Here is a 41,460-nt window from a genome sequence, read left to right as displayed (position 1 = left end):
CAAAGCTCAAGCCGATGGACCCAGCCTTTGAGTAAGAGCGCGGTCCTACTTCGGACATCCCAGTAAATTAACGCGATGACGCAAACCAAAGCGTCAGAAAAGAAGAGTTTTTCAACAAAATCGGCTCAAACCCGCCATTCGACGCACCTGGTCGGGGATCAGGCTTCCTCCACCGCGACAGACTTGCCGCAAAGGCGCTTTCTGACCCGAACAAACTCCAAACCCGCAGCTATGCAACCAGCGTAAATCCTCGAAACCTTAATATTTCAAAGCCTTACCGCTCGAACGTATTATGTTCACTCTCAGAAAAAGCTTGTGTTTGAAATCAATGCAGGCGTCTCAAGAACCCGGTTTCGCATGCGAAACCACCCCTGCGCTCACAGATCAATTTCCCATTGTTCTTCGGTCAGATCCCGCCCGAAACTGTGCACCGGAATGCGGCTCACGCGCCTGAACCCGTTGCGCGCACAAAGCGCGCAGGCCGCCTCATGTTCCGCATGGGTCCAAAGCTGCATCCGCGCACATCCGGCCTCGCGCGCGAACCCCATGCAGGTCTCCAGCAACCGCCGCCCCAGCCCGGAACCGCGCGCCTCAGGCACCAGCAGGAACAACCGCAGCTTGGCCGCCTCAGCATCCAGCCGGACGCAAAAAATGCTGCCCAATCGCGTCTCCCCCTCCCACGCAATCCATCCCCGCTCGCAATTCGGGTCATGTTTCGCAACGAAACCGGCCAAGATCTGCGCCACTAGCGGCTCGAGGGTCTCATCAAACCCCTCGTCACGCGCATAAAGCACCCCGTGCTGGCGCGTCAGCCAATCGGCATCCTCAGGTGTAAAGGGGCGTATCTCGACACTCATACGCTCAGCCTACCCATCTTGCGCCTGCCCCCGCAATCGCCTATCCCGGCTCCGCATCAACGGAGGCACCCATGGGCATCGACACCGAACGCGACATCGAGGCAAATCTGCAAATCGGCCCGACCGACAAGGGCATGGTGCGCCTTTATATCGAAGCCACAGGCGGCATCGAAATCCCCATGGATTTTGACCCCGACGAGGCCCGCGACATCGCCGAAGAACTCCTTGCCGCCGCCAAAGCCGCCGAGGCTGTCAAACGGTGAGCCGCTGGGCCGCCGCCCTTCTTTCTCCGATCCTGCTTCCCCAAGCCGCGTGGGTCATCGCCCGCGCCCAACGCCTGCCCGAAGCCGCAGGCCCCCGCTCTGGTCTGACCGGCACAGGCCCCCTGCTCCGGCTCCTCATCATCGGCGACAGCTCTGCCGCCGGTGTCGGTGCCAGCACGCAGGATCAGGCCCTCGCAGGTCAGCTCGTCCAGCGCCTCGCCGCGTCCTACACCGTCGACTGGCACTTGATCGCCAAGACCGGCGCGACGACCGCGTCCACCCTCGCCCATCTGCGCGGCTACGCCCCTGTAAAGGCCGACATCGCCGTCCTCATCCACGGGGTCAATGACACCACCCGCCTCGTCCCTGTCGACCGTTTCATCGCCAACCAAAGCGCGCTGCTTTCGCTGCTGAACACCCAATGGCACGTCCCTCGCGTCCTCTTCAGCGCCGTGCCGCCCGTCGGTCATTTCCCCTTGCTGTCGCGCCCGCTGCGCAGCCTTCTGGGGCGTCACGCGACCCGGCTCGACCACGCCCTGCGACGCGCTTTCTCCGACGCCCACGTCCCTTTCGATATGCCCATGGACACAAGCCTCATGGCGCCCGACGGCTTCCACCCCGGCCCGGACATCTACAGGGCCTGTGCCGCATTGCTCGCCTCGCGGATCACGCAGCAGCCCGTGTAAGCCACGGCTCAATACGAATAAGGCTCCACGAAATCCGGGTCCCGCAGCCCTTGCAACCGCAGCGCCGCGGTGCGTGCAAATTTCTGCATCATGACCTTGCGCCGCGCCGGGGCCAGCTTGCTCTCCGGCCCCATCCGCAGAATCTCTGCATCATAGCTATCGGCCATGATCAGCCCTGTCTCCAAAGGCAAAAGCTCGGACGGAAAGGCCTCATCGACGGCCCAGAAATAGCGGTCGCACCACTCCAGATAACCCTCCCATTTCTGGTCACCCATGAAGTCGGCGCGAGAGGATTTACACTCGATAATCCAAACCTCCCCCTTGGGTCCAATCGCCATCACATCCACTCGCAAACCGGATGTGGGCACCAGTTCCTCAACGGTCACGAAGTCATGGCTACGCAGATGCCTGCACACCCCACGGGCCAGCAACTGGCCGGGTTTCGCAGCGAAAGGAGGGGTCGCGTCATCCATAGCGTTAACTATGAACGAAAAGAGAACAAAAGCAAGGCTGGCGTCAGGCAGTCGCCCCGTCCAGAAGCCAGCCCGCGCCGTCTTTCCATATAAAGCCCTCTGACATCCGGCACGAAGCCATGACCTGCCATAGAGCAGACCTGGCGAAACGCCTCGCCAGACTGTCGTATCGCCCCAAAGCCGCGATGCAAATTTAACCGCTTTCTCGCAGGTCGGTGCCGTTTGCCGTAGCGACACCTGCAAGCCCGCTTTTCAAGCCGCAATGCCTGCGCTAGCCTTGAGACAGTTCAACAGGAGAAAACAAAAATGCGCTTTGCTGCTACTATTGCTGCTGCCTTGCTCGCAGCCGCCCCAGCCTTCGCTCAGGACAGGCTGACGATTGTCCATGTCAACGATCTCGACCGGATGGAGGGCACTGGCGACACGGGCGGTGTGGCTCGTCTGGCCACCGTCATCGCGGATGTCCGCGCCCAGGGCGGGACTGTTCTGGCCACCAGCGCGGGCGACAGTATCTCGCCATCGCTGCTCTCCAACTTCGATCAGGGCGCGCATATGATCTCGCTCTTGAACATGGCGGGTCTCGATGTGATGGCGCTGGGCAACCACGAGTTCGACTTCGGCCCCGATATCACGCGCGAGCGGATTGCAGAGGCCGAGTTCACGATGCTCTCCAACAACGCGATTGAGCCGGACGGCACGCTTGTGGACGGCGTGGCCGAAAACATGATGGTCGAAGTCGGCGAGCATATGGTCGGCATTTTCGGCCTGACCACCGCCAGCACCGCGGTGAAATCCACGCCCGGCGATGTGACTTTCGGTGACCCGGTCGAAGTGGCCGCAACCACCTCTGCCGCCCTGCGCGAAGCGGGTGCTGATCTGGTGATCGCTTTGGCCCATACCGATACGGGCGAGGACCGCGCACTTTATAACGCAGGCGATATCGACCTGCTTCTGTCGGGCGACGACCATGATCTGGTTATCGAATATGATGGCAATGTCGCGATGGTCGAAAGTGGCAGCCAAGCCAGTTTCGTCACCGTTGTCACGCTTGATATCGAAACCGTCGAAGGCCGTCGCGGCCCTCAGGTGGAATGGCAGCCTGCCTTTGACGTGATCAACACAATCAGCGTCGAGCCCAATGCCGAAATCGCCGCCGAAGTCGCCAAGTTCGAAGACTTCCTGTCCACCGAGCTGGACATCGAAATCGGCGAAACGCCTGTCATGCTCGACACCCGTCGCACCACTGTACGTGCCGCCGAAAGTGCCTTTGGCAACCTGACCGCCGATGCGATGCGCGCGGAAACCGGGGCGGACGTGGTCATCACCAATGGTGGCGGTATCCGCGGCGACACGACCTACGAGGCCGGCACCATGCTGACCCGCCGCGATGTCCTGACCGAGCTTCCCTTCGGCAACAAGACGGTCGTGCTCGAAGTCACTGGTGCCGATATCCGCGCCGCGCTGGAAAATGGCGTCTCGGAGATTGAGGATGGTGGCGGTCGTTACCCCCATGTCTCGGGTATGACGTTCAGCTTTGACGCCAGCAAACCCGCTGGCGAGCGCGTGACCGAAGTGATGATCGACGGCGCGCCTGTGGATGCTGAAAAGACCTATCTTCTGGCGACAAGCGACTTCATGGGCAATGGCGGCGACGGCTATGCGATGTTCGCAGACAAGCCCAGCATCATCGAGGAAAACGCAGCCGAGCTGATGGCCGCTCAGGTCATGACAGCGTTCGAGAACGGGGCAGCTGTTCCGGTTCTTGATGGCCGGGTGACACAGGCGGAATAAGACCGCACGTTCCCATCCGCAATTGAAGCGGCCGGTAAGGAAACTTGTCGGCCGTTTTCGTTTGGCGAGGCAGCGGTGCGAGACCGCTCAGCGTTGCCCGTAATAGAGCCCCACGACATGCTCGGCTTCCGCGAAAAAGAGCCAGCGAGAGGCCAACGTGCCTGCGATATGGCTGATCGCGGCGAGGGCGACGGTCACATAGGTGACGCCCAGCCACAGCAGGATTACGGGCAGGATCACCATCAGGATCAAAGAGATCACGCGCAGGGTTTGGGCGTGCTTGCGACCCACGTGGTGCACCATTTCGCGCAAGAGGTAATTGGTGCCGGTATGAGGCGCCTCGAAGTGGCGGACGGTCCCGATCGCGCCAAGGCCCGTGGCCGTTTCCTGCGTGGAGCCTGCCTGCTCGAAGCGCCCGTCACCCAGCATCCACGCGATGACTTGCAGGATGCCCGCAACGACAAGGAACGCCAGCGTGAAAACGACCTGACCCGCAAGCAACGCCCCCCCAGCAAGTGAGAGCGTCACGAAAAGCGCAGGCGTGGTCCAGCTGTTCCAGCGTGGCACGGTCTTAAGCTGGCCGTAGATCATCGACGTGGCGAAGACAGTGGCCAGCGCGAGCACGCTGCCAATCAGGCCAAGCGTGCTGAGCTTGGTGTTGAAGAAGACAAGCGCGCCACCATAGATCGCCATCACGACAAGGGTCGCCACCGACAGGCACGCCTCGCGGCTCAGCCACGAGCTGCGCCATTGGGTGAAGGCTTTCAGCGCGCGTTGCGGGTTGCCCAAGTGGAAGGCAGATGAGGCAAGGCCGACGACAGCCAACAAGTAAGCGATTGTAAAATAACCGAAAGCTACGCTGCCAAAGACGGTCGGCATTCCGAGGCCGAGAAAGGCCAGCAGGCCGAAACCGAGGCCGGAGAGTACGGTAAAGATGATAATTGAGGGGGCGGGATGCATCTTATTTGCCTCCGACTTTGCCAAGCGTTCGGTCGAGCCAACCCAGCAGGCCGTCGGCCTCGGGCGCGACGGGTTCAAGGAGGGGGGCAAGGATATCGACCTCTTCCCACGTATCTTTTGGGCGCGGTGGCAGATATTTATTGACGGGCTTGGTGCCTTGTTCGGGCATCAGATCCATGCCGCCACGTTCGGCCACCAATTGGCTGACCTCACTGTCGGGATCACTCAGATCACCAAAATGGCGCGCATTCGAGGGGCATGTGCGCACGCAGGCGGGCTGACGGTCTTCCTCGGGCAGATTCTCGTTATAGATCCGGTCCACGCAGAGCGTGCATTTCTTCATCACGCCTGCCGCTTGATCCATCTCTCGCGCGCCGTAGGGGCAGGCCCAAGCACACAGACCGCAGCCGATACAGTCGGTCTCATTTACCAAGACAATGCCATCTTCAACCCGCTTGTAGCTGGCCCCGGTCGGGCAGACGGTGACGCAAGGGGCGTCGTCGCAATGCAGGCAGGATTTCGGGAAATGGATCAGCTGGGCGGGGCCTTCCGTTGGCTGCACCTCGTAGCTATGCACCCGGTTGAGGAAGGTTCCCGAGGGGTCCGCACCATAGGGGTCTTGGTCGGACAAGGGCGCGCCGTAGTTTTCGGTGTTCCAGCCTTTGCAGGAGACCACGCAGGCGTGACAGCCCACGCAGGTGTCCAGATCAATGACAAGGCCGAGCTTCTTTTCGGTGCTGGCGGGGAGCGTGGTCATGCGAACGCCTCCGAGCTGGTGAGATGGCTTACGGGTTCCTCTTTCGAGGGGTCCCACGTGACGACAAACCAGATGAAAGAGCCGATCATGAGGGCGACGAAGACGCCGATCAGCAACAGGGTTTTGCGTTGGCCGGTCATTGTTCGACCTTCCATTTCAGCTGCTTTGGACCGGTGCCAACCGGGCTTTTCTGCTCGCCCATTTTGGGCAGGGCTTCATCGGGGGCGGCAACCTTTTCGATCTTCACTTTCAGGTCGAACCATGCGGCCTGTCCGGTGATCGGGTCAGAGTTGCTCCACCGCAGACCGTCACCCTTCGGAGGGAGAAGTTCGTGGATCAAGTGATTGAGCAGAAAACCTTTTGTCGCCTCGGGTGCGTCTTTTTCAAGCGCCCAAGCGCCTTTGCGTTTGCCGATGGCGTTCCACGTCCAGACGGTGTTCTCGTTGAGGGCAGCCATATGCGCGACTGGGACGGTTATTGCCCCGTGGGGGGAGCTGACCTTGGCCCAGTCACCCTCTTCAAAACCGTTTTCCCGCCAAATCTTGGTAGGAACATATAGCGGGTTGCGACCATGAATCTGCCGCAGCCACGCGTTCTGTGAACCCCAAGAATGATACATCGCCATCGGGCGCTGGGTCAGCGCGTGAACGGTATAGCCCTCATTGCCGGTCTGGTCTGTTTCATACCAGATCGGCAGCGGATCCATCGTGGCTTTGATCTGCTCGCGCAAGTGATCAGGGGGCTGGCGATCGCCATGCCCTTCGGCGGCGAGTTGGAACTTGCGCATCGGCTCGACATAGAGCTGGAAGATATAAGGCTGGGGCGCGTCGAAGAAACCCATCTTCACAGCCCATTCCTGATAGGCCTTGTTCCACGGTTTGTAATACATCGCCTCGTCCGGAACGTGCTCCATCCAGAAGCCGCCGTTTTCGATATAGGCGTCAAGCTGGTCTGGGTTGATGTCGCCCCTGCCCCCTTGGTCGCCTTCACCACGGAAACCGGCGAGCGGTCCAACACCCGGACGGCGCATGTGGTTAACCATGTAATCGGCGTAATCTTCGTATTTGGCGGAGCCGTCGTCATTGGTGAAACCCGGCAAGCCCAGCTTCGCCCCAAGCTGCACCAGCACCGTCTGAAAGCCGCGCACATCGCGGTCAGGCTCGATGACGGGCCAGCGGATGGCGTCGGCCACAGCGTCGGCCTCGCAGATCGGGCGGTCGAGCAGGCTGATACAGTCGTGCCGCTCAAGATAGGTGGCGTCGGGCAGGATCAGGTCGGCATAGGCAACCATTTCCGAGCTATAGGCATCCGAATATATGATGCGCGGGATGACATAATCGCCATTCTCGTCCGTATCGGTCAGCATCTTCATGACGCCGCCCGTGTTCATGGACGAATTCCACGACATGTTCGCCATATAGAGGAAGAGCGTGTCGATCTTATAGGGATCGCCCGCATAGGCGTTGGAGATCACCATATGCATCAACCCGTGGGCGGACATGGGGTTTTCCCATGTGAACGCCTTGTCGATGCGGGCGGGGTTTCCGTTTTCGTCCAGCGCAAGGTCGTCTGGGCCTTGCACGAAGCCCAGATGCGGGCCGTCCAGGGGGCCGTCTTTGGTGACCTTACAGTGTGGTTTTGGATGCGCAGTGGCGGGCTTGGGATAAGGCGGTTTGAAGCGGAAACCGCCGGGCACTTCAACGCTGCCCAGCAGGATTTGCAGCATATGCAGGGCGCGGCAGGTCTGGAACCCATTGGCATGGGCCGAGACGCCACGCATGGAGTGGAAGGAAACAGGACGGCCATGCATCGTTTTGTGCGTCACGCCGCGGAAGTCTGTCCATTCCTGTTCGATTTCAAAGGCTTCGTCAAAGGCAACACGGGCCAGTTCCGACGCGATCTTGCGGATGCGTCCGGCAGAGATACCGCATTGCTCAGCCACAGCTTCGGGCGCGTATTTCGCATCCAGATAGCGCTCCGCCAGCATGTGAAAGACCGGGCGATGGGTGATGCCCTTGGCGCGGTGGGTGCCGCCGAGGTCAGGCTCAACGCCTTCCCCATCAAACGCCGCAGGCTTGCCGGTGCGCTTGTCGATGACAAGTTCCTTGCCTGCCTTGTCGCGCAGGAAAAGGCCGTATTCAGGGCTATTCGGGTCACTGTTCACCAAGACCGGTGCGTTGGTGCGCAAGGCAAGGTAGTCCAGATCGATCTTGCCCGCCTTGAGCAATTCATGGACCAGCGCGAGGATAAAAAGCCCGTCGGTGCCGGGCGTGATACCAACCCATTCGTCGGCCACAGCATTATAGCCGGTGCGGATCGGGTTGACGCCGATGACCTTTGCGCCGCGCTCTTTCAGGCGGCCCAGACCCATCTTGATGGGGTTGCTGTCGTGATCCTCGGCCACGCCGAAAAGCATGAACAGCTTGGTCTTTTCCCAGTCGGGCTGGCCAAACTCCCAAAACGCACCGCCCATCGTGTAGATGCCCGCGGCGGCCATGTTGACGGAACAGAAGCCGCCATGGGCCGCGTAGTTCGGAGTGCCAAAATTTTGGGCAAAAAAGCTGGTGAAAGACTGCGACTGATCGCGACCCGTGAAAAATGCCAGTTTTTCGGGCGCTTCTTTGCGCAGCGGCTCCAACCAGCCAGCAGCGATGTCCAAGGCTTCATCCCAACTGATTGGCTCGAACTCACCGGACCCGCGCGGGCCGACTCGCTTCATAGGCGATTGCAGCCTAGAGGGCGCGTTGACCTGCATGATCCCGGCAGAGCCCTTAGCACACAGCACGCCCCGGTTCACCGGATGGTCCTTGTTGCCCTCGATATAGGCAACCTTGCCCTCTTTCAGATGCACATTGATCCCGCAGCGACACGCACACATGTAACAGGTCGTCTTGCGGACCTCGTCGCTGACCTTCGGAGACGTGTCCAGCTGCGGTTGTGCCATCGAATTCATCCTCCCAGAACGGGTCCAGACAACACGGGATACGCATGTGGCGCAAGCGGCGTCGTCAATATGCCAATTGACCGGAGAAATCATGCAAATAAGGACTTATGGCACAGCCTCCCCCAGCCATGTCATCTTTGACGCTACACGCTGCGCCTTGCTGCTATTAGCGCCAGTTGAGGTGTTGGATTAAGGCCAGAACGTCACGCTTTGCGCGGCTACGCTTGTTTCCCCCCACTGCGCGGCCTATGTGGGGGATAGGCAAGTTCTGCCCTTCTCGTTTTACGGTTGCATTCCGGTGGCCTTAAGCAATTCCGAGGGAGCTGGCTCTGTTCTGACCCTGGTCTGATTACCTGGCGCCCACCTGTATATACAGGTCCTCGGGAATGAGATAACCCAACGGTCGCGGCGGGCTTGCCACCGTCAATTTGGCACAGCCAAACTGACGACCGAGGAGGTAAATTTGCGCAGCAAACTTACCGCTCGGCCCCTCTCCGCAAAAGACAACGGCTCCCGTAAGAGATGTGCCCTTGCTTTCTTGTGTGTTAAAATACTCGGGGGTCTGGGGGCGAAGCCACTTCCGGCGAAATGCACGCATTTCACCTATCGTGCCACGTGCTTTCGGTCGAAAGCACTTGCCCCGCGTCGCGATTTGGCGAAGCCAAAGCGCAAAACCTCTTACTTGGCTCTACCGACGGTTTGCAGCGACGCGAACAGGAACAGCATCGCGCGGGATCATCATCCCGCGATCATCGTCGTCATCATCGTCATCGTCTTTCATCCGCATGATCGCGATACCGAATTGCACGCCGGAAAAGACAATGCCGTTGAACATAAAGAGCAAGAAAGCAGCCAACCAGCCACCTTCCGTGTGGGTCACGAGGTGCCACAGGTTCATGACGTTGAAGGCAAACAGCAGAACAACAAAGGCCGCAGACAGGATGAAACCAATGATGCATTGCTGAATATAAAGGCGGATGAGATCGGGCATGGCGTCCTCGCTTTCATCTTTCAAGCATAGAGGAAAACGTTCCCAAGTCCAATCGGATTGGAGCGGATGCGCCTAAAACGCCTCGGGTTTTGCCTCGCGTGCCATATGATCAAGCACTGCATTGACGAATTTCGGCTCGCGGCCTTCGGGAAAGAACGCCTGCGCGATGTCGACAAATTCCGAGATGACCACCTTGGGCGGCGTCTTGGATTGCGTCAGTTCAGCACCTGCGGCCCGAAAGAGCGCGCGCAGCGTCGGGTCGATGCGCGCGATGGGCCATTTGGCGACCAAAGCGCGGTCGGTCATCTGGTCGATGGGGGCCTGATGGTTCACCGCGTCTTCCATGAGCTGGCGGAAGACGTCGAGATCGCCCTCGGCCATCTCGTTGCCTTCATAGGTTGCGCCAAAGCGGTGGTCTTCGAACTCGCGCATGACTTTGTCGACAGTCTGGCTGCCCGCCTCCATCTGGAACAGAGCCTGCACGGCGTAAAGGCGCGCGGCGGATTTCATCTTGCGTTTCTGGTTGCCGGAGAGCGCGGTCATGCGGTGGGATCTTTTTTGATGTCGCCTGCAAGCAGGATGTTTTCAGAGGCGGGCTTGAAACCGATGCCTTGGGCCGGGCGGCCCCATTTGCGGCTCAGCGCGATGAGGTGGAGCGCGGCTGCGGCGGCCCCTCCGCCCTTGTTCTGGTCTTTGGGGTCCGCACGGACTTCGGCTTGTTTACGGTTCTCGACCGTCAGGATGCCGTTGCCGATACACAGGCCTTGCAGCCCCATCAACTGGATCGCGCGCGAGCTGTCGTTGCACACAGTATCGTAATGCGTGGTCTCGCCGCGAATGACGCAGCCCAGAGCGACAAAGCCGTCGAAATTTGACTTACGGTCGGCGATGGCAATGGCGGTGGGCACTTCCAGTGCGCCGGGGACTTCGATGACCTCGACCGTGGCCCCTGCGGCTTCCGCCTCGGCGGTGGCACCGGCCACGAGGTTGTCGGCGATGTCCTTGTAGTAAGGGGCGACAACGATCAGCAGCTTGACCGGCTCGTCAAAGCTGGGACGGTCGAGGGTGTAGTGTTGCGGTCCGGCCATCAGCCAATCTCCGAGATTTTGCGGGTGCCTGTGATTTCCAGCCCGTAAGCGTCGAGGCCAACAACCTTCGGCTCAGGCGAATTTGTCAGCAGCGTGAGTTTCGACAGGCCCAGCGAGGACAGGATCTGTGCGCCAAGGCCATATTGGCGCAGCGTTTGGGGGGAAACTTCCTCGGCCGCGGCGAGCTTCATATGGGTGTCGCGCAGCAGCACGAGCACGCCCCGGCCTTCATCGGCAATCAGCTTCATCGCGTCCGAGAACTCAAATGCACGGCCCCGCGGGCCGGTGCCGACCATGTCGAGCAGCGGGTCAAACGCGTGCATCCGGACAAGGACCGGATCGTCGCCGCTGATATCGCCTTTGATAAGCGCGATATGTTCGGCACCTTGGGTCTCATCCGTATAGATCTTCAGGGTCCAGTCGCCGCCAAATTCCGAAGTAAACGTCTGTTCTTGCCGGACTTTCACCAGATTGTCGTTGCGGCGGCGATACGCGATCAGATCGCTGATCGTGCCGATTTTCAGGTTGTGACGCTGGGCGAAGGCGACCAGATCCGGCAGGCGGGACATGGTGCCGTCTTCGTTCATGATCTCACAGATAACGCCAGAGGGGTTGAGGCCAGCCAAGCGGCTGACATCCACGGCGGCCTCCGTATGGCCTGCGCGCACCAGCACACCGCCGTCACGGGCGCGCAGCGGGAAAACATGGCCCGGCGTGGCGATATCGGTGCTGGTTTTGGAGGCGTCGATAGCCACAGCCACAGTGCGCGCCCGGTCGGCGGCGGAGATGCCCGTGGAGACGCCTTCGCGCGCTTCGATGGAGACGGTGAATGCCGTCTCGTGCCGCGAGGAGTTCTGCGAGGCCATCAGCGGCAGGCCTAGCGCGTCGATACGCTCCCCCGGAAGCGTCAGGCAGATCAGCCCGCGCCCATGGGTGGCCATGAAGTTGATCGCATCAGGCGTCGCCATCTGCGCGGGGATCACCAGATCGCCTTCGTTTTCGCGGTCCTCATGGTCCACGAGGATGAACATGCGGCCATTGCGGGCGTCTTCGATGATCTCTTCAATAGAGCTGATCGCGTCGGTGTAATCGGTCATTCGGGCAGCCTTTTGGAGCAGTTGAGGGCGGCATAACGCGAAGGGCAAAGGATGGGAAGGGGGGGACGTGTGCGTGACCAACTTTGGGGCGTGTTACGTGGAGGCGTCATCCCGGACCTGATCGGGGATTTCTCGGGTGAACGTTCCTCAGGACGAGCCCGAGGATGACGACGATTTTCGCACACCGCGTCCCGGGCTTGACCCGGGACCTTGTTGAAAAGGGCGAGGCCCCGGATCAGGTCCGGGGCGTGGTGGGCGCGGCTTGGTCGGGCATCTGTCCGGGGCTGGGATCACTTAGCCGGAGGTCGCCTTATAAGGTCGGCCGGTCGAGACTGTCTGCCGGAACCGTACCGGCCAGACCTGCCATTGCGCACCAATCTTTCTCAAGCTCGGTTTCGGCGATCACAAGCACGCCGTCCCTTGGGAGCCGGGAAACCAGGATCGCGGCACGGAGATGGTCGCGGCTGACAGACCAAGACTGCGCGAGCCCCGGGGCTTTTGTCGCAATTTCGAACGGCAGGTCTTCCGGTAGGATCGGCGGATGGGCCAGCGCGATAGGGGTGGCCTTCACCAGTTGGGCGTGTCGCTCTGGATCGGGTTGGTCGCCCTTGCGAAGCATATGCAACGCATTGTTTGAAAAGAGAAAAGCCACAACGTCATGACCTGACGCCGCACGAACGGAGGCGTAGGTTTTGTAAGGAAGCCCAAGCGTTTTGGCGCGGGCGACGCGGCGGCGGAGGATCTCGATGGGGAGGGTCGGCAGAAGCTGGGTACGGGCTTTGCGCCAAGCGACCCGTCGAAAGATCTGACCGGGTTCCAGCGACGGGCCCTGATTGTGACCGATCATGGTTGCCAGTCCTGCAGGCGCGCGACGTAGCGCGCAAGTGTGTCGATCTCAAGGTTGATCAGGTCTCCGACCGCGGCATCGCCCCAGGTGGTCGCGGTCTTGGTGTGGGGGATGAAGTTGATCCCGAACGCAGCCCCGTTCACTTCGTTTACTGTTAAAGAGGTGCCGTTGAGCGCGACGGAGCCTTTGGGCGCAATAAAACGCGCCAGATCGTCGGGGGCCTGCATTGTCACGCGGGTGCTGTCGCCCTCGTCCTGCATGGCGGTGATCTTGGCCACGCCATCCACATGACCCGACACGATATGGCCGCCCAGCTCGTCGCCCACTTTCAACGCGCGTTCGAGGTTGATACGTTTGCCGTCGACCCAATCCGCGAGATTGGTCTTGGACACCGTCTCGGCCGAGACATCGACGTCGAACCAGCCCTTGCCCAAAGCGACGGCTGTCAGGCAGACGCCATCACAGGCAATCGACGCGCCGATGTCGATGCCCGAGGTGTCATAACCACAGGCGATCCGGGCGCGCAGGTCGCCCTTTTGCGTCAGCTCGGTCACGGTGCCGATATCGGTGATGATGCCTGTGAACATGCGCGCGCCCTTTATGCCGTTGCGTCCCAAGAGGTAGGTCAAAGGCCCCGTGCGTGCAATGGGGCGTGACTTTTTCGGCCTCACGCCTTAATTCGGCCTTAACCTGTTGGAAATATAGGCCAACAGAAGGCGTAAGGATTTTGGGATCTCATGGGCTTTATCACCGGAGAGAACCGGCGGTTTTTGTTTCTGCAAGGACCGCATGGTCCATTCTTCCACCGGCTGGGCAAGATGCTCTCGCTGGCGGGGGCGGATGTGTGGCGCGTTGGGTTCAACGCGGGCGACCGCGCGTTCTGGTCTTCGCCGAAAACCTACATTCCGTTTCACGGCAAGCCTGAGGATTGGGCAGAGACATTTACCGGCCTGCTGGATGACAAAGACATCACCGATATCGTTCTTTATGGGGACACGCGGCCCAACCACTCGATGGCGGCCAAGATCGCCAAGGCGCGTGGCCTGGGCGTGCATGTGTTCGAGGAAGGCTATCTGCGGCCCTATTGGGTCAGCTACGAGCGCGGCGGCAGCAACGGCAATTCGCGCTTGATGGAGATGTCGGTGGGCGCGATGAAAACCGCGCTAGAGCAGTCCGATCTGGACGTGCCCGAAGCGCCCGCCCATTGGGGCGACATGCGCCAGCACGTCTTTTACGGCGCGCTTTACCATTGGTTCGTGATGTTTCGAAACGCGGATTACCGGAATTTTCAGCCGCATCGGTCGCTGTCTGTCGCCAATGAGTTTCGCTTGTATCTCAAACGGTTGGTGCTGATGCCGCTGCAGGCAATCGAACGGGCGATCGCCACGACGCGGGTCAAGCATGGCGGCTATCCCTATCATCTGGCGCTTTTGCAGCTTGAGCATGACAGCTCGTTTCAGATGCATTCGCCTTTCGGCACAATGACTGAATTTCTGGAGCTTGTGATCGACGGGTTCGCAAAGGGTGCGCCAACCCATCATCACCTCGTCTTCAAGGCGCATCCTCTGGAGGATGGCCGCGTACCGGTGCGCCGGGAAATTAGGCGGATGGCGCACGAGCGCGGGGTCAGCGCCCGCGTGCATTACGTGCGCGGTGGCAAGCTGGCGCGGCTTCTGGATCACGCGCGTTCCGCGGTGACGGTCAATTCGACGGCGGCGCAACAGGTGCTGTGGCGCGGCATTCCGCTAAAGGTCTTTGGCGACGCGGTTTATGGCAAGCCGGAATTTGTCAGCGATCAGCCGCTGGAGCAGTTCTTTTCCATGCCCGCACGACCGGACAATCGCGCGTATCACGACTATCGCCGCTACCTGCTGGAAACGAGCCAGATCGCGGGTGGCTTTTATTCGGCGCGCGGGCGTCGGCAATTGCTGCGTCAGGTGGTTGATCTGATGCTCACACCGGAAGACCCGTATGATGCACTGCTCTCCGGCAACGCGGCTCCACGGCAACAGTTGCGTGTGATCCAGTAGCAGACACAATCCCTAGCGGTAGCTTTTTGCGCGGGATTCCAGTAAGCTAAAAGAGAAAGTTAAGGCAAATAATAAGGTCGAGGAGACCAGAGCAGTGAAAATCCATGCTTCGCGCCTTGCGAAGGGCGTCGCGCTTGTGACGCTTGTCGCTATGGTGGCCGCTTGCGGCTTGCCCCGTTCGGGCCCTAACAAACGCGAAATCTTCGCGGGATCTGTGCAAAAAGAAGGCGACGCCTTCATCGTCTCCGTTAACCAACGGGTCAACACGGTGACGGCCGTGACCCCTGCCCTTGGCTTCTCGGACGCGTTCAAAAATGCAGGCCTAGTCGGATCAGACACGATCAGCGCAGGCGACACGCTGGGGATCACCATTTTCGAGAATGTCGATGACCCGCTTCTGGGTGGCGAAGGCCGCACGCCCGCCACGCTGGAAGAAGTGCAGGTCGATGGCTCGGGCTCTATTTTCATCCCGTATGCAGGGCGCATCAAAGCGTCGGGCAACACGCCCGAAGCGTTGCGCCGGATCATCACCGGCAAGCTGGATGCGCAAACGCCAGACCCGCAGGTGCAAGTGCGCCGTCTGGCAGGCGACGGGTCGACGGTTTCGCTGGCTGGTGCGGTTGGCGGTCAGGGTGTCTACCCGATTGAACGCCCGACCCGCACGCTCAGCGCGATGCTGGCCGCCGCTGGTGGTGTCGCAGTAGAGCCGTCGATTGCCCAGGTCACTGTGATCCGCGGCGCGCATCGCGGCAAGGTCTGGTTTGAAGACCTCTATGAATTCCCCGAACTCGATATCGCCTTGCGCCCCGGCGACCGCATTCTGGTTGAGGAAGACAGCCGTTCGTTCACAGCCCTTGGCGCGACGGGCGCGCAGACCCGTGTGCCGTTTGAAAGCCAGTCGCTGTCGGCGATTGAAGCGATTGCGACGGTGGGGGGGCTGCAAAGCAATGTGGCCGATCCAACCGGCGTCTTTGTCTTCCGCAATGAGCCGGAAGAGATCGCCAATCAGGTCATGGGCCGCAGCGATCTGATCGGCGCGCAGCGACTGGTCTATGTGCTGGATCTCACGCAACCCAACGGCATGTTCGAAGCCCGCGATTTCCTGGTGCGGGATGGCGATACGGTTTACGTCACTGAGGCGCCGTTCGTGACATGGGACAAGACGATTTCGGCGCTGACCGGTTCGCTTGGCTCGGTGAATGCGCTGGGCAATCTGGCCGCTGGCGCTGGCGGTGGCTAAGCCGCGTGGCCTCTGAGACAGATAAGGCCGCCGGCGATGTCCGGCGGCTTTTCGTTTACAATGGCGGTTTTCTGACCCAGCGGCGTGTGCGCCGTATTCTGGAACTATCCGGCTACCAGATCAAACTGGGCGCACCCTCGGACGGCGATATGGTCGGCGTTTGGGGTCAAAGCCCCACCTCTGGCCGCGGCGAAAAGGTGGCCGAAGCCCGTGATGCGCCGGTGCTGCGGGTCGAGGATGCCTTCTTGAGATCGGTCTTGCCGGGGCGCGAAGGCAGCGATCCGATTGGCCTGCATCTGGATCAGCGCGGCGTGCATTTTGACCCCGCAGTGCCATCTGATCTGGAGCATCTTCTGGCCACCCATCCGCTAGATGACACAGCGCTGATGAACCGCGCGCGGGATGCGATTGAGCGACTGCACCACGCGCATCTGTCGAAATACAACGCCTTTGAGCCGCAGGCGCAGGCCCCTGCCCCCGGCTATGTGCTGGTCATCGACCAGACCCGTGGTGATGCGTCGGTCACGGCAAGTGGGGCCGACAAGGCCACTTTTCAGGACATGCTGGTCTGCGCAATGACCGAATTTCCCGGCTCCAAGGTGGTGGTCAAAACGCATCCCGAGACGGTTCTGGGGCATCGCGAAGGCTACTTCACAGATGCGGTGGAAGACGGACGGGTGCAACTTTTCAGCGATCCGGTCTCCCCTTGGGTGCTGTTTGAGGGGGCGGTCGCGGTCTACACGGTCTCGTCCCAGATGGGGTTCGAGGCGATTTTTGCAGGCCACAAGCCGCGCGTTTTCGGTCAGCCATTCTATGCAGGCTGGGGGCTGACAGAGGATCGCAACCCGGTCGCGCGGCGCGAACGACGGCTGACACGCGCGCAGCTTTTTGCGGCGGCGATGATCCTCTATCCGGTCTGGTATGATCCCCATCGCGATGCGCTGTGCGAATTGGAACAGGCGATTGACGCGCTGGAGGCAGATGCCCGCGCGTGGCGCGATGACCATCTGGGATGGGTCGGCGTGGGCATGCGCCTGTGGAAGCGGCGCGCACTGCAGAAGGTGTTTGGCGGTCAGCGCCGGATGCTTTTTGACGACGATCTGGGGCGCGCAATGGACAATGCAGACGGGCGACGCGTGATGGTCTGGGCGGGCAAAGCGCCCGATATCGCGCCCGGGATTGCGCGGGTGGAAGACGGGTTCCTGCGTTCGCGCGGGTTGGGGGCAGATCTGGTTCCGCCCCTGTCTTTGGCCGTGGACGATCTGGGCATTTACTATGACCCGACCCAACCAAGCCGGTTGGAGGCTTTGATCGGTGCGTCAGGGGAATTGCCGGAGGCAGAACATCGCCGGGCCGGGCAACTGATCCGGCAGATCATCAAGGCAGGCGTGTCGAAATACAATCTGGCGGGCGGCGAGGTGCCGGATGTGCCAAAAGGGCGCTGCATTCTGGTGCCGGGACAGGTGGAGGATGACGCCTCGATCCTGAAAGGCGCCGGGGCGGTGGCAACGAACATGGCCCTGCTGAAAGCAACGCGGGCGGCAAACCCCGACGCGGTGATCCTCTATAAACCACACCCGGATGTGGAGGCAGGTTTGCGCATCGGCAAGGTCGCAGAGGACGCGGCTTTGAGCTTTGCGGACAGGATCGTGCGGGGCGATCCCGTGGCCTTGATCGACGCGGTGGATGCGGTCTGGACCATGACCTCGGCGCTGGGGTTCGAGGCGTTGCTGCGCGGCGTGCCTGTGACCTGTCTGGGCGTGCCGTTCTATGCCGGATGGGGCCTGACCGAGGACCGGATCGAGGTGCCGGACCGGCGCGGCGTGCCGGTGCGATTGACCGGTCTGGTCCATGCAGCGCTGATCGGCTATCCGCGCTATTTTGATCCGACGACCGGCGCGCCCTGCCCCGTGGAAGTCGCGGTTGAACGGCTTGCCTCTGGCGAGGTTGCACGGCCCGGTGCCGGGCTGCGGGCGCTGTCAAAGGTGCAAGGCATGCTGGCCAGCTATGCGCATTTGTGGCGGTAGGGATGCCTCCGGCGGGAGTATTTCGACAAAGGTGAAGATCAGGCTCGGCGCCAGATATGCAAAGCATCGGGGCCTATCTGGCGGGTGCTTTGCAGGGCGTAGCGTGGGGCGTCTGCAAGGCGGTCAACGCCCATCGCACCAAGGCCCGGTTGACCTTCGGCGCCCAGAGCGATCCCAGCGGTGAAGCCGATGAGTTGATCGACGAGGTCAGCCTGCAAAAGGGACGCGGCTAAAGTACCGCCGCCTTCGCAAAAGACACGCGTGAGGCCACGCTCGGCGAGCGCTTGGAAAAGAGCTGTCGGGTCGATCTGACGGCCCACCAGGGGGCATTCGATGAGGGTCGCGCCGAGGTTTTCCCAAGCGGAAATCAGGTCACGGTTCGCGTCTTTGCCGTGGCAAAGCCAAAGCGGGACGTCTTTGGCAGAATGCGCGAGCTTGCCGGTGAGCGGCAAATCCAGACGGCGCGAGACGACGATCCGCACAGGTTGGCGGGCGACGCCAAGGTCGCGCACAGTCAGGCTGGGATCATCGGCGCGCGCGGTGCCTGCGCCGATCATCACCGCGTCATGGGTGGCGCGTTGGGCATGAACGAGACGGCGCGCTTTTGGGCCGGTGATCCACTGGCTTTCGCCGGTGGCCGTGGCGATGCGGCCATCGAAACTGGTGGCGAGTTTGAGGCTGATGAAGGGGCGGTTTTCGTTAACTTTCAGCAGGAAACCTGCGTGGTCGCGGGCGGCCTCTTCGGCGCGACAGCCGGTGCTAACCTTAACGCCTGCGGCACGAAGCATGGCGACCCCCTGCCCGTTCACGCGCGGATCATCATCCTGAAGTGCCACGACAACGCGGGCGACTTGCGCGTCAATCAGGGCCTGGGCGCAGGGCGGGGTCTGGCCGATATGGGCGCAAGGCTCCAGCGTGACATAGGCCGTGGCCCCTTTTGCCTGCGGCCCCGCCTGGGCGAGAGCCACGACCTCGGCATGGGGGCGACCGCCGGGTTGGGTGGTGCCGCGTCCGACGATGCGAGATTGGTTAACGAGGACACAGCCCACCGCCGGGTTCGGCCAGACCTGCCCTTGCCCGCGACGGCCAAGGGACAGGGCCAAACCCATATAGCGATGGTCTTCGCTTGCGCTCACTCTTCCGGGGGAACGTCGGGGCGCAGTTCGCTGACGAATTTGTCGAAATCATCTGCGGCCTGGAAGTTCTTGTAAACGCTGGCAAATCGCACATAGGCAACCGTGTCGATACGGGCCAGCGCCTCCATCACGATCTCGCCGATACTTTTGGAATTGATATCCGTTTCGCCCATGCTTTCAAGACGCCGCACGATGCCCGAGATCATCTGATCCATGCGCTCAGGTTCAACAGGGCGCTTTTGCAGCGCGATCCGGATCGACCGTTCGAGCTTGTCACGGTCAAAATCCTCGCGCCGTCCGTTTGACTTGATGACGACCAGATCACGCAACTGAACGCGTTCATATGTGGTGAAACGCCCGCCGCACGCGGGACAAAAGCGACGGCGACGGATCGCAACGTGATCCTCTGCTGGTCGGCTGTCTTTTACTTGAGTGTCTACATTTCCGCAAAACGGGCAGCGCATGGCGATCCCTTTATTCTGATTTCTGCCTCGGTCATGGGGTCTTCTGCCCCTGTTATAGCGAGGACTATAGGGCAGCCTCTAGAGTTTGGGTAGCTGGAAAATGCAGCCCCTAGATTTGGGTTAACCAAGATGTGCGGCGACGTGGCGGATATGGGGGCGGGTGCGGTGCTCAAAAAGGTAAATGCCTTGCCATGTGCCAAGCGCCAGACGCCCCTCATTCACCGGGATCGACAGATGCGTGGGAAGCAGCGCGGCCTTGATATGGGCAGGCATATCGTCGGGGCCTTCATAGGTGTGGGTCAGATAGGCCATGGACGGATCGGTGCTGGGCGGCACGAGACGATCAAAGAAATTGGCAAGGTCGGTTTGAACCTCTGGATCGGCATTTTCCTGAATGAGCAGCGAGCAGGACGTGTGCTGGATAAAGAGCGTCAGAAGGCCCGTGCCTGTGACCCAATCGAAAACAGGCTGAGTAATCTCGGTCAAGCCGGGCCCGTTTGTGGTGAATTGAAATGTCGTTTGCATGATTGGCTGCAACCCATTGCCCTGTCGTGCGTTAGCCTCAAAACCCTAACGAACGGAGCATTTCATGGCCAGCAAGACATTATTCATCACCGGCGCATCCAGCGGCATCGGAGAAGCAACCGCCCGGGCCGCCGTCGCAGCGGGTTGGAATGTGGGGCTGTTTGCACGCTCCAAAGACAAACTGGAGGCACTGGAGGCCGATTTGGGATCCGCAGCGATGGCTCTGCCCGGCGACGTGACAGAACTGGCGGAGCAGCAAAAGGCGCTTGCCGCCTTGTCCGAACAGTTTGGCAGCGTGGAGGCGGCCTTCGCCAATGCGGGCACGGGCGTGGATGCGCCGGGGGCCGAAGACGGCGATCCCGAAGAATGGTCGACTCTGATCGACATCAATATCAAAGGCTTGCTTTATACCGCGAAGGCCGCATTGCCGCATTTGAAGCCTGTGAAAGGGCATATGGTTTTGACCGGGTCGGCTGCGGGGCGGCGTCACATCAGTGGCTCTGTCTATGGCGCGTCGAAATGGTTTGTGCATGGGTTCGGCGGCAATCTGGCCGAAGAAATGCGCGACTGGGGCGGCCGGTGCACCGTCATCGCGCCGGGCATGGTCGACACGCCGTTTTTCAGTGAAGGAAAACCCGACAAGCTGAAGCCAGAAGATGTGGCCGCAGCGGTCATGCATGCGCTGGACTCGCCTGAGCGTGCGGCTGTTCAGGAGGTTTTCCTGATGCCGACGAATTAAGACGCGCGCTTAGATGCCATTGCGCAAGAAGTCGTCTTGTTCGCATGCGAAAACAGCAGAGCCGACAGACATGCGCGCGCCGGGTTTGAAGCCCGATAGGAAGGTGAAGACCGACCTATCGGCGACCTGGCTGCGATCAACCAGTTCGAAAACCGCAGACCGCCGCCTGGGGTTGGTCGTGCTGGTGCCGACGCCTTGGGTCACCACCAGATAATCATTGGCCGCAGCCCCGCGCATCCGCGCGACATCTCCGGCGGCACAAAAAAGCGCCTCACGGGACCACCCGGCCTTGGTGAAGACCTCAAACTGAGTCTCGCGGAATTCGACACGCAGGCCATTCTGCGCAAGGCGCGCATCGGCGAAAGCCGGGGTGGCGAGAGCTGCGATCAGCAAAGCAGTGGATACAAGGCGCATGGGGGACAGTCCTTTTCGGTGATTGGCGCCATGGTAACGGTCGGGGCGCAGACGGCAAATCACATAAATGAAAAAGGGCGGGTGTTTGCCGCCCTTTAATCATCTTGGTCCCAACCTTACTGGTCGAGGAAACTGCGCAGCTTGCGCGACCGCGAGGGATGCTTGAGCTTACGGAGTGCTTTCGCCTCGATCTGGCGAATACGCTCGCGGGTCACGCTGAACTGCTGACCCACCTCTTCGAGCGTGTGATCGGTATTCATGCCGATGCCAAAGCGCATCCGAAGCACACGTTCTTCGCGCGGGGTAAGCGATGAGAGCACGCGGGTCGTCGTCTCTTTGAGGTTTTCCTGAATGGCGCTGTCCAAAGGCAGCACCGCATTCTTGTCCTCGATGAAATCGCCAAGCTGGCTGTCTTCCTCGTCGCCAATCGGCGTTTCGAGGGAGATCGGCTCTTTGGCGATTTTCATCACCTTGCGGACCTTCTCAAGCGGCATTTGCAGCTTCTCGGCCAGTTCTTCCGGCGTCGGCTCACGGCCGATTTCGTGGAGCATCTGGCGACCGGTCCGAACCAGCTTGTTGATCGTCTCGATCATGTGGACCGGAATACGGATCGTGCGGGCCTGATCGGCAATGGAACGGGTGATCGCCTGACGGATCCACCATGTTGCGTAGGTGGAGAATTTGTAGCCGCGGCGGTATTCGAACTTATCGACCGCTTTCATGAGGCCAATGTTGCCTTCCTGAATAAGATCAAGGAATTGCAGGCCGCGGTTCGTGTATTTCTTGGCGATGGAAATCACGAGGCGCAGGTTCGCTTCGACCATTTCCTTCTTGGCCTGACGGGCCTCTTTTTCGCCCTTCTGAACCTGCTGCACGATGCGGCGGAATTCAGAGATATCGAGGCCGACATACTGGCCCACCTGAGCCATGTCGGCGCGCAGCTCTTCAACCTTGCCGGTAGAGCGTTCGATCAGCGCCTGCCAGCCGCGACCGGGCTTTTCGGCCATGCGGTCCAGCCATGTCGGATCCAGTTCGTAGCCGCGATAGGCGTCGATGAATTCACGACGGTTGATGCGGGCCTGATCCGCCAGCTTCACCATCGCAGAGTCGATAGACATGATCCGGCGGTTGATGCCGTAAAGCTGGTCGATCAGCGCCTCAATGCGGTTGTTGTGCAGATGAAGCTCGTTCACCAGCTCGACAATCTCGGAGCGCAGCTTTTGGTACGTCTTTTCCTGCTTGTCGGAAAAAGAGCTATCTTCGTTCAGGGTCGCAGAAATCCGGCTGTCCTGCATTTCCGACAGCTTGGTGTAATCGCGGGCAATCAATTCCAGCGTTTCCAGAACGCGGGGCTTGAGGGCGGCTTCCATCGCAGCCAGCGACAGATTGGCCTGATCGTCCTCGTCATCGTCGTCATCATTGGCGATGGGGTTACCGTCGGCATCAAGCTCTTGGGTTTCTTCCTTTTTCTCTTCGCCGCCTGCAACCGGGGCGACAACAGGCGTGTCCGCCTCTTCCTCGCCCATCTGATTGCCAAAGGTGGTTTCAAGGTCGATCACATCGCGCAACAGAATGTCTTCGTTGAGAAGTTCGTCGCGCCAGATTGTAATCGCCTGGAAGGTCAGCGGGCTTTCGCACAGCCCGAGGATCATGGTGTTGCGCCCCGCCTCGATGCGCTTTGCAATCGCGATCTCGCCTTCGCGAGACAGCAGCTCGACCGAGCCCATTTCGCGCAGATACATCCGGACGGGATCGTCGGTGCGATCCAGCTTTTCGGTCTCGCCGGTAGAGACGGCCACATCGCGGGTCGAATTGGTTTCAACCACCGCGGTGGATTTGGTCTCTTCTTCCTCGGCTTCTTCGTCTTCGATGATATTGATGCCCATTTCGGACAGCATCGACATCACGTCTTCAATTTGTTCCGAACTGACCTGATCGGGCGGCAGCACCGTATTCAACTGATCGTAGGTGATGTAGCCTTTTTCACGGGCCTCGCCGATCATCTTTTTGACGGCGGCCTGCGACATGTCGAGCATCGGCTCGTTCTCGGTCTCGTCTTGCTTGCGGTCGTCGTTATCTTTGGGGGCCATGAAGGTCTCCTGATCCGGCGCGGTCTCTCGGGACGCATTGATTCGCTTGATTCGCTCGCTCGGACGAATCATGTGTGAATTTGAGTGATTCGGCCACCCGTCTACCCCGATTTCCTTGCGGCTTCCTTAGTAAAATTGCATTTCAGCACATGTCATTCGCTGTCTTTTTCGCCCTTGAAGCCGATTTGAGAGAGCAAAGCGTCAAACGCGCTGCGTTCATCCTTGTCCATCTTGGCCCCGTTCGGACCCGTCTCGTATTCCGTGCTATCGTCGCCTTTGATCCGACCCGCGCTGTTAACCGCTTCTGCCGCTTGGCTCAAACGCCATGTCACCCCTTCATCGGCGACGCCCGACAGGTCTTCCATCGCCTCGGAAATCTCGCGTGCCGCACCCCGTCTTGCATCTAGTTTGGCCAAAGCCTCTGCCACGCATAGGGTGGCAATGTCGATGTCTCCGGGCGCGCGCACAGGGGGCGCTATGGCGACGTGGGGCTGGCTGAGCAGCTTTTCAAGGGCGGAGGTGCCAAGCTCGGCCTCGATGGCAGATAAATCTGCGTTATGGGTCAAAATGGCACCGCGAATGGCCGCATGATCGGGGGTGAGGCAGTCCAGGTCGGCCAGCTGATCCTCAAATTCGGGCAGGATTGCGGGGTTCTTCAAGAGCGTGGCCAAGATAACCGCCTCACTCAGATGATCTTCAATCGCGCTGTCAGACGCTGCAAGGATCGACGCTTTGGTGCCAGGCATTGCAGTTTGCGGGGGCTGCCATTTGCCCCTGCCGCCGAAATTGCCGCCGGTATAGGCGCGTTGTTGGGGCGCGCGTTTGGGGTTGAACAGATCCCAACGCAGGCGCTTGATCTCCTCGCCATAATGCTGGCGGATCGAGAGATCTTTGATCGTCTTGATCTGGCCGCGCAAGGTTTTGTCGAGGGCGGCTTTGCGTTCCGGGCTGTCGAACACCTTGCCCTCGGTTTCGCGCTGCCACAGCAGGTGCACCATCGGGATCGCGTTATCGAGCAGGCCTTGCATCGCCCCTGCCCCTTGCGCGCGGATCAGATCATCGGGGTCCTGACCTTCGGGCATGATCGCAAACCTAAGCGACTGCCCCGCCTCCAGCAGCGGCAGCGCCAGATCAATCACCCGCATCGCTGCGCGCAGGCCCGCCTTGTCGCCGTCCAGCGCAATGATCGGCTCCGGCGCGATGCGCCACAGCATTTGCAGCTGGTTCTCGGTGACGGCGGTGCCAAGGGGCGCGACGGTCGCGCCAAACCCGGCCTCGCTGAGCGCGATCACATCCATATAACCTTCCGCCACGATCAGCGGCGCGCCCTTGCCCGCCGCCTCGCGCGCGGGGCCGTGGTTATACAGGCTGCGGCCTTTGTCAAAAAGCTCCGTCTCGGGCGAGTTCAGGTATTTCGCCCGCGCATTCGGGTCCATCGCCCGGCCGCCCAGCGCGATACAGCGCCCGCGGGCATCGCGGATCGGAAACAGGATGCGCCCGCGGAACCGATCATAGGGCGCGCCGCCATCATCGGGAAGCGCGCAGAGCCCGGCGTCCACGATCAGATCCGGTGCCACGCCTTTGCCCGTCAGATGTTGGAAAATTCCCTGCCGCGCGTCCGGCGCATAGCCCATATCGAACCGCGCCTGCGCCTCTTCCGACAGTCCGCGCCCCTCCAGATACTCGCGCGCACTAGCCGCCCCAGCGGTTTTCAACTGCAACCGGTAATACTGCACCGCCTGCTCCATCACTTGCGCCAATTCGGTCCGCTTATCGGCCTTTTCCTGCGCTTTGGGATCGCGCGCAGGCATCGTCATCCCGGCCTCAGCGGCCAGAACTTCAATGGCTTCCATGAACCCCATATTCTCGGTCTCGCGCACAAAGGAAATCGCGTCGCCCTTGGCGTGACAGCCAAAGCAATAATAGAATCCCTTACGGTCATCGACGTGGAAAGAGGCCGTCTTTTCCTGATGAAACGGGCACGGCGCCCACATGTCGCCCTTGCCCTGATTGGATTTTCGCTGGTCCCACATAACCTTACGGCCCACCACTTGCGATAGCGAGGTGCGGGTGCGCAATTCATCAAGGAAACCGGGTGGCAGGCTCATCCCAAGAATATTGCGCCAGCCCTGCCCAGAGTCGAGGGCCGCTGGCTTCTTTTGTCTCTAAATACCTAAACGCCGCACTCAGCCACGCGCCGCCACACCAGACATGGCGCGCTGCAAATCGTGCACCAGCGTTTGCGCCATTGAGCGCATGGCCATCACCTCGAACCGGTCCTTGCCCGTGCGCGTCAGCGCAACGTTGATATGCTGCACTAACGTGCGCGCCGTGTGGCCACGCTTCATCGCGCGCGTGTCGACGGGCGTGACGCGGGCCAACACGTCCTGAACGCCATCGCCTGCAATCTCAACGCAGCACCAGGCGTCAGACTGATCAGTCAACGCAGCACTTTCGATTTGAGGCACCGCGCCCAGCATCAACGCTTGCCCCCGCCCCGACCAGATCAACCGCGCCGCATCTTTGGCGGTTGTCCTGTTCGGCGCCGGAAAGGCGGTGCCGTGGGCGGCTTTCAAAGCCTCCGAGACGGCTTTTTCCTGCCCTTTGAAAGGGCTGATGGAGGTGATCGGACCTGTCTCAACCTCGGTCAAGGTCGCGGCTCCGATGGTCAGCGGCAACAGCCCATCGCAGGGCGATTTGGCAATCAATTTAACCACGCACGCGCCCTCCCTCGGGGTCAAAGAACACCGGGTCGCAGACCTCGCAAAGCGTCTCGATCTTGCGCAGGTGATCGACCATGCGCACGGTCTCCCCATGCCGCGCGCGGCCATTTTTCAGAAAGGCCAGCGCCAGATAACTGCCTAGCGTGGGTGAGAAACCAACGGACGTGGTATAGCCCTGATCGTTCACGCGGATCGCCTCTGCATCGGCCTCAAGTAGATGAGCTCCGGCGGTCAACTGCTTGATATTGCCCACGGGTTTTAGACCCACAAGCTGCTCGCGGTCGTTTCCAACCAACCCCGGACGGGCGGCCATGACCTTGCCAATGCAGTCTTTCTTTGCCGATACCATCCGCTCCATCCCGATATCGAACGCTGTGACGCGCCCATGGATTTCCGCGTGGGTGATAAAGCCCTTTTCGATCCGCAGCACGTTCAGCGCCTCCATCCCGTATGCGCCACCGCCCAGCGCTTCGGCTTGAGCGACCAGCAACCGAAACAGGCTGTCGCCGTAGCGCGCAGGCACGGCGACCTCATAGGCATGCTCGCCCGAGAACGAGATACGGAAAAGGCGACCGTTCACGCCCGCCACGGTCGCGGGACCGCAGGCCATGAAGGGCCAGCTGTCATCTGTGATCTCTTCTTCGATCAGAGCATTGAGAAGCTCGCGCGACTTCGGCCCCGCGACAGCGAATTGCGCCCATTGCTCCGTCACCGAGATAAAGCTGACGTCCAACTCGGGTCGCAGCGCTTGGTGCACCCATTCCAGATGCCGCATGACCTGCCCCGCCGCAGCGGTCGTCGTGGTCATCACGTAGTGATGCTCGCCCAGCCGCGCGGTGGTGCCGTCATCCATGACGTGGCCGTCCTCGCGCAACATCAAGCCATAACGCGTGCGCCCGACCTTCAACTTCGAGAACGTGTTGCAATAGACGAAATCCAGGAAAGCGCCTGCATCCGGCCCCTGAATGTCGATCTTGCCAAGGGTCGAGACATCACAGATGCCGACGCTTTCGCGCACCATATTGACCTCACGGTCGCAGGACTGGCGCCACGTCGTCTCGCCCTGCGTGGGGAAATAGCTGGGGCGATACCACAGTCCCGCTTCGATCATCGGAGCCCCGCGTGCGACACTGGCCTTGTGCGACGTGGTAAACCGCTGAGGGGCAAACCCGTCCCCCTGCGCGTCCTGCCCCATCGCAGCGATAGAGACCGGGCTGTAGGGCGGCCGGAAGGTCGTCGTACCCGTCTCAGGGATCCCGCGCCCGGTCACATCGGCCAGCAACGCGAGCGCATTCACGTTCGAGTTCTTGCCCTGATCGGTGGCCATCCCTTGGGTCGTATAGCGCTTCATATGCTCGACCGAGCGGAAGTTCTCCTTGGCGGCCAGCTTGATGTCCTTGGTGGTCACATCGTTCTGAAAATCGAGCCATGCGCGGCCTTTGCCTTCGACATACCAAAGCGGCGCGATGTTATAGGTGCCATCTTCGGCTTTCGGGGTCTTGCTGTTTTTTGCCTTGAGACCAATAGCTTGCAGGGCGATCTTCGCGCTCTCAATGCCAGAGGTCAGGCAAGCGGCGGTCGACATATGGCCCGTTGCGGCACCGGCAGGGATCAGGCCCGGGACCGCGCCGTCTGAAGGGACAAAGCTCAGGATCGACGGTTCCCAAACCGGTCGCCCGTTCATGTGGCAGGTCAGATGAACGGACGGGTTCCACCCGCCCGACATCGCCAGACAATCGGTCCGGATTGTGCGCTGACCGCCCGCGTGTCGCACCGTGATCTCGTTCAGGCCCAGACGGCCCTCGGTCGCGATCACCTGCCCGCCGGTATAGACGGGGAAATCGCCGTCAATCTGCGCATCGCCCCGACTGTCGATGACACCCGCGATACTGACACCAGCGGCAGCGAGATCATGTGCGGTGCGATGGGCATCGTCATTGTTGCCAAAGACCGTCACCGACTTGCCCGGTGCGACGCCATAGCGGTTCAGATAGGTCCGCACAGCGCCTGCCGTCATGATGCCGGGGCGGTCGTTGTTTGGAAACGCAACGGGCCGCTCCAGCGCGCCCGCGCACAGCACCGCCTGCTTCGCCACGATGCGCCAGAAGCACTCCAAAGGCAGGTCAGAGCGACGCTGACGATGATGACCGACCTTCTCCAAAGCGCCATAGGTGCCTTGATCGTAGGCGCCCGTGACCGTCGTGCGCGGCATCAAGCGGACATTATTCATCTCGCTGAGCTTTTGCAGCATCGTGGCGGCCCAATCGGCCCCCGCTTGCCCGTCCACCTCACGGGTTTCCGCGTTCAGACGTCCGCCCATGCGGCTGTCTTCATCGGCAAGGATCACATCTGCGCCGGCCTCTGCTGCGGTCAGCGCGGCCATCAGACCTGACGGGCCCGAGCCAATCACAAGCACGTCGCAAAAGGCAAAGGCACGTTCATAGCGATCGGCGTTTGTCTCTCCCGACAGCGCCCCAAGACCCGCCGCACGGCGGATGATCGGCTCGTAGAGCTTTTCCCAGAACGCCTTGGGCCACATGAAAGTTTTGTAGTAAAAGCCTGCACTTAGGAACGATGACAGCAGATCGTTGACACTGAGCGCATCGCGTTCCAGCGAAGGCCACGCGTTCTGCGGATGCGCCTCAAGCCCGTCGAAAATCTCTTGCACCGTGGCGCGCATGTTCGGCTCTTGCCCAGCGCCAGAGCCTATGGTGACCAGCGCATTCGGCTCTTCGGAGCCTGCCGTCAAGATCCCCCTCGGGCGGTGATACTTGAACGACCGCGCCACCAGCCGCACGTCATTGGCCAGCAGGGCCGAGGCCAGCGTATCCCCTTCAAACCCAGAGTAGCTTTTGCCATCGAACCGAAACGACACCGCCTTGTCGCGGCTCACCAATCCCTTGCCGTCAATCCTCATTTCGCCACCAGTTCGGTCTTGAGCACCTCATGAGTCACCGTGTTGCGCGTAACTTTGATCCACGCGCCGCACCCGGCCTCATGGCACCACAAATCCTGCGTCTCGCCAGCTGCATTATCGCGCAAATGCAAGTAGGCGTCCCAGGCCTCGTCGCCAGCATCTGGTGCCGGACGGTCCAGCATCACGGCTTCGCCTTGGTAGTAAAACTCACGGCGATCGCGTTCGCCACAGAGCGGGCATGTCAGTCTCATGTCATGCTCCCTTAATGCAGATTATGCTGGCTGCCGGTGCCTTCTTCATCCATCAAACCGCGCCCTGTGCGGAAGCGGTCGAGGCGGAATTTGGCAGCCGGTTCATGGTGCTGGTCGGTCGCGATCAGATGCGCGAAGCTATAGCCAGAGCCGGGCACTGCCTTGAACCCGCCATAGCACCAGCCGCAATCGATATAGAGGCCGTCTGTGTCGGTCTTGTCGATGATGGGCGAGCCATCGGGCGTCATGTCCATGATCCCGCCCCAACTGCGCAGCACCCGCGCCTTGCCGATCATCGGCATCAGGGTCATCGCGGCCTCCATCACATGCTCTTTCATCGGCAGGTTTCCGCGGCTGGCATATGAGCTGTAGAAATCGAGGTCTCCGCCAAAGACCAACCCGCCCTTATCGGACTGGCTGATATAGAAATGCCCCATGCCGAAGCTGACCACATGATCGATGCAGGGCTTGAGGCCTTCGGTGACAAAGGCTTGCAACACGTGGCTTTCAATCGGCAGACGCATCCCCGCCATCGCCGCGACCTGCCCCGAGCGGCCCGCCACAACAATCGCAACCTTCTTGGCCCGGATCGCCCCGCGCGACGTCTGCACGCCGCGCACCTTGCCGTTTTCAATATCAATGCCGGTGACTTCGCAGTTCTGGATCAGGTCCACGCCCCGCTGATCCGCCCCGCGCGCATAGCCCCAGGCCACTGCGTCATGGCGCGCGGTCCCGCCACGCGGGTGGAGCAAGCCACCGTAAATCGGAAACCGCACATTGTCGAAATCAAGATACGGCAGGTGTTCGCGCACCCCATCGCGGTCCAGCAATACCGCGTCATCGCCTTGGTTGATCATCGCATTGCCGCGCCGCGCGAAGGCGTCGCGCTGGCCGTCGGAATGAAACAGATTGATCAACCCGCGCTGGGAATGCATGGCGTTGTAGTTGAGATCCTGCTCCATCCCCTCCCACAGCTTGAGGGAGTGCGAATAGAACTCCGAATTGCCGGGCAGGAAATAGTTGGCACGCACAATCGTGGTGTTACGACCCACATTGCCGCCCCCCAGATATCCCTTCTCGAGCACGGCGATATTCTTCATGCCATGGTTCTTGGCCAGATAATAAGCCGTCGACAGACCATGCCCGCCGCCGCCGATAATCACGATATCATATTCGGATTTCGGTTCGGGATTGCGCCAAACGGGCTTCCAGCCACGATTGCCAAACAAACCTTCCTTTAGCACCTGAAGCGCGTTGTAGCGCATGTTGGTTATCCTCGGATGTGATTGAGCTCACTCAAGCAACATCAACGATCCGCTGCAAGACCGCAGGCCGCTTTTCGACACGAAGACGTCCCGGAACGACCCGATACCATTCGCTTTTCTCAAATATCCAAAAAACGCGGGGATGAAATCCCCGCGCGGAGCGACGCGGGCGAAGCCCGCGGCGCAAAACCTCAACCCGCTTGAAACAGGTCTTCAGATTCCCTTCGCGCGGTAGCTTTGCGCGACCTTGTCGATCGACACCAGATACGCCGCCGTGCGTAAATCCGTGACATCCTCTCGCGCGTGCCAAACCTCGCGCATGGACTGATAGGCAATGCGCATCGTGTCATCTAGACCCGAACGCACCAGCTCCAACTCATCCGCGCCGCGCAGATATTTCGATTTGAAATCGGGCGTCATCGTCCAGGCGTCCCCCAGATGATCGGATAACCGCTCCAGCTCGTCGACAACAAGCTGGTGACGCGCCTCTTCCTGGCGGCGTTGCATGCGACCAAAGCGGATATGGCTCAGGTTCTTGACCCATTCGAAGTATGACACCGTCACACCCCCCGCATTGGCATACATGTCAGGTATAATCACGCAGCCCTTCTCACGCAAAATCTGATCAGCTCCAGCAGTTACAGGGCCATTGGCAGCCTCAATGATCAAAGGGGCTTTGATCCGGGCGGCGTTTGCGAGGTTGATCACACCCTCCAACGCAGCGGGGATCAGGATGTCGCATTCATGCTCCAACACGCTGGCCCCATCCGGTACGAACGTGCCAAACGGGCTGCCCTCAACCCCGCCATGGCCCGCGATCCAGTCGCGTAAGCCATCCACGTCAATGCCAGCGTCATTCACGATGGCCCCGTCGCGTTCAATCACGCCGACAATCTTGGAGCCATCTTCCTCGGACAGGAACTTCGCCGCGTGATAGCCCACATTGCCCAAACCCTGCACCACAACCTTCTTGCCGTCGAGCTTTCCGGTCATTCCGGCCATCTCCATATCGCGCTTGTCGCGGAAGAACTCGCGCAGGGCATATTGCACACCGCGGCCTGTCGCTTCCACCCGGCCATGGATGCCGCCCGCATTCAGCGGCTTGCCAGTGACACAGGCGCGACCGTTGATATCGGTCGTGTTCATGCGGTTATATTGATCGGCAATCCACGCCATCTCCCGCTCGCCGGTGCCCATATCGGGGGCCGGCACGTTTTGCGAGGGATGGATCAGGTCGCGTTTGGCCAATTCATAGGCAAAGCGGCGGGTTATAAGCTCCAGCTCATGTTCTTCATAATCGCGCGGGTCAATGCAAAGCCCGCCTTTGGAGCCCCCAAAAGGAGCTTCCACCAGCGCGCATTTATAAGTCATCAGCGCAGCGAGCGCTTCAACTTCGTCCTGATTGACCGACGGCGCATAGCGAATGCCGCCTTTGACCGGCTCCATATGTTCCGAATGCACCGAGCGGTAGCCGGTCAGCGTCACGATCTGCCCACGCAGGCGCACGCCGAAGCGCACGGTATAGGTGGCGTTACAAACGCGGATCTTCTCTTCAAGCCCGGGAGGCAGGTCCATCAGCGCAACCGCGCGGTTGAACATCAGATCGACCGATTGGCGAAAGCTCGGCTCGTTGAAGGGTTTGTTCTGGTTCATTGGGGGCCTCCCTTGGTATCCCTGACGCGCGACTCAGATCAGGCGTCAGGGTTGAGCCTAAGCGCGAAACGATCACAAATTCATTAACCAAAGTCGCGGCAGCGCAGCATAATCCTGACCCATAAGAAGCTCGAATCGAACAGGTCTTTGCGCGATGGGCCAATTGTTTCGCCATCTCAAACAATTAACCTTTCAGTAACGCTTTACTGCCCAGATCGCTTTGAAAAGCACCTATTTAGGGCGAATTTTGCCTTATTGACGCCCTTTTTTCCCAGCAAACAAACCTTTGAGTTTCTCCGACTTGGGGAGGAGTGCGCCTTGTGCGCTAGGAAAGGGAACGACATGCGGTTTGGACAGAAACGTCTAGGACAACCGGGGGCACTGGACACAACATTCTTCGCGCGATTTGCGCGGGAGGAAGACGGTAGTTTGACGATTTTCAGTCTGTTCTTGATGCTGGCGATGCTTCTGACGACGGGACTAGCGGTCGATGTCATGCGCTATGAAAATCAAGATACGCTGCTGCGCAACACCGCAGACAGTGCCGTTCTGGCCTGTGCGGACATGCAGCAAGAGCAAGACCCCAAATCCGTGGTACTTGATTTCTTTGAAGCCCGCGGACTGTCGCACGTCATCTCGGAGGACGGTATCAAGGTCGAGGAAGGCCTGAATTTCCGTCGATGTGACGTTGAAGTCGCCGCCAACATGCAAACAATGTTCATCGACGCCGATATCTTCACCAACGATGGCTACGAAGGTATCAAATATCTGTCGAGCGACAAGACCTCCGCAGCTGAAGAGCGTATCACGGATATCGAAATCTCGCTGGTGCTGGACGTGTCCGGTTCGATGGGCGGTTCCAAGATCCGTGACCTCCATGATGCGGGTAAAAAATTCGTCGACGATGTGATCCGAGAAGAGTTCCAGGGTGTGTCGGGAACCACATCTATTTCCGTCATCCCCTATAACGGGAAGGTCAATGCCGGTAAGGAACTGGCGGACGCGTTTGGCGTGGCCGCACAGTATAGCAATGGCACCAGCGCATCGCATTGTGTGCGCTTCAAGCCTGAGCACTTCCAATACACCAATTTCCCGACAGGCACCGTTCGGCGTATTGCGCATTACGATGCGGACACGAACTACTACAACGATCAGAACGACAATGAGGACCGTATCCTGCGGCCGCATTGCCAAACCGATCCGAACGACCGCAACAAGATCATGGTCCACGAGATCGATCCCGAAAAGCTGAAGACCAAGATTGGTCGACTGACGACGGGCGGCTGGACTGCGACCGATGTTGGTGCCAAGTGGGGCACCGTCCTGTTGGACCCGACTTCGCGCGACAACATTTCATCGCTGGTTGATGAATCCGTGAACACGCGTCCGGAGGATTTTCTGGACCCTGAGACAATGAAGGTCCTGGTGATCATGACCGATGGCGACAACACCCGCCAATATGACCTGAAAGAAGAGTTCAAGACAGGCATGTCGCATGTCTATTACTCGGAAAACAAGGACCGCTATATCGTCAATCTCGATTGGCGCAGCTCAGGCCAGAAGCAATGGTATTTGCCCCATAACGACAAAGAGCGGTGGAACGTGCCGAACAATATGTCGGACATCGTTCAGGTGTCCTGGCCGGACCTGATGCAGCGTTACAATCTCGAATACATCTCCGAGTATTTCTACGACAACTATAACACGTGGGAGAACAAGACGCGCTGGGCAGAAGAAGAGTTCACCAATGATACCAATGGTGCAGGTAATGCGTTGGCCGATTCTAACCTCCTGGCCGTATGCGAAAAAGCACGGGAGAAGCAAATTCTGATCTACACGATCGCCTTCTCGGCACCGGCCCATGCGCAAAATATCCTGACACAATGCGCAGGTGCGAGCGGCAATGCGTTGATTGTTGGGTCGAACAACCTCGACAATGCGTTCGAGACAATCGCCAGTAAGATCAACCACTTGAAACTGATCCAGTAATGCGTTTCTTCCGCGAAATCACACGCCGTATCAAGCGGTTTCACCACGACGAGAAGGGCAACGCGACCGTTGAGTTCGTGCTGCTATTCCCGCTCTACATGTGGGTGTTCATTTCATCCATCGAGTCTGGGTTGTTGATGACGCGCAACGCGATGCTGGAGCGTGGCGTCGATCTGGTACGGCGTGAAATTCGGCTGAATGCTGCTTGGCAGCCCACTGAGGAGCAACTCAAGCGCGAGATTTGCAATGTCGGCGGGATGTTCAGCAATTGCGAACAGAATCTGCGGATCGAAATGACCCGCATTAACCCGCAAAATCCGGTGTACCCGGACGAGACCGCCCCTTGTGTTGATCGCGGCAATCCTGGAGACAGCAAGTCGGCCATTTCGTCAAACATCCAGAACGAGCTGATGTTGCTTCGGGTCTGCGCCCTCGTCGACCCAATCATTCCGAATTACCGGTTCTCGCGGTTCTTCCATCAGCAGACAGAGGAATCGCAGACCCGTCTTTCGATGATGGGCCTAGGTTCAATGGTGCCGCTTCAAAAAGGTGGTGGCATCGCACTTGTCGTGTCGACCATGTATGTCGTGGAGCCTCTCTGATGTTGAAAGCACTGCGTCTTCGCGTTCTGGATTTCGGATCGGACTCCTCTGGCAGCATGTCGGTCGAAACGGTTTTGATCTTTCCACTTCTGCTGTGGTTCTACCTTAGCACGTTCACCTATTTTGATGCCTACCGCACGCAAGGCACGAATTTGAAAGCAACCTACACGATTGCAGATGCGATTTCGCGTGAGCAGGATGGCGTCAACGCGAGATATCTAACGACATCCTATGAGTTACTGCGGTTTCTCAATAACACATCGCATAATGCGCGCCTTCGTGTAACCGTGTTCAGCCGTGACCCTGACAATAACAATAACTTCATTCTTGGACCGACGGGTTGGTCCTGCACGCGCGGAAACGGTGGCGCGAACTTCAAAAAACACACGGCGGCAAGCCTGAACGCGATGCGCTCGCAGATTCCCAATTCACCGAGCCCTGATCAACTGATCATGGTTGAAACATTTGTGGACTATGCACCACCATTCTCAGCGCGCTTGTTCGACGACGAAGTGCCGACTGATGGAATGATACATCAAGCAAACCCCGACGGTATTATGATCGGTCTGTCGCCGACAACATTTAGCCATCGCGAGATCTTGAGCCCTCGCTCAGAGGCACTTGTGATGCCTCTGATGCCGAACTCCAACGCCTGCAACTGACGCTTCGGTGTCGCCCCTCACTCCCGCTCCGCAAGGATCGCGCTGATAATCTCGGACATGAACTTAGCTTGAGAGGCGGCGGTTGCTCCGCCGACGCCGATGCGTCTTCCGAACCGCCAATACATGCCCGGCGACCAGACGCGCGCGCCTTTTTCCTTAGTGCGCAGCAGGAACCCGTTGGACGGCTTGAAGGCGAAAACGCCGCGATCCACGGCTTCGATGTTGTCCGTTGTCACGATGATCTCTCCGCCGCGGATGCGCAGGGCGTCCCGGGTCAGCTCGAGCGCCTGTTCGGTTGCACGCCAGAGACGGCGGGCCTCAAGGAGCGCCAATGCCCCGATGATCATCAAAAACGCCTGATAGAGAAAGCCCGCCTGTGCGGTGTTAAAGCTCAGCACCACCAGCAGCACGCCCAGCATCGACAGCACGCCTACGGCAAACCAGCGGCGCGGGGTCGAGGCCTGTAATGTGGCGAGGATTTCGGGATCGGACATGAATGCGGCTCCGGCGTTTGGACTGCCGCCTCATACTGTGTTGCGCAGGTCTTGGCGAGACCTGTTCGTTTGTGCACAGCATCCCTGTCCTACCAAACCCTTCGCGCAATTGTGCGTGACCCCTATGCGCCTTATCTGACGCAGGGAAAGGAGAACGATCATGTCTCTCAGACCTACTTTGGAAACACGTCAGGCCATTCCCACAATGGAAGGCGCGGGCGTCAAACTGCACCGGGCCTTTGGTTTTCAGGACCCAAGCGAGCTGGATCCGTTCCTGCTCTTTGATGATTTTCGTAACGAGCGGCCGCAGGACTTTGAGGCCGGCTTCCCGTGGCATCCCCATCGCGGGATCGAAACGATCACCTATGTGCTGAACGGCACCGTCGATCATGGCGACAGCCTTGGAAATGAGGGCACTCTGGGCGCGGGCGATGTGCAATGGATGACCGCAGGCTCAGGCATTCTGCATCAGGAAATGCCGCATGGGAACGCGCAAGGCCAGATGCACGGCTTTCAGCTTTGGGCGAACCTGCCCTCGTCGCTGAAGATGACCGCACCGCGCTATCAGGATGTGCAAGGCAAGGACATTCCCGAGGTGATCGATGATGACGGCACCCGTGTGAAGGTGATTGTCGGGGAATTCTGGGGCAAATCGGGGCCGGTGGACGGTATTGCAGCCGATCCGCAATATCTCGACATCTTTGTGCCAGCGGGCGTGAAGAAGACCTTCAAGGTCGACACCTATCGCCGGGCCTTTGCCTATGTGTTTGAGGGCGCAGGTGCCTTTGCCGATGCGTCCGACCCACAAGGTGTCTTGCTGGAAAAAGAGGTGGCCGGGCAAGAGGTCAATATCCGCGATCTTTCAGGCAACCGGACCCTCATCCGCTTTGGCACGGGCGAGGAAGTCACCGTACAGGCAGGCGAAGAAGGCGTGCGTTTCTTGCTGGTCTCAGGCGCGCCCATTCAGGAGCCTGTGGCGTGGCACGGGCCGATTGTGATGAACACGCAAGAAGAGTTGCAAACCGCCATGCGAGAACTGCGCAACGGGACGTTTATCAAGCCTGCGCATTAAAACGAGTGGCAGCGCCCTTTGGTGGGCGCTGCAGCCTCCGGCGGGAGTATTTTTGCAAAGATGAAAACCGCTTCAGGCTGCCACGGCGCGGCGCACGAGGGTCCAGTAGAGATCGGCCAGATCGGTTTTGCTGAGCGGGCCATCCTCGCGATACCACGTATTCACGCCTGTCAGCATGGCGATCACCGCGAAGGTGGTCACGCGCGGCTCGTCCAATGCGAATTGGCCTGTGGATTGGCCGTCTTTCAGGATTGCGTCCAGATGGCTCTCATAACGGCTCCGCAGGACCTCAATAGCGCTGAAATTGTCAGGCGAGAGGTTGCGCAGCTCCATATAGGAGATGAAGACCTGATCGGGGCGTTCGATGTGATAGGCGATGTGGAAGCGGCAGAAGGCTTCAAGCCGGGTCATCGGATCACCTGTTCCGGGAAGCTGACCAAGCGCGTCCAGTAGGTGCTCCATATGGGTGCGCAGCAAATCAAAGAGCAGCGTCTGTTTGTCGTTGGTGTAATTGTAAAGCGCACCAGCCTGCACGCCGACCTCGGCTGCGATCTGGCGCATGGAGACAGCGGCGAAGCCATGCTGCGCGATCAGGCGCAGGGCGGCGGCCTGCACACGCGGGCCAGTAATTTCCGAATGAGAGCCTGTTTTGCGCGCCATGCCATTTGATAACTGAACAGCCGTTCACTGCAAAGCCCCGCTTTGCAAGCCGCGCGCGGGCGGTTAGAGTGCGCCCATGATGATGCGTATGCTCCCTTTTATGGTCCTGATGCTGGCGGGCTGTGGCGACTTTCCCAAGCTGGAAACGCCTGCCCCCGATGACACGGCTCAGAAGGGCTTTTTGCAATTGGCCCCGATTGACCGGCTGACCGCGCGGGGTGACATCCTGACCGTGTCGGAGGATACGACCCTGACCCTGCAAGAGCGGGTGCAAAACCTCAAAAACCGCGCCGAGGCGCTGCGCAGCCCGGTGCTGAGCGATGCAGACAAGGACCGGCTTGAGGAAGATCTGTTCGAAGGTCTGCCCGAAGACGGCTAACGGCGGTTGCCGTGTGCGCGCCAAGCATGTAGATGCGCTGCAACGCGACGATAAGGCTAAGGGGCGCAGCGCATGACATCTCCTTTACGTTTGGGCATTGCCGGTTTGGGCACCGTGGGAGCCGGGGTCGTCAAGATCATCCGTGCCGAGGCAGAGCTACTGAGTGCACGTGCCGGACGCCCGGTGACGATCTCTGCCGTGTCCGCCCGCTCGCGCGATAAGGATCGCGGCGTTCCTTTGAAAGGATATGCGTGGGAAGATGATCCCGTGGCGCTGGCCAAGCGCGACGATGTCGACGTTTTCGTTGAACTTATGGGCGGCTCTGACGGGCCAGCCAAGGCCGCGACCGAGGCCGCTTTGGCCGCGGGCAAGGATGTGGTCACTGCCAACAAGGCAATGCTGGCGCTGCATGGTCAGGCTCTGGCGGAACAGGCCGAAGCCGAAGGGCGCGTGATCCGCTTCGAGGCCGCTGTTGCAGGTGGCATCCCGGTGGTGAAATCGCTGACCGAAGGGCTGGCGGGCAACAACATGACCCGCGTAATGGGTGTGATGAACGGCACCTGCAACTACATCCTGACCCGGATGGAGAGCGCAGGCCTGCCCTATGACGAGGTGTTCGAGGAAGCCAATAAACTGGGTTATCTGGAAGCCGATCCGACACTGGATGTGGGCGGCATTGATGCAGGTCACAAGCTGGCGCTATTGGCCTCTATCGCCTTTGGCACAAAGGTCGATTTCGGCGCGATGCAGTTGGAAGGGATCGAGCGGATTTCCATCGACGATATCACGCGCGCGGCTGATATGGGCTATAAGGTCAAGCTGCTGGGCGTGGCCCAGATGACCGGGCGCGGGCTGGAACAGCGCATGTCGCCGTGCCTTGTGCCTGCAACCTCACCGCTGGGTCAGTTGGAGAACGCGACGAATATGGTTGTGCTCGAAGGCGATCAGGTCGGTCAGATCGTGCTGCGCGGTGCCGGCGCTGGCGAAGGCCCCACGGCAAGCGCGGTTCTGTCAGACGTCATGGATATCGCGCGCGGCATCCGGGTCAGCACCTTTGGGCGCCCGGCCGAGACATTGGTGCCAGCCACTGCGGCGAACGAGTTGCAGCCAGCCGCTTATTATCTGCGCATGGACTTGCAGGACAAACCCGGCGCACTGGCCAAAATCGCGACCCTGCTGGGCGAGCATGGTATTTCGATTGACCGGATGCGCCAATATAACCACGAGATGTCGACAGCGCCCGTGCTGATCGTAACCCACAAGACCACGAAAGACGCGCTGGACGCAGCGCTGGACGGGTTCGGCGCGACCGGTGTCGTCGCCACGCCCCCCGTCGCCATTCGCATCGAAGAGGTCTGAGCCCTTCGCATCCTTCGCGCGCCGTTCTATGAAGGGCGTGCCACTTGAAACGACCACAGGATAATGTCCATGACTGCCACACCTGATTTCAACGACCGTATGCTCTCTCTGGGTCTCGCACGGGTGTCAGAGGCAGCCGCCCTCGCCTCGGCCAAACTGATCGGACGCGGAGATGAGAAAGCCGCCGATCAGGCCGCCGTGGACGCTATGCGCACGCAGCTCAATATGCTCGACATCAATGGTGTCGTGGTGATCGGCGAAGGGGAGCGGGACGAAGCGCCTATGCTGTATATCGGCGAAGAGGTCGGCACCGGCAAAGGCCCCGGCGTGGATATCGCGCTGGACCCGCTGGAAGGCACGACGCTGACGGCGAAGGATATGCCGAACGCGCTGGCCGTGATCGCGATGGGGCCCCGCGGGTCGATGCTGCACGCGCCGGATGTCTATATGGAAAAGCTGGCCATCGGGCCGGGCTATGCGACTGATGTCGTCACGCTGGATATGTCGCCAGCCGAGCGGGTTGCAGCGCTGGCAAAAGCGCGCAACTGCAAAATGGACGACATCACCGTCTGCGTTCTGGAACGCCCGCGCCATCAAGAGATGATTGCCGAGATCCGGTCGACCGGTGCTGCGATCCGGCTGATTACGGATGGCGATGTGGCAGGTGTCATGCACTGCGCCGAGGCCGACGTGACCGGCATCGATATGTATATGGGCGAAGGGGGCGCGCCTGAGGGTGTGCTGGCCGCGGCTGCGTTGAAATGCATGGGTGGGCAGATTTACGGTCGTCTGCTGTTTCGCAATGATGATGAGCGGGGCCGCGCGGCGAAGGCCGGGATCACCGAGTTGGACCGCATCTACACGCGCGACGAGTTGGTCACCGACGATGTGATCTTTGCGGCAACGGGCGTAACCGATGGCTCGCTCGTTTCAGGCATCAAGCGCGAGGTTGGTTATCTGACCGCCGAAACGATCCTGATGCGCTCCAAGACAGGCTCTGTTCGCCGGATGATCTATCGCAACCCGACCGAGTAACCACATGGCCTCAAACGCTTTTCTGGGTGTTGATGCGTCGCTGACGGGCCGCCGCTGGGTGGGGCTGGACGCAAACGCAGACCGGCAGTCAGAGGCGATGATGCAAGCGACGGGATTACCCCGCGCGCTCTGCAATGTGTTGGTGCGACGGGGGGTCTTGGCCCAAGAGGCGACGCAATTTCTGGAACCTCAGTTGCGGGATTTGCTACCCGATCCACGCTCCTTGCGGGATATGGAGGCAGCAGCGGCGCGGTTTTTGGAGGCCGTGCGTAGCGGGCAGAAGATCGCGGTTTTCGCCGATTATGACGTCGATGGTGGGTCCTCCGCCGCGCTGCTTTTATGCTGGTTGCGCGATTTGGGGCGCGAGGCGACGCTCTATGTGCCCGACCGGATCGACGAGGGTTACGGGCCAAATGATACCGCGATGGCAGAGCTGGCTGAAGGTCACGACATGATCGTCTGCGTCGATTGCGGGACGCTGTCGCACGGGCCGATTGCAGCGGCGCGAGGCGCGGATGTGATCGTATTGGATCACCATTTGGGAGGCGAAACGCTTCCGCCGGCGCTGGCTGTGGTGAATCCGAACCGACAAGATGAAAGCGGTGATCTTGCGCATTTATGTGCGGCCGGTGTCGTCTTTCTGATGCTGGTGGAGGCCAATAGACAGATGCGCGAAGGTGGCGCGCAAACGCCCGATTTGATGGCGCTTCTTGATCTGGTCGCGCTCGCCACCGTGGCTGATGTCGCGCCCCTGATCGGCGTGAACCGCGCGTTGGTCCGCCAGGGATTGAAGGTCATGGCGCGCCGTCAGCGGCCCGGATTGGTGGCCTTGGGCGATGTTGCGCGGATGGATTCAGCCCCCAACTCCTACCATCTGGGTTTCATGCTGGGCCCGCGCGTCAATGCTGGCGGGCGGATCGGCAAAGCTGATCTGGGCGCACGGCTTTTAGCCACTGCAGACCCGAATGAGGCCGCCGCAA

General features: G+C 60.1%; 40 protein-coding genes (1 of these 40 running past the window's edge). 15 read left to right on the top strand and 25 right to left on the bottom strand.

Annotation, left to right across the window (positions count from 1 at the left end; all coding sequences use genetic code 11):
• Positions 1–377: 377 nt before the first annotated feature.
• Positions 378–857, bottom strand: coding sequence for a GNAT family N-acetyltransferase (locus KUW67_RS13780; protein ID WP_224825900.1), 480 nt, complete (start codon positions 855–857; stop codon positions 378–380).
• Positions 858–928: 71 nt separating this feature from the next.
• Between KUW67_RS13780 and KUW67_RS13775 the strand changes: the two genes are divergently transcribed.
• Positions 929–1,120 carry a DUF6324 family protein gene (locus KUW67_RS13775; RefSeq protein ID WP_224825899.1) on the top strand — a complete coding sequence of 64 codons (192 nt, stop codon included), beginning with the start codon at positions 929–931 and terminating at the stop codon, positions 1,118–1,120.
• Positions 1,117–1,806, top strand: coding sequence for an SGNH/GDSL hydrolase family protein (locus KUW67_RS13770; protein WP_224825898.1), 690 nt, complete (start codon positions 1,117–1,119; stop codon positions 1,804–1,806). Before KUW67_RS13775 ends, KUW67_RS13770 begins: the two co-directional genes overlap by 4 nt.
• Before the next feature lie 8 nt (positions 1,807–1,814).
• On the opposite strand, the gene KUW67_RS13765 is transcribed toward KUW67_RS13770, so the two are convergent.
• The gene (locus KUW67_RS13765) at positions 1,815–2,279 is read right to left on the bottom strand and encodes an MmcB family DNA repair protein (RefSeq protein WP_224825897.1); all 465 of its coding nucleotides are present in this window, start codon (positions 2,277–2,279) and stop codon (positions 1,815–1,817) included.
• 306 nt (positions 2,280–2,585) lie between these two features.
• Here KUW67_RS13765 and KUW67_RS13760 point away from each other — a divergent pair, with 306 nt between their 5' ends.
• On the top strand, positions 2,586–4,070 hold the full coding sequence (locus KUW67_RS13760) for a bifunctional UDP-sugar hydrolase/5'-nucleotidase (protein WP_224825896.1): 1,485 nt from the start codon (positions 2,586–2,588) through the stop codon (positions 4,068–4,070).
• A gap of 87 nt (positions 4,071–4,157) precedes the next feature.
• On the opposite strand, the gene KUW67_RS13755 is transcribed toward KUW67_RS13760, so the two are convergent.
• The 10 genes from KUW67_RS13755 to KUW67_RS13710 form a co-directional block, all read right to left on the bottom strand.
• Positions 4,158–5,030, bottom strand: coding sequence for a DmsC/YnfH family molybdoenzyme membrane anchor subunit (locus KUW67_RS13755; RefSeq protein ID WP_224825895.1), 873 nt, complete (start codon positions 5,028–5,030; stop codon positions 4,158–4,160).
• Position 5,031: 1 nt separating this feature from the next.
• On the bottom strand, positions 5,032–5,787 hold the full coding sequence (locus KUW67_RS13750; RefSeq protein WP_224825894.1) for a 4Fe-4S dicluster domain-containing protein: 756 nt from the start codon (positions 5,785–5,787) through the stop codon (positions 5,032–5,034).
• Positions 5,784–5,927 (bottom strand): hypothetical protein, encoded by a 144-nt coding sequence (locus KUW67_RS13745; protein WP_224825893.1) that lies wholly within the window; start codon positions 5,925–5,927, stop codon positions 5,784–5,786. Before KUW67_RS13745 ends, KUW67_RS13750 begins: the two co-directional genes overlap by 4 nt.
• Positions 5,924–8,740 carry a molybdopterin oxidoreductase family protein gene (locus KUW67_RS13740; protein WP_370634991.1) on the bottom strand — a complete coding sequence of 939 codons (2,817 nt, stop codon included), beginning with the start codon at positions 8,738–8,740 and terminating at the stop codon, positions 5,924–5,926. The genes KUW67_RS13745 and KUW67_RS13740 overlap by 4 nt, the downstream gene beginning before the upstream one ends.
• A 679-nt stretch (positions 8,741–9,419) precedes the next feature.
• Positions 9,420–9,722 carry a hypothetical protein gene (locus KUW67_RS13735; RefSeq protein WP_224825891.1) on the bottom strand — a complete coding sequence of 101 codons (303 nt, stop codon included), beginning with the start codon at positions 9,720–9,722 and terminating at the stop codon, positions 9,420–9,422.
• Between the two features lie 72 nt (positions 9,723–9,794).
• Entirely contained in the window at positions 9,795–10,265 is a 471-nt protein-coding gene (nusB, locus tag KUW67_RS13730; protein ID WP_224825890.1) for a transcription antitermination factor NusB, read from the bottom strand.
• Positions 10,262–10,810 carry a 6,7-dimethyl-8-ribityllumazine synthase gene (locus KUW67_RS13725; RefSeq protein ID WP_224825889.1) on the bottom strand — a complete coding sequence of 183 codons (549 nt, stop codon included), beginning with the start codon at positions 10,808–10,810 and terminating at the stop codon, positions 10,262–10,264. Before KUW67_RS13725 ends, nusB begins: the two co-directional genes overlap by 4 nt.
• Complete coding sequence (ribB, locus tag KUW67_RS13720) at positions 10,810–11,907, bottom strand: 3,4-dihydroxy-2-butanone-4-phosphate synthase (RefSeq protein WP_224825888.1); 1,098 nt, start codon at positions 11,905–11,907, stop codon at positions 10,810–10,812. The genes KUW67_RS13725 and ribB overlap by 1 nt, the downstream gene beginning before the upstream one ends.
• Positions 11,908–12,217: 310 nt before the next feature.
• Positions 12,218–12,754: a hypothetical protein gene (locus KUW67_RS13715; protein ID WP_224825887.1), complete on the bottom strand. Its 537-nt coding sequence runs from the start codon at positions 12,752–12,754 to the stop codon at positions 12,218–12,220.
• Positions 12,751–13,341, bottom strand: coding sequence for a riboflavin synthase (locus KUW67_RS13710; RefSeq protein WP_224825886.1), 591 nt, complete (start codon positions 13,339–13,341; stop codon positions 12,751–12,753). The genes KUW67_RS13715 and KUW67_RS13710 overlap by 4 nt, the downstream gene beginning before the upstream one ends.
• Before the next feature lie 150 nt (positions 13,342–13,491).
• Between KUW67_RS13710 and KUW67_RS13705 the strand changes: the two genes are divergently transcribed.
• The 3 genes from KUW67_RS13705 to KUW67_RS13695 all read left to right on the top strand — a co-directional run bounded on the left by KUW67_RS13705 (position 13,492) and on the right by KUW67_RS13695 (position 18,051).
• Complete coding sequence (locus KUW67_RS13705; RefSeq protein ID WP_224825885.1) at positions 13,492–14,784, top strand: capsule biosynthesis protein; 1,293 nt, start codon at positions 13,492–13,494, stop codon at positions 14,782–14,784.
• 151 nt (positions 14,785–14,935) lie between these two features.
• Positions 14,936–16,024, top strand: a complete 1,089-nt coding sequence (locus KUW67_RS13700) for a polysaccharide biosynthesis/export family protein (protein ID WP_224825904.1) — start codon at positions 14,936–14,938, stop codon at positions 16,022–16,024.
• On the top strand, positions 15,937–18,051 hold the full coding sequence (locus KUW67_RS13695; RefSeq protein ID WP_224825884.1) for a capsular polysaccharide biosynthesis protein: 2,115 nt from the start codon (positions 15,937–15,939) through the stop codon (positions 18,049–18,051). The genes KUW67_RS13700 and KUW67_RS13695 overlap by 88 nt, the downstream gene beginning before the upstream one ends.
• A 38-nt stretch (positions 18,052–18,089) precedes the next feature.
• Here KUW67_RS13695 and ribD read toward each other — a convergent pair whose 3' ends face one another.
• From ribD to KUW67_RS13680, 3 genes are all read right to left on the bottom strand, one after another.
• Positions 18,090–19,187, bottom strand: a complete 1,098-nt coding sequence (gene ribD, locus KUW67_RS13690) for a bifunctional diaminohydroxyphosphoribosylaminopyrimidine deaminase/5-amino-6-(5-phosphoribosylamino)uracil reductase RibD (RefSeq protein ID WP_370634990.1) — start codon at positions 19,185–19,187, stop codon at positions 18,090–18,092.
• Positions 19,184–19,651: a transcriptional regulator NrdR gene (gene nrdR / locus KUW67_RS13685; RefSeq protein WP_224825882.1), complete on the bottom strand. Its 468-nt coding sequence runs from the start codon at positions 19,649–19,651 to the stop codon at positions 19,184–19,186. Before nrdR ends, ribD begins: the two co-directional genes overlap by 4 nt.
• 120 nt (positions 19,652–19,771) lie before the next feature.
• Entirely contained in the window at positions 19,772–20,176 is a 405-nt protein-coding gene (locus KUW67_RS13680) for a secondary thiamine-phosphate synthase enzyme YjbQ (RefSeq protein WP_224825881.1), read from the bottom strand.
• A 64-nt stretch (positions 20,177–20,240) separates the two neighbouring features.
• On the opposite strand from KUW67_RS13680, the gene KUW67_RS13675 reads away from it, so the two are divergent.
• Positions 20,241–20,915, top strand: a complete 675-nt coding sequence (locus tag KUW67_RS13675) for an SDR family oxidoreductase (protein ID WP_224825880.1) — start codon at positions 20,241–20,243, stop codon at positions 20,913–20,915.
• 9 nt (positions 20,916–20,924) lie between these two features.
• On the opposite strand, the gene KUW67_RS13670 is transcribed toward KUW67_RS13675, so the two are convergent.
• From KUW67_RS13670 to KUW67_RS13635, 8 genes are all read right to left on the bottom strand, one after another.
• A complete protein-coding gene (locus KUW67_RS13670; protein ID WP_224825879.1) occupies positions 20,925–21,329 on the bottom strand; it encodes a hypothetical protein in 405 nt (134 codons plus the stop codon).
• Between the two features lie 116 nt (positions 21,330–21,445).
• On the bottom strand, positions 21,446–23,419 hold the full coding sequence (rpoD, locus tag KUW67_RS13665) for an RNA polymerase sigma factor RpoD (RefSeq protein WP_224825878.1): 1,974 nt from the start codon (positions 23,417–23,419) through the stop codon (positions 21,446–21,448).
• A 152-nt stretch (positions 23,420–23,571) separates the two neighbouring features.
• Positions 23,572–25,527 (bottom strand): DNA primase, encoded by a 1,956-nt coding sequence (dnaG, locus tag KUW67_RS13660; RefSeq protein WP_224825877.1) that lies wholly within the window; start codon positions 25,525–25,527, stop codon positions 23,572–23,574.
• Between the two features lie 78 nt (positions 25,528–25,605).
• Complete coding sequence (locus KUW67_RS13655; RefSeq protein ID WP_224825876.1) at positions 25,606–26,136, bottom strand: sarcosine oxidase subunit gamma; 531 nt, start codon at positions 26,134–26,136, stop codon at positions 25,606–25,608.
• Positions 26,129–29,059: a sarcosine oxidase subunit alpha family protein gene (locus tag KUW67_RS13650; RefSeq protein ID WP_224825875.1), complete on the bottom strand. Its 2,931-nt coding sequence runs from the start codon at positions 29,057–29,059 to the stop codon at positions 26,129–26,131. Before KUW67_RS13650 ends, KUW67_RS13655 begins: the two co-directional genes overlap by 8 nt.
• Positions 29,056–29,310 carry a sarcosine oxidase subunit delta gene (locus KUW67_RS13645; RefSeq protein WP_224825874.1) on the bottom strand — a complete coding sequence of 85 codons (255 nt, stop codon included), beginning with the start codon at positions 29,308–29,310 and terminating at the stop codon, positions 29,056–29,058. Before KUW67_RS13645 ends, KUW67_RS13650 begins: the two co-directional genes overlap by 4 nt.
• 11 nt (positions 29,311–29,321) lie before the next feature.
• On the bottom strand, positions 29,322–30,575 hold the full coding sequence (locus tag KUW67_RS13640) for a sarcosine oxidase subunit beta family protein (RefSeq protein WP_224825873.1): 1,254 nt from the start codon (positions 30,573–30,575) through the stop codon (positions 29,322–29,324).
• A 213-nt stretch (positions 30,576–30,788) separates the two neighbouring features.
• On the bottom strand, positions 30,789–32,228 hold the full coding sequence (locus KUW67_RS13635; RefSeq protein ID WP_224825872.1) for a Glu/Leu/Phe/Val dehydrogenase: 1,440 nt from the start codon (positions 32,226–32,228) through the stop codon (positions 30,789–30,791).
• Positions 32,229–32,570: 342 nt separating this feature from the next.
• Between KUW67_RS13635 and KUW67_RS13630 the strand changes: the two genes are divergently transcribed.
• From KUW67_RS13630 to KUW67_RS13620, 3 genes are read left to right on the top strand one after another with little or no spacing between them, the layout of a single operon-like run.
• Entirely contained in the window at positions 32,571–34,217 is a 1,647-nt protein-coding gene (locus KUW67_RS13630; protein WP_224825871.1) for a Tad domain-containing protein, read from the top strand.
• Positions 34,217–34,819 carry a TadE/TadG family type IV pilus assembly protein gene (locus KUW67_RS13625; protein WP_224825870.1) on the top strand — a complete coding sequence of 201 codons (603 nt, stop codon included), beginning with the start codon at positions 34,217–34,219 and terminating at the stop codon, positions 34,817–34,819. The genes KUW67_RS13630 and KUW67_RS13625 overlap by 1 nt, the downstream gene beginning before the upstream one ends.
• Entirely contained in the window at positions 34,819–35,481 is a 663-nt protein-coding gene (locus KUW67_RS13620; RefSeq protein WP_224825869.1) for a TadE/TadG family type IV pilus assembly protein, read from the top strand. The genes KUW67_RS13625 and KUW67_RS13620 overlap by 1 nt, the downstream gene beginning before the upstream one ends.
• Positions 35,482–35,498: 17 nt before the next feature.
• Here the strand turns inward: KUW67_RS13620 and KUW67_RS13615 are convergent, their stop codons facing one another.
• Positions 35,499–35,975, bottom strand: a complete 477-nt coding sequence (locus KUW67_RS13615; RefSeq protein ID WP_224825868.1) for a hypothetical protein — start codon at positions 35,973–35,975, stop codon at positions 35,499–35,501.
• Positions 35,976–36,135: 160 nt separating this feature from the next.
• On the opposite strand from KUW67_RS13615, the gene KUW67_RS13610 reads away from it, so the two are divergent.
• On the top strand, positions 36,136–37,047 hold the full coding sequence (locus KUW67_RS13610; protein WP_224825867.1) for a pirin family protein: 912 nt from the start codon (positions 36,136–36,138) through the stop codon (positions 37,045–37,047).
• Between the two features lie 72 nt (positions 37,048–37,119).
• Here the strand turns inward: KUW67_RS13610 and KUW67_RS13605 are convergent, their stop codons facing one another.
• Positions 37,120–37,707, bottom strand: a complete 588-nt coding sequence (locus KUW67_RS13605; protein ID WP_224825866.1) for a TetR/AcrR family transcriptional regulator — start codon at positions 37,705–37,707, stop codon at positions 37,120–37,122.
• Between the two features lie 88 nt (positions 37,708–37,795).
• Here KUW67_RS13605 and KUW67_RS13600 point away from each other — a divergent pair, with 88 nt between their 5' ends.
• The 4 genes from KUW67_RS13600 to recJ form a co-directional block, all read left to right on the top strand.
• Complete coding sequence (locus tag KUW67_RS13600; RefSeq protein WP_224825865.1) at positions 37,796–38,086, top strand: hypothetical protein; 291 nt, start codon at positions 37,796–37,798, stop codon at positions 38,084–38,086.
• A 72-nt stretch (positions 38,087–38,158) separates the two neighbouring features.
• Positions 38,159–39,445 (top strand): homoserine dehydrogenase, encoded by a 1,287-nt coding sequence (locus tag KUW67_RS13595; RefSeq protein WP_224825864.1) that lies wholly within the window; start codon positions 38,159–38,161, stop codon positions 39,443–39,445.
• A gap of 69 nt (positions 39,446–39,514) precedes the next feature.
• Complete coding sequence (glpX, locus tag KUW67_RS13590; protein ID WP_224825863.1) at positions 39,515–40,480, top strand: class II fructose-bisphosphatase; 966 nt, start codon at positions 39,515–39,517, stop codon at positions 40,478–40,480.
• Positions 40,481–40,484: 4 nt separating this feature from the next.
• Positions 40,485–41,460: the 5' portion of a single-stranded-DNA-specific exonuclease RecJ gene (gene recJ / locus KUW67_RS13585; RefSeq protein ID WP_224825862.1), read on the top strand. It continues 782 nt past the right edge of the window; only the first 976 of its 1,758 coding nucleotides appear in the window; its start codon is at positions 40,485–40,487; the stop codon falls past the right edge of the window.

This window comes from Cognatishimia sp. MH4019, assembly GCF_020177595.1.
In the GTDB taxonomy this organism is placed as follows: Bacteria; Pseudomonadota; Alphaproteobacteria; order Rhodobacterales; family Rhodobacteraceae; genus JAHTBL01.
Note: the sequence above shows the minus strand (reverse complement) of the source record. Positions and strands in the feature narration are given on the sequence as shown.

Excerpts from the sequence above, each read along its gene's own strand:
- KUW67_RS13780 (WP_224825900.1), bottom strand. The coding sequence starts at position 857 with ATGAGTGTCGAGATACGCCCCTTTACACCTGAGGATGCCGATTGGCTG.
- KUW67_RS13775 (WP_224825899.1), top strand. The coding sequence starts at position 929 with ATGGGCATCGACACCGAACGCGACATCGAGGCAAATCTGCAAATCGGC.
- KUW67_RS13765 (WP_224825897.1), bottom strand. The coding sequence starts at position 2,279 with ATGGATGACGCGACCCCTCCTTTCGCTGCGAAACCCGGCCAGTTGCTG.
- KUW67_RS13760 (WP_224825896.1), top strand. The coding sequence starts at position 2,586 with ATGCGCTTTGCTGCTACTATTGCTGCTGCCTTGCTCGCAGCCGCCCCA.
- KUW67_RS13755 (WP_224825895.1), bottom strand. The coding sequence starts at position 5,030 with ATGCATCCCGCCCCCTCAATTATCATCTTTACCGTACTCTCCGGCCTC.
- KUW67_RS13750 (WP_224825894.1), bottom strand. The coding sequence starts at position 5,787 with ATGACCACGCTCCCCGCCAGCACCGAAAAGAAGCTCGGCCTTGTCATT.
- KUW67_RS13745 (WP_224825893.1), bottom strand. The coding sequence starts at position 5,927 with ATGACCGGCCAACGCAAAACCCTGTTGCTGATCGGCGTCTTCGTCGCC.
- KUW67_RS13740 (WP_370634991.1), bottom strand. The coding sequence starts at position 8,740 with ATGAATTCGATGGCACAACCGCAGCTGGACACGTCTCCGAAGGTCAGC.
- KUW67_RS13735 (WP_224825891.1), bottom strand. The coding sequence starts at position 9,722 with ATGCCCGATCTCATCCGCCTTTATATTCAGCAATGCATCATTGGTTTC.
- nusB (WP_224825890.1), bottom strand. The coding sequence starts at position 10,265 with ATGACCGCGCTCTCCGGCAACCAGAAACGCAAGATGAAATCCGCCGCG.
- KUW67_RS13725 (WP_224825889.1), bottom strand. The coding sequence starts at position 10,810 with ATGGCCGGACCGCAACACTACACCCTCGACCGTCCCAGCTTTGACGAG.
- ribB (WP_224825888.1), bottom strand. The coding sequence starts at position 11,907 with ATGACCGATTACACCGACGCGATCAGCTCTATTGAAGAGATCATCGAA.
- KUW67_RS13715 (WP_224825887.1), bottom strand. The coding sequence starts at position 12,754 with ATGATCGGTCACAATCAGGGCCCGTCGCTGGAACCCGGTCAGATCTTT.
- KUW67_RS13710 (WP_224825886.1), bottom strand. The coding sequence starts at position 13,341 with ATGTTCACAGGCATCATCACCGATATCGGCACCGTGACCGAGCTGACG.
- KUW67_RS13705 (WP_224825885.1), top strand. The coding sequence starts at position 13,492 with ATGGGCTTTATCACCGGAGAGAACCGGCGGTTTTTGTTTCTGCAAGGA.
- KUW67_RS13700 (WP_224825904.1), top strand. The coding sequence starts at position 14,936 with ATGGTGGCCGCTTGCGGCTTGCCCCGTTCGGGCCCTAACAAACGCGAA.
- KUW67_RS13695 (WP_224825884.1), top strand. The coding sequence starts at position 15,937 with ATGGGACAAGACGATTTCGGCGCTGACCGGTTCGCTTGGCTCGGTGAA.
- nrdR (WP_224825882.1), bottom strand. The coding sequence starts at position 19,651 with ATGCGCTGCCCGTTTTGCGGAAATGTAGACACTCAAGTAAAAGACAGC.
- KUW67_RS13680 (WP_224825881.1), bottom strand. The coding sequence starts at position 20,176 with ATGCAAACGACATTTCAATTCACCACAAACGGGCCCGGCTTGACCGAG.
- KUW67_RS13675 (WP_224825880.1), top strand. The coding sequence starts at position 20,241 with ATGGCCAGCAAGACATTATTCATCACCGGCGCATCCAGCGGCATCGGA.
- KUW67_RS13670 (WP_224825879.1), bottom strand. The coding sequence starts at position 21,329 with ATGCGCCTTGTATCCACTGCTTTGCTGATCGCAGCTCTCGCCACCCCG.
- rpoD (WP_224825878.1), bottom strand. The coding sequence starts at position 23,419 with ATGGCCCCCAAAGATAACGACGACCGCAAGCAAGACGAGACCGAGAAC.
- dnaG (WP_224825877.1), bottom strand. The coding sequence starts at position 25,527 with ATGAGCCTGCCACCCGGTTTCCTTGATGAATTGCGCACCCGCACCTCG.
- KUW67_RS13650 (WP_224825875.1), bottom strand. The coding sequence starts at position 29,059 with ATGAGGATTGACGGCAAGGGATTGGTGAGCCGCGACAAGGCGGTGTCG.
- KUW67_RS13645 (WP_224825874.1), bottom strand. The coding sequence starts at position 29,310 with ATGAGACTGACATGCCCGCTCTGTGGCGAACGCGATCGCCGTGAGTTT.
- KUW67_RS13640 (WP_224825873.1), bottom strand. The coding sequence starts at position 30,575 with ATGCGCTACAACGCGCTTCAGGTGCTAAAGGAAGGTTTGTTTGGCAAT.
- KUW67_RS13635 (WP_224825872.1), bottom strand. The coding sequence starts at position 32,228 with ATGAACCAGAACAAACCCTTCAACGAGCCGAGCTTTCGCCAATCGGTC.
- KUW67_RS13630 (WP_224825871.1), top strand. The coding sequence starts at position 32,571 with ATGCGGTTTGGACAGAAACGTCTAGGACAACCGGGGGCACTGGACACA.
- KUW67_RS13625 (WP_224825870.1), top strand. The coding sequence starts at position 34,217 with ATGCGTTTCTTCCGCGAAATCACACGCCGTATCAAGCGGTTTCACCAC.
- KUW67_RS13620 (WP_224825869.1), top strand. The coding sequence starts at position 34,819 with ATGTTGAAAGCACTGCGTCTTCGCGTTCTGGATTTCGGATCGGACTCC.
- KUW67_RS13615 (WP_224825868.1), bottom strand. The coding sequence starts at position 35,975 with ATGTCCGATCCCGAAATCCTCGCCACATTACAGGCCTCGACCCCGCGC.
- KUW67_RS13610 (WP_224825867.1), top strand. The coding sequence starts at position 36,136 with ATGTCTCTCAGACCTACTTTGGAAACACGTCAGGCCATTCCCACAATG.
- KUW67_RS13605 (WP_224825866.1), bottom strand. The coding sequence starts at position 37,707 with ATGGCGCGCAAAACAGGCTCTCATTCGGAAATTACTGGCCCGCGTGTG.
- KUW67_RS13600 (WP_224825865.1), top strand. The coding sequence starts at position 37,796 with ATGCTCCCTTTTATGGTCCTGATGCTGGCGGGCTGTGGCGACTTTCCC.
- KUW67_RS13595 (WP_224825864.1), top strand. The coding sequence starts at position 38,159 with ATGACATCTCCTTTACGTTTGGGCATTGCCGGTTTGGGCACCGTGGGA.
- glpX (WP_224825863.1), top strand. The coding sequence starts at position 39,515 with ATGACTGCCACACCTGATTTCAACGACCGTATGCTCTCTCTGGGTCTC.